This window comes from Planococcus salinarum (assembly GCF_007004625.1).
GTDB lineage: Bacteria > Bacillota > Bacilli > Bacillales_A > Planococcaceae > Planococcus > Planococcus salinarum.
On sequence record NZ_VIFV01000029.1, the window covers coordinates 1 to 41,014 of the forward strand.

The 41,014-nt window shown below is 49.7% G+C and carries 44 protein-coding genes and 1 other annotated feature; of the genes, 5 read left to right on the forward strand and 39 right to left on the reverse strand.

Annotated features, from left to right (window positions below):
- Positions 1–125: 125 nt before the first annotated feature.
- The 8 genes from DIJ65_RS13490 to ruvA all read right to left on the reverse strand — a co-directional run bounded on the left by DIJ65_RS13490 (position 126) and on the right by ruvA (position 8,017).
- The gene (locus tag DIJ65_RS13490) at positions 126–512 is read right to left on the reverse strand and encodes a LapA family protein (protein WP_071151885.1); all 387 of its coding nucleotides are present in this window, start codon (positions 510–512) and stop codon (positions 126–128) included.
- 82 nt (positions 513–594) lie between these two features.
- Positions 595–2,865, reverse strand: coding sequence for a protein translocase subunit SecDF (secDF, locus tag DIJ65_RS13495; protein ID WP_117303118.1), 2,271 nt, complete (start codon positions 2,863–2,865; stop codon positions 595–597).
- Positions 2,866–2,936: 71 nt separating this feature from the next.
- Positions 2,937–3,251, reverse strand: coding sequence for a post-transcriptional regulator (locus DIJ65_RS13500; RefSeq protein WP_071151884.1), 315 nt, complete (start codon positions 3,249–3,251; stop codon positions 2,937–2,939).
- A gap of 314 nt (positions 3,252–3,565) precedes the next feature.
- Positions 3,566–3,841 (reverse strand): preprotein translocase subunit YajC, encoded by a 276-nt coding sequence (yajC, locus tag DIJ65_RS13505; protein ID WP_071151883.1) that lies wholly within the window; start codon positions 3,839–3,841, stop codon positions 3,566–3,568.
- 36 nt (positions 3,842–3,877) lie between these two features.
- Positions 3,878–5,020, reverse strand: coding sequence for a tRNA guanosine(34) transglycosylase Tgt (tgt, locus tag DIJ65_RS13510; protein ID WP_117303116.1), 1,143 nt, complete (start codon positions 5,018–5,020; stop codon positions 3,878–3,880).
- Complete coding sequence (gene queA / locus DIJ65_RS13515) at positions 5,013–6,068, reverse strand: tRNA preQ1(34) S-adenosylmethionine ribosyltransferase-isomerase QueA (RefSeq protein WP_117303124.1); 1,056 nt, start codon at positions 6,066–6,068, stop codon at positions 5,013–5,015. The genes tgt and queA overlap by 8 nt, the downstream gene beginning before the upstream one ends.
- A 26-nt stretch (positions 6,069–6,094) precedes the next feature.
- Positions 6,095–7,093: a Holliday junction branch migration DNA helicase RuvB gene (ruvB, locus tag DIJ65_RS13520; RefSeq protein WP_117303114.1), complete on the reverse strand. Its 999-nt coding sequence runs from the start codon at positions 7,091–7,093 to the stop codon at positions 6,095–6,097.
- A gap of 327 nt (positions 7,094–7,420) precedes the next feature.
- Positions 7,421–8,017, reverse strand: coding sequence for a Holliday junction branch migration protein RuvA (gene ruvA, locus DIJ65_RS13525; protein WP_117303112.1), 597 nt, complete (start codon positions 8,015–8,017; stop codon positions 7,421–7,423).
- Positions 8,018–8,142: 125 nt separating this feature from the next.
- On the opposite strand from ruvA, the gene DIJ65_RS13530 reads away from it, so the two are divergent.
- On the forward strand, positions 8,143–8,676 hold the full coding sequence (locus DIJ65_RS13530; protein WP_117303110.1) for a transcription repressor NadR: 534 nt from the start codon (positions 8,143–8,145) through the stop codon (positions 8,674–8,676).
- Between the two features lie 363 nt (positions 8,677–9,039).
- Here DIJ65_RS13530 and pheA read toward each other — a convergent pair whose 3' ends face one another.
- The 15 genes from pheA to DIJ65_RS13605 all read right to left on the reverse strand — a co-directional run bounded on the left by pheA (position 9,040) and on the right by DIJ65_RS13605 (position 20,271).
- Complete coding sequence (gene pheA, locus DIJ65_RS13535; RefSeq protein WP_117303107.1) at positions 9,040–9,903, reverse strand: prephenate dehydratase; 864 nt, start codon at positions 9,901–9,903, stop codon at positions 9,040–9,042.
- A 15-nt stretch (positions 9,904–9,918) separates the two neighbouring features.
- On the reverse strand, positions 9,919–10,371 hold the full coding sequence (locus DIJ65_RS13540) for an ACT domain-containing protein (protein ID WP_117303105.1): 453 nt from the start codon (positions 10,369–10,371) through the stop codon (positions 9,919–9,921).
- 17 nt (positions 10,372–10,388) lie between these two features.
- Complete coding sequence (gene obgE, locus DIJ65_RS13545; RefSeq protein WP_117303103.1) at positions 10,389–11,675, reverse strand: GTPase ObgE; 1,287 nt, start codon at positions 11,673–11,675, stop codon at positions 10,389–10,391.
- Position 11,676: 1 nt separating this feature from the next.
- Complete coding sequence (locus DIJ65_RS13550; RefSeq protein WP_117303102.1) at positions 11,677–12,192, reverse strand: Spo0B domain-containing protein; 516 nt, start codon at positions 12,190–12,192, stop codon at positions 11,677–11,679.
- A 102-nt stretch (positions 12,193–12,294) separates the two neighbouring features.
- Positions 12,295–12,585 carry a 50S ribosomal protein L27 gene (rpmA, locus tag DIJ65_RS13555; protein WP_117303100.1) on the reverse strand — a complete coding sequence of 97 codons (291 nt, stop codon included), beginning with the start codon at positions 12,583–12,585 and terminating at the stop codon, positions 12,295–12,297.
- A 13-nt stretch (positions 12,586–12,598) separates the two neighbouring features.
- Positions 12,599–12,928, reverse strand: a complete 330-nt coding sequence (locus DIJ65_RS13560) for a ribosomal-processing cysteine protease Prp (protein ID WP_117303098.1) — start codon at positions 12,926–12,928, stop codon at positions 12,599–12,601.
- A 2-nt stretch (positions 12,929–12,930) separates the two neighbouring features.
- Positions 12,931–13,239 carry a 50S ribosomal protein L21 gene (gene rplU, locus DIJ65_RS13565; RefSeq protein WP_117303096.1) on the reverse strand — a complete coding sequence of 103 codons (309 nt, stop codon included), beginning with the start codon at positions 13,237–13,239 and terminating at the stop codon, positions 12,931–12,933.
- A gap of 14 nt (positions 13,240–13,253) precedes the next feature.
- Positions 13,254–13,336 (reverse strand) — a sequence feature (ribosomal protein L21 leader region).
- A 252-nt stretch (positions 13,337–13,588) separates the two neighbouring features.
- The gene (locus tag DIJ65_RS13570; protein WP_117303094.1) at positions 13,589–14,527 is read right to left on the reverse strand and encodes a nuclease-related domain-containing protein; all 939 of its coding nucleotides are present in this window, start codon (positions 14,525–14,527) and stop codon (positions 13,589–13,591) included.
- A 162-nt stretch (positions 14,528–14,689) separates the two neighbouring features.
- On the reverse strand, positions 14,690–15,490 hold the full coding sequence (gene minD, locus DIJ65_RS13575) for a septum site-determining protein MinD (protein WP_117303092.1): 801 nt from the start codon (positions 15,488–15,490) through the stop codon (positions 14,690–14,692).
- A gap of 1 nt (position 15,491) precedes the next feature.
- Positions 15,492–16,160: a septum site-determining protein MinC gene (gene minC, locus DIJ65_RS13580; protein ID WP_230321435.1), complete on the reverse strand. Its 669-nt coding sequence runs from the start codon at positions 16,158–16,160 to the stop codon at positions 15,492–15,494.
- A gap of 275 nt (positions 16,161–16,435) precedes the next feature.
- Complete coding sequence (gene mreD, locus DIJ65_RS13585; protein ID WP_117303090.1) at positions 16,436–16,960, reverse strand: rod shape-determining protein MreD; 525 nt, start codon at positions 16,958–16,960, stop codon at positions 16,436–16,438.
- Positions 16,957–17,844 (reverse strand): rod shape-determining protein MreC, encoded by an 888-nt coding sequence (gene mreC / locus DIJ65_RS13590; RefSeq protein ID WP_117303088.1) that lies wholly within the window; start codon positions 17,842–17,844, stop codon positions 16,957–16,959. Before mreC ends, mreD begins: the two co-directional genes overlap by 4 nt.
- A gap of 14 nt (positions 17,845–17,858) precedes the next feature.
- Positions 17,859–18,887: a rod shape-determining protein gene (locus DIJ65_RS13595; protein ID WP_117303086.1), complete on the reverse strand. Its 1,029-nt coding sequence runs from the start codon at positions 18,885–18,887 to the stop codon at positions 17,859–17,861.
- An 89-nt stretch (positions 18,888–18,976) separates the two neighbouring features.
- Positions 18,977–19,669 carry a RadC family protein gene (radC, locus tag DIJ65_RS13600; RefSeq protein WP_117303084.1) on the reverse strand — a complete coding sequence of 231 codons (693 nt, stop codon included), beginning with the start codon at positions 19,667–19,669 and terminating at the stop codon, positions 18,977–18,979.
- Complete coding sequence (locus DIJ65_RS13605; RefSeq protein WP_117303082.1) at positions 19,663–20,271, reverse strand: Maf family protein; 609 nt, start codon at positions 20,269–20,271, stop codon at positions 19,663–19,665. Before DIJ65_RS13605 ends, radC begins: the two co-directional genes overlap by 7 nt.
- A 386-nt stretch (positions 20,272–20,657) precedes the next feature.
- Here DIJ65_RS13605 and DIJ65_RS13610 point away from each other — a divergent pair, with 386 nt between their 5' ends.
- Both DIJ65_RS13610 and DIJ65_RS13615 read left to right on the forward strand, forming a co-directional pair.
- Positions 20,658–22,184 carry an AbgT family transporter gene (locus tag DIJ65_RS13610; protein WP_117303080.1) on the forward strand — a complete coding sequence of 509 codons (1,527 nt, stop codon included), beginning with the start codon at positions 20,658–20,660 and terminating at the stop codon, positions 22,182–22,184.
- Positions 22,185–22,725: 541 nt separating this feature from the next.
- Positions 22,726–23,046: a DUF5658 family protein gene (locus tag DIJ65_RS13615; protein ID WP_117303078.1), complete on the forward strand. Its 321-nt coding sequence runs from the start codon at positions 22,726–22,728 to the stop codon at positions 23,044–23,046.
- 38 nt (positions 23,047–23,084) lie between these two features.
- Here DIJ65_RS13615 and DIJ65_RS13620 read toward each other — a convergent pair whose 3' ends face one another.
- The 15 genes from DIJ65_RS13620 to DIJ65_RS13690 form a co-directional block, all read right to left on the reverse strand.
- Complete coding sequence (locus DIJ65_RS13620; protein WP_117303076.1) at positions 23,085–23,840, reverse strand: prepilin peptidase; 756 nt, start codon at positions 23,838–23,840, stop codon at positions 23,085–23,087.
- 312 nt (positions 23,841–24,152) lie between these two features.
- Entirely contained in the window at positions 24,153–25,109 is a 957-nt protein-coding gene (locus DIJ65_RS13625; RefSeq protein WP_142836506.1) for a LysM peptidoglycan-binding domain-containing protein, read from the reverse strand.
- A complete protein-coding gene (locus DIJ65_RS13630) occupies positions 25,102–25,845 on the reverse strand; it encodes a fimbrial assembly protein (RefSeq protein ID WP_117303074.1) in 744 nt (247 codons plus the stop codon). Before DIJ65_RS13630 ends, DIJ65_RS13625 begins: the two co-directional genes overlap by 8 nt.
- 4 nt (positions 25,846–25,849) lie before the next feature.
- Positions 25,850–26,788: a type IV pilus biogenesis protein PilM gene (gene pilM, locus DIJ65_RS13635; RefSeq protein WP_117303072.1), complete on the reverse strand. Its 939-nt coding sequence runs from the start codon at positions 26,786–26,788 to the stop codon at positions 25,850–25,852.
- Between the two features lie 44 nt (positions 26,789–26,832).
- A complete protein-coding gene (locus DIJ65_RS13640; protein ID WP_185959557.1) occupies positions 26,833–27,291 on the reverse strand; it encodes a prepilin-type N-terminal cleavage/methylation domain-containing protein in 459 nt (152 codons plus the stop codon).
- A gap of 132 nt (positions 27,292–27,423) precedes the next feature.
- Entirely contained in the window at positions 27,424–28,635 is a 1,212-nt protein-coding gene (locus DIJ65_RS13645; RefSeq protein ID WP_117303070.1) for a type II secretion system F family protein, read from the reverse strand.
- A 1-nt stretch (position 28,636) separates the two neighbouring features.
- A complete protein-coding gene (locus tag DIJ65_RS13650) occupies positions 28,637–29,683 on the reverse strand; it encodes a type IV pilus twitching motility protein PilT (RefSeq protein WP_117303068.1) in 1,047 nt (348 codons plus the stop codon).
- A 3-nt stretch (positions 29,684–29,686) separates the two neighbouring features.
- Positions 29,687–31,345 carry a GspE/PulE family protein gene (locus DIJ65_RS13655; protein ID WP_185959563.1) on the reverse strand — a complete coding sequence of 553 codons (1,659 nt, stop codon included), beginning with the start codon at positions 31,343–31,345 and terminating at the stop codon, positions 29,687–29,689.
- Positions 31,346–31,367: 22 nt separating this feature from the next.
- Positions 31,368–32,789 carry a VanW family protein gene (locus DIJ65_RS13660; protein WP_117303064.1) on the reverse strand — a complete coding sequence of 474 codons (1,422 nt, stop codon included), beginning with the start codon at positions 32,787–32,789 and terminating at the stop codon, positions 31,368–31,370.
- 1 nt (position 32,790) lies between these two features.
- Complete coding sequence (locus DIJ65_RS13665; protein ID WP_117303062.1) at positions 32,791–33,216, reverse strand: hypothetical protein; 426 nt, start codon at positions 33,214–33,216, stop codon at positions 32,791–32,793.
- Positions 33,217–33,252: 36 nt separating this feature from the next.
- Entirely contained in the window at positions 33,253–34,776 is a 1,524-nt protein-coding gene (locus tag DIJ65_RS13670; protein WP_117303060.1) for a hypothetical protein, read from the reverse strand.
- Between the two features lie 21 nt (positions 34,777–34,797).
- Complete coding sequence (locus tag DIJ65_RS13675; RefSeq protein ID WP_185959558.1) at positions 34,798–35,274, reverse strand: prepilin-type N-terminal cleavage/methylation domain-containing protein; 477 nt, start codon at positions 35,272–35,274, stop codon at positions 34,798–34,800.
- Between the two features lie 23 nt (positions 35,275–35,297).
- Positions 35,298–35,906, reverse strand: a complete 609-nt coding sequence (locus tag DIJ65_RS13680) for a type II secretion system protein (RefSeq protein WP_185959559.1) — start codon at positions 35,904–35,906, stop codon at positions 35,298–35,300.
- Between the two features lie 232 nt (positions 35,907–36,138).
- Positions 36,139–37,842 carry a sensor domain-containing diguanylate cyclase gene (locus tag DIJ65_RS13685; protein ID WP_117303054.1) on the reverse strand — a complete coding sequence of 568 codons (1,704 nt, stop codon included), beginning with the start codon at positions 37,840–37,842 and terminating at the stop codon, positions 36,139–36,141.
- A gap of 46 nt (positions 37,843–37,888) precedes the next feature.
- Positions 37,889–39,079: a bifunctional folylpolyglutamate synthase/dihydrofolate synthase gene (locus tag DIJ65_RS13690; RefSeq protein WP_117303053.1), complete on the reverse strand. Its 1,191-nt coding sequence runs from the start codon at positions 39,077–39,079 to the stop codon at positions 37,889–37,891.
- 70 nt (positions 39,080–39,149) lie between these two features.
- On the opposite strand from DIJ65_RS13690, the gene DIJ65_RS13695 reads away from it, so the two are divergent.
- Together DIJ65_RS13695 and DIJ65_RS13700 are read left to right on the forward strand one after the other, a co-directional pair.
- Positions 39,150–40,013 carry an ATP-grasp domain-containing protein gene (locus DIJ65_RS13695; protein ID WP_117303051.1) on the forward strand — a complete coding sequence of 288 codons (864 nt, stop codon included), beginning with the start codon at positions 39,150–39,152 and terminating at the stop codon, positions 40,011–40,013.
- A complete protein-coding gene (locus DIJ65_RS13700) occupies positions 40,010–40,774 on the forward strand; it encodes an ATP-grasp domain-containing protein (protein WP_117303049.1) in 765 nt (254 codons plus the stop codon). The genes DIJ65_RS13695 and DIJ65_RS13700 overlap by 4 nt, the downstream gene beginning before the upstream one ends.
- Before the next feature lie 43 nt (positions 40,775–40,817).
- Here the strand turns inward: DIJ65_RS13700 and DIJ65_RS13705 are convergent.
- Positions 40,818–41,014, reverse strand: a 197-nt coding sequence (locus tag DIJ65_RS13705; protein ID WP_142836507.1) for an IS3 family transposase, incomplete at its 5' end; no start/stop codon positions are given.

Sequence of the window (41,014 nt, forward strand, 5' to 3'; positions counted from 1 at the left end):
GGGCTCAAAAGTCTGGTAGCACGTTATGAAACTTTGCGTTATGCATCTTAATTGAACCGCCGTATACCGAACGGTACGTACGGTGGTGTGAGAGGTCGGGAGTTAATCGCTCCCTCCTACTCGATTTACAGGGTATCCCGCGGTTTTTCGTCGGACGTTTCCGCCTGTGCACGTTTTTTGTCTTTTCGCGTAACAACCTGTGCATCCGGCACAACACCGGATTTCTGGTACTCTGCGAGTTCGTTCTGCTGTGTCGCAATCAGCGATTCTTTCACAGCCATTTCTTTCTGCAGTGATTTCACTTTGTGCTGCAGTCTATAGCCGCGTGCTAGGGCGACCACGCCGCTCATCAGTGCGCCAAGAAGCGCGGAAGCCAGGATGACCAGAATCAGCGGAAATTCGGTTTCCCCGAATACGTAATTGACTGGAACAGCGTCGACATTGACGACGGAAAAAACAGCGATGATGATGGCAAAGACAAGTCCAACCAATAATAGCCATTGTGTTTTCAAAACTGAACATCTCCTTTCATGAAATATAAAAATGGAACAAGGTCATTTTAACTATACCCTGTTCCATTTCCATTATAAACCTTTAAACGACCGGCTCGTCAGAACCCCATTTGGACTCCTGCTCTTTTTTCTCGATGTCGATCGGCCCTTTTTTATTCAATTCTTTTTTCTTCAACACCAGCCACAATTGGGCTGCGATGAAGATGGAAGAATACGTTCCTGCGATCAATCCGATCAATAGAGCGATCGAGAAGTTGGTGATCGACGGTGCGCCGAAAATCAGCAGCGACAGCACCACCAGCACCACGGTCATCACGGTATTGACGGAACGGACGAGCGTCTGGCGCAAGGAAACGTTGACGACGTTCTCCAATTGTTCGACTGTCTCGATTTTCTTCATCCGCTTCATATTCTCACGGATCCGGTCAAACGTAACGATCGTGTCGTTGATTGAATAACCGACGATGGTCAGCACCGCCGCGATGAACGTGATATCCACTTCCAAACGCAAGAGGCTGAACACTGCGATGATAAAGAACGTATCGTGAATCAACGCAGCGATGGAGGCAACACCCATGCGCCACTCAAAACGGAACGCCACATAGATGATGATGCCAAGAGCGGCAATCCCCAAAGCATACAGCGCATTTTGGGCAAGCTCTACGGAAACCTGATTCGAAACCGTGGAGACGTTTGGTCTCTGGCCGTATTCATCCATTGCCGCCTGTGCCAATTCATCAATTTGGTCCTGTGAGAAATCCTCCGTGTAACGCGCCACACCGATATCGGATTGGTCTCCCGATATAACCACGTCATCGGATGGATAACCGGCTTGTTCAAGGAACTCCTCCACTTCCGCCTGCGTAAGCGCCGAATCCGAAGTTACTTCCACCCGCGTACCGCCGGAGAAATCAATCCCCAGATTCAACTGGAAGATGCCCAGCACAATCGCACCCGCTGCAATCAATGCCAGTGACGCGGCAAAGAATTTATTGCGGTTGCCGGCAAAATCATACCGGTCAAAAGGTGTCGTCAAATCGGTGATTTCTTTTTCTTCTGATGGTTTATGGATCTTATCGGATTTCAAACCGAACCAGCCGAACCTGCTGTCGAGGAATCCGCTGTGGACCCAAAGCCCAAGCAATAAACGCGAGCCCCAGACTGCAGTAATGAAGCTGGACAGGATTGAGATAATCAATAGCGTCGCAAAACCCTTAACCGAGCTGGTACCGAAATAGAACAGGACAGCTGCCGCAAGCAGCGTCGTTACGTTGGCATCAATAATGGCCGAGAACGATGAACGTGCGCCGATGCGGAATGAATCCTTAACGGATTTTCCTGTCCGCATTTCTTCCCGGATCCGCTCGTATGTGATGATATTGGCATCAACTGCCATACCGACACCGAGCATGATCGCTGCGATACCCGGCAGCGTCAGAACGCCGCCGATCCACACAAAGATCAAGAGGATCAGATAGACATATACCGATAGGGTGATGAATGCGATAACCCCCGGGAATCGGTAGAAGACCAGCATGAACAATAAGACAAGCCCGATACCGATGGCAGCGGCAAAGCTCGTTTTATCCAACGCTTCTTCCCCGAACTGGGCTCCGACAGATGTCGAGTAGATTTCTTCCAGTTCAACCGGCAGTGCACCGGCATTGAGGATGCCTGCAAAATTCTGGGTTTCTTCTACAGTGAACGTTCCAGTAATCTGAACGCTCGGTGAATTAATGCGTTCGCGCACAGTCGGCGCAGAAACGAATTTCGGATCAGGCTCCATGCGTTCTTCCTCGTAGGAATCGACGCCTTCCTCAAAGTCCAGCCAGATGACCAAAACATTATCAGGGCGCTGAGCGATTTCACCGGTAATTTCAGCGAACAGACCTGGATCTTTCAATTCCAGCGACACTATTGGCCGGCCATTTTCATCAAACGTACCACTGGCTCCGCCTTCCACAAGATCGGAACCGTCGAGCAGGACATTATCATCTGCGTCACGGAAAGTCAGATTCGCTTCCGTTGACAGTAATTCACGTGCCTGCGACTGGTCTTCGACACCCGCCAGCTGGACACGGATCCGGTCTTCCCCTTCAATCTGGATGACCGGCTCACTGACGCCGAGCACATTGATCCGGTTCATCAATGCATCTGTCGTGTCCGACAGGATCTCATTGTCGATTTCCGGGCCGTCTTCCAATGAACTGACTTCATAGAGAACTTCAAAACCGCCCTGAAGATCCAGGCCCAATTTGATGTCTTTCGCGATAGGTAAGCTTGTGGTGCCAATCATTCCTAACAGTACAATGACCAGTAAGAAAAAGGCTATTATACGACCTCTTGCTTTCATATGTATGGTTCCTCCTCATTATCTAAAACGCAGCAACTTCATTATGAAACACGCTCATGGGCGTGTCAAACTCATTTTGTCTTTTTCTGGGTGGGACGCAGCAATTGTTCCAGGTCATCGGAATTACCGGCTGAAAACCAATTATCCCCTTTAAAACCTTCAATTTGATGATAAGCTACAAATTCCGAAGCCCGCATTTCCATTATTTCATTGACCATTTCGTGCAACGACATATCGCCGATGTCCTTTTTGCGCCACTTTTTCTTGATCAAAAATTGCCAAATATCTTCAGTTGTAAATGTGTCGTAATCGAAATAACTGAACTCTTCACATTTACTCTTCAAAAATGGCAATACGACGTCATATTGCTCGGTGTATTTCGTCATTTTATTCCCTCTTTAATTTTATATAAGTTGAATGAAAGAATTAATATTTGTAACCCGCTTTGGCGCTAGAGATATCTCTAGAGATATGGAGCAAAACAGCGAAGACGCCCAGGGGGCCAAGCGAAGTGCTGAGATCCACTCGGGCGAAGTGGAACGAGCCCGAGTTAGCTCAGCGCAAGCCCCCAGGCAAGCAAGCTGTTTTGCGGAATATCGATTGTTATAGATTAGTATTCCAACTTAAATAATTTATTTGTTTGAACAATTTGTGAATAATCTCTAAAAAAAATCGCCTTCAGTTCGAAGGCGAAGATTTCTTAGACTGTTGTTTTTGCCTGGTCCACAACGCGGGCGATAGCCTGGCGTTCGAATTGCATACGAGTACCGTCTGCAACCGTGATATAGATTGTAGCATCATCCACAGCGTCAACCGTGCCGTGAAGTCCCCCGATCGTTACGATGCGATCCCCACGTCTCAATTCAGACTGCATGTTGGCAGTTGTCTTCTGGCGTTTTTGCGCTGGACGGATGATAAAGAACCACATCAAAACGAACATTAGAAGTAAAGGTGATAACGCGATTAAAGTTTCCATTATTCATATTCCCCCTTTCACTATCTATCTGTGTCTTTAGAAATTCTTGGCGTTTGGTTTATTGAAGCCATATGCCTCAAAAAATTCTTCGCGGAAATCTCCCAGGCGGTCCTCACGAATCGCTTGGCGCACCTGTTCCATTAAGTTTAACAGAAATTGAAGATTATGATAACTGGTAAGTCGAATTCCGAACGTTTCATCTGCACGGATCAGGTGATGCACATACGCCCGCGTGTAATTTTTGCAGGTGTAGCAATCACATTTTTCGTCAATCGGATTGAAATCACGCTTGAATGCTGCATTTTTGATGTTCAAGCGGCCCGTGCTGGTCATTAACGTGCCGTTGCGCGCAATGCGCGTCGGCAGCACACAGTCGAACATGTCGATGCCGCGGATCGAGCCGTCAATCAGAGAATCGGGTGACCCGACGCCCATCAGGTAACGAGGTTTATCGGCCGGCATCAACGGAGTCGTGAATTCGAGCGCGCGGTTCATGACATCTTTCGGTTCGCCGACAGACAGTCCGCCGATTGCGTAGCCCGGGAAATCGAGCGACACAAGATCCCGCGCACTTTGTTTGCGCAGGTCTTCAAATTCGCCGCCCTGGATGATGCCGAACAAGCCCTGATCCTGTGGACGGGCATGCGCCTCGAGGCAGCGTTCCGCCCAGCGCGATGTCCGATCGACACTCGATTTCATGTATTCATGGGTTGCCGGAAACGGCGGGCATTCATCAAACGCCATCATGATGTCTGAACCCAGATCGTTCTGGATTTCCATCGCCTTTTCCGGGCTCAGGAATAATTTGTCGCCGTTCATGTGGTTGCGGAAATGGACGCCTTCTTCTTTGATGTTGCGGAATTCACTCAAAGAAAATACCTGGAAGCCGCCGGAATCCGTCAGAATCGGACGGTCCCAGTTCATGAATTTGTGAAGGCCGCCCGCTTCTTTGATGACGTCATTGCCGGGACGCAGCCACAGGTGGTACGTATTGCTGAGAATAATGCCGGCGTTCATCGCTTTCAATTCTTCCGGCGACATCGTTTTCACGGTCGCCTGCGTGCCGACCGGCATAAAGGCCGGTGTATCGAATGAGCCGTGCGGCGTATGGACGATGCCCAGGCGCGCGCCGGTCTGTTTGCATGTTTTGATGTGTTCGTATCGGACTGCTTCAGTCATGATGAGTCTCCTTTTTCTGTGGTTCAATGAACATTGCGTCTCCAAAACTGAAGAAGCGGTAGCGTTCATTTACTGCTTCGTTGTATGCGTTCAAAATGTGGTCCCGGTTCGACAGGGCACTGACCAGCATGACCAGGGTCGACTTCGGCAGATGGAAATTCGTGATGAGGCCGTCAATCGCTTTGAACTGGTAGCCCGGGTATATGAAAATATCCGTCCAGCCGCTGTCTTCCTGCAGCTCGCCGCCGAATTTATTGGCAACGGATTCGAGTGTCCGGGTGGACGTGGTGCCGACCGAAATGACGCGGCCGCCCTGAGCTTTCGTATTATTGATGAGTTCTGCCGTTTCTTTGGTGATGCGGTAGAATTCCGCATGCATTTCGTGGTCTTCGATCGATTCGACCGATACCGGACGGAACGTGCCAAGGCCCACATGCAGGGTAATAAAGGCGATATTGACGCCCTTTTCTTCGATTTTCTTCAATAACTCGTCGGTGAAATGAAGGCCGGCGGTCGGAGCCGCCGCGCTGCCGCGTTCTTTTGCGAACACGGTCTGGTAGCGGTCCTGGTCTTCGAGTTTCTCCCGGATATAAGGAGGCAACGGCATTTCGCCGAGCTGATCGAGAATTTCATAAAAAATTCCGTCATAGATCATCTTGAAATGGCGGCCGCCGTGGTCCAGGATGCCGGTGCACTCTGCACGCAGCAAGCCTTCCCCAAAACTGACGACCGTGCCGACTTTCACTTTTTTCGCGGGTTTAACCAGCGTTTCCCAGACATCGCCGTCGATGCTTTTCAGCAGCAGCACTTCGATATTCGCACCCGTATCTTCCTTGACGCCCATCAGGCGCGCGGGAAGGACCCGTGTATCGTTCAGCACGAGCGTGTCGCCTTCGTGCAGGTAATCGATGATGTCGCGGAAATGTTTATGGCTGGTCTGGCCGGTGTCACGGTCCATCACAAGCAGCCGGCTGGACGTGCGGTCCAGCAGCGGCGTCTGCGCGATCAATTCTTCCGGCAATACAAAATCAAAATCGTTTACATTCATTAGATTGGTTGGTTGTGTAGTTTTTGTCATTCAGGCATCTCCAATTTAAAGTGTTCGTAGGCTGTGGCTGTCACGGTCCGCCCTCTCGGCGTCCGTTGGATAAAGCCGATCTGGAGCAGGTATGGTTCGTAGACGTCTTCGATCGTTGTCGACTCTTCCCCGATGCTTGCCGCAATCGTATCAAGTCCGACGGGGCCGCCCCGGAAACGGGAAATCATCCCCGTAATCAATTTGTGGTCGATATGGTCAAGGCCAAGCGGATCTACCTGCAGCATTTCCAGTGCCTGGTCTGCCATATCCATTGTGATCGAACCGGTGCCGCGCACCATTGCATAATCGCGCACCCGTTTCAGCAAACGGTTCGCGATACGCGGGGTGCCGCGGGAACGGCGGGCGATTTCAACGGCGGCATCCGGATGGATGTCCGCTTCAAACAGTTTCGAGCTGCGCACGACGATTTCCGTCAGTGCTTCGGTGTCATAATAATCGAGCCTTGCGAGCACGCCGAAACGGTCCCGCAGCGGCGCAGACAAGGCGCCTGCGCGGGTCGTGGCACCGATCAGGGTGAACGGCGGCAGGTCCAGCCGCACCGAACGCGCCGTCGGTCCCTTGCCGACCACGATGTCCAGGCAAAAATCTTCCATCGCCGGATACAGCACTTCTTCGATCGACCGGTTCAACCGGTGGATCTCGTCGATAAACAGGACGTCGCCGGGTTCCAGCGAAGAAACGATCGCCGCCAGATCCCCCGGGCGTTCGATTGCCGGGCCGCTTGTCATTTTAACGCCAACTTCCATTTCGTTGGCGATGACAGATGCCAGGGTCGTTTTCCCGAGTCCCGGAGGTCCGTGGAGCAGCACATGGTCCAGGCTTTCCTCGCGCATTTTCGCTGCTTCGATGAATATTTCAAGATTATGCTTCACTTTCTGCTGCCCGATGTACTGGGACAGATATTGCGGACGCAACGACTGCTCAAAACGCTCATCAAACTCGGAAATCTCGCTTCCTATCACCCGTTCTTCCATGGTCTGCACCTCCTTTTTTTATTTAAAATTAATCCTTTATAGACGATATTCCGCAAAACAGCTCGCTTGCCTGGGGGCTTGCGCTGAGCTAACTCGGGCTCGTTTCACTTCGCCCGAGTGGATCTCAGCACTTCGCTTGGCCCCCTGGGCGTCTTCGCTGTTTTGCTGCATATCTCTAAATTTCTCACTTAACCAAAGCTACCTCTTTAGCGCCGGCGCGGCTCCGGACTGGCCGGAGCAATAAGACGAATGTTCTTCTCGGCTTATTGCGGGAGGCGTGTCCATAGCGCCGAAGCGATATATAAACTTAATTTATTGATTAAAATATCAATTCTGCTTCAGCAATAGCTGCAAAGCCTTCTTCATATAAGCTTCCGTGTTCAGGTCCAGATCCTTGAGCTTTGGTTTGACTTTATTGATTTCGCGTTCAGAATAGCCGAGCGCTCCAAGCGCAAGCATGGCTTCCTCAAGCTCATTGTCGTCCGCCGACAGCAAGCCTGTTTCTTCGTGGTCCGCAAACGGATCGCCGAAGAATTCCGCGAGCTTGCCTTTCAGATCCAGAATCATCTGGCGCGCCGTCTTTTTGCCGACGCCCGGGAATTTGACGAGATACGACTCATCTTCCCGTTCAATCGCCTCGATGACGTGCTGCGGCTGGCCGCTCGCTAAAATCGCGAGCGCCCCCTTCGGCCCGATACCGGACACGGAAATCAGCTTGCGGAACAGTTCGCGCTGCTCCAAGGACGGAAAGCCGAACAGCAGCATGGCGTCTTCGCGCACGTGATGGTGCAGAAATACCTGCAGCTCTTCCGTTCCGAACGAATACGGATTCGGCGCAAAAATCTGCCAGCCGATCCCCTGCTGTTCTATCACCAAATATTCGGGCGTCACTCGCGTAACCCGCCCTTTTATGTAATCGTACATATCATTTCTCCCCTTCAATTCAACTCTATGATTATAGCATATCCGGCGTGTTTAGACGAAATAAACCCGTTGGCATTTGCCCCATGTTAAAATGGAATCAGGATGAAACGAAGCGAGGGATCGATATGAAGAAAATACTCGGAGAAGAGCGGCGGCAAATGCTGCTGGACAAACTCAAGGAAACGGCTGAGCCATTGAAAGGCGGCGAACTGGCCACGGTTGCCGGCGTGTCGCGCCAGGTTATCGTCGGGGACATGACATTGCTGAAAGCGAAAGGCGAACCGATCATCGCCACCAGCCAGGGCTACCTATTCATGCGCGAAACCGGCGACGATGACCTGTACCGCGTGCTGGCGTGTTTCCACAAGCCCGAAGATACGCAAAGCGAATTGTACCTGCTCGTCGACGCCGGCGCCACCGTCAAGGATGTGACGATCGAGCATCCGGTCTACGGTGAACTGACAGCCGGCATCCACGTGTCGTCACGCCGCGAAGTGGACCTGTTCATGCAGCGCATCCGGGAAACCGGTGCGAGCTACCTGCTGGAACTCACAGGCGGACTCCACCTGCACACTATCACCGCCCCGAATGTCGCGATCCTGGAACAGGCGATGAACGATATGCGCAAGGCAGGGTATTTGCTGGAGGAAAGTGAATAAAATCTGTTGTTTTGCCTGTGAATCCCTGGAGGATTCATGGGTTTTCTTCATTTATAGGAGGATATCAGATTTAGAGTAGTATAAACTAAGGCCAACTTGGAAGATTGGAACTTTTATGATCGCCATTTTGACTTTTATGATCGCCATACTAGCTTTTATGATCGGCATATCCGGTTTTATGATCGGCAAGTGGTTTTCCGCCAAATTTTCATTTAAGTCCAATCCCAAAACGGATGTTTTTCGCATCGCGAAAAACATCCAGTCTTTTAAGGGAGCCTTCGCATCCGCGAAGGCTTTTCATTTCAAAGTTCTTCCAAACGCAAAAAAAGCTCCACAGCCATTTGGCTGTGGAGCTTTTCTGTTTTATTCGTACGTATAATACGAGCCCATCGTCTTCACCGTGCAGCCGAGCGCTGCAAGTTCCATGAAGGCTCCCTGCATCATCGGGGACAACTCGTCATCCAGAATGTCTGCGATGAAGAAATAATTCCCGAGACCGGTTTTCAGCGGCCGCGACTCGATCTTGCTCAAGTTGAGCTGGCGCCAGGCAAAGACCGACAAGACCTGATGCAAAACGCCGGAACGGTCGTCTTTCGGCGGTGAAATCATCAATGTCGTTTTCACCTGCTTGTTATGGTCAGGGTTGCGCAATTGATGGTTCGTTTTCGACAGCACGAAAAACCGTGTATGGTTGAAATGGAAATCGTGGATTTCCCGGTGGACAATGGTCAACCCGTATTTGCGGGCTGAGAATTCATTGCCAATCGCAGCGATATTGCGTTCCGGCAGTTCGCTGACCATTTTGGCCGCAGCCGACGTCGAGCTGTATTGCTCAAGCGGTGTGCTTTTGTACGTGTAGTAAAGGAATTTATGGCATTGAGCCAAAGCGTGCGGATGGGAATAAATCGCTTCGTAGCTGTCCGAATCCGCATTATCGGGGTGAACCATCAAATGCTGCTCAATCGGCGACAGCACTTCGGCCGTCACATAGAGCTGCACTTCATGGAACAAATAATCGATCGTCAGCGGAACCGAGCCTTCCAGCGCATTTTCCAACGGGACAACCGCGTAATCGACTCGATCTTCCGCAACCGCTTCAATGCATTCCGGAATTGTGGTGTAAGCGATCATGTCCCCGTCAGGAAACGCCTTGGACGCTGCCAGATGGGTGAACGATGCGTCCGGCCCCAAAAAGGAAATTCGTTTTTTCGTCCCTTGCTCTGCCATCAAACCCCTCCTATATTATAATGAACCGCTTGAAACCACATCAGCCGACTCGACAAAATCGAGCTTTTTCAATTGCTGCAAAAACATATCCAATTCTTGCTCCATCGCCGTCACATCAAGGGACAGCGTAACATTTGCCCGCCCCTGGATGGGAATCGTCTGATGGATCGTCAAAATATTGCATCCCGCGTCGGCAACCGTCTGGAGCAATGTGGCGAGCGTACCCGTCCGGTCCTCCAATTGCAGGAACACCGTCAGAATCCGTTCTTTGACGATGGAATGGAAAGGAAAAACAGCGTCCCGGTATTTATAGAACGCAGAACGGGACAAACCCGTCTTTTCCACAGCGTCCAAAATTGAAATTTTGTCACGCTGCAGCATTTTTTTGACTTCGAGCGTTTTTTGCATCGCTTCGGTCAGCACGTCCTCGCGCACCAGATAATACCGCTGTTCTGAAATATCCTTCATCCCTATTCCCTCCAGACTTACTCAGTAAATTCGAATTCAAATTCAAGCAGGCGCACAGTGTCGCCGTCTTCTGCACCTTTTGCACGCAATGCATCGTCGATTCCCATGCCGCGCATTTGGCGCGCGAAACGGCGGATCGAGTCTTCATGCGAGAAATCAGTCATTTTGAACATACGCTCGACAGCATAACCACTGATGACATATGCGCCATCCGGGTCACGAGAAATCGAGAATCCGTCGCTGTCCGACTCGTACTTGTAAAGAACCGCACTTTCCGATTCATCCGTTTCTTCGATCATCGGGAATTCCGACGTGACTTCCAGAAGGTCGGCAATCGCGAACAACAGATTGTTCAGGCCCATGCGGCTGATTGCCGAAATCGGGAATATCTTAGTATCTTCCGGCAATTTCTTGCGGAATGCTTCAAGGTTTTCTTCCGAATCCGGCATATCCATTTTGTTTGCAACAATCAGCTGCGGACGTTCCGTCAAACGCATATTGTATTGTTTCAGTTCTTCATTGATGGTTACATAATCCTCATATGGATCGCGGCCTTCCATGCCGGACATATCGATGACATGGATGATGACGCGTGTCCGTTCGATATGGCGCAGGAACTGATGGCCAAGGCCGATTCCTTCGTGCGCGCCCTCGATTAAACCAGGCAAATCCGCCATTGCGAAACTGCGCTGATCTTCGGTTTCAACCATGCCAAGGTTCGGCACGATCGTCGTGAAATGATATTCGGCGATTTTCGGTTTTGCAGCCGAAACAACCGACAGGAGAGTGGATTTCCCAACGCTCGGGAATCCGACAAGCCCTGCATCCGCAAGAACTTTCAATTCAAGAATGACATTGCGCTCAAAACCTGGCTCGCCTTTTTCTGAAAGCTCAGGCGCCGGGTTGGCAGGCGTTGCGAAACGCGAGTTGCCGCGTCCGCCGCGTCCGCCTTTGGCGATGACCGCAGTCTGTCCGTGTTCGACCAAATCCGCAATCGTTTCGCCGGTATCAGCATCTTTTACCACAGTGCCCGGTGGAACTTCGATGATATAATCTTCCGCCTTCGCCCCGTGTTTGTTGGCGCTCATGCCATGTGTTCCGCGTTCGGCTTTAAAAATCCGTTTGTAACGGAAATCCATCAGCGTACGCAAACCTTCCTGTACGATAAAGACGATATTCCCGCCTTTACCCCCGTCACCGCCGGCTGGTCCGCCGTTCGGTACATATTTCTCGCGGCGGAATGCTACCATGCCATCCCCGCCGTCGCCACCTCTAACATAAACTTTTACGTGATCGACAAACATATTATCCCTCCATCTTTGCGCTGACAACGATTTTCGTGCTGTCCGCTGCAAGCTCTTTCCATGCCAGTAAACCCGGAACCTCCGGCAATTCAATGTCCTGCCGGTGTCCGTCCAATTCCAACCTGATTTCAAATGCGGATTGCTGTACCGCCAATTCCGTACGGCAATTGTTTGCTGCCGCATCGTCCATTTGCGGCTCGAGGTTGTTGAAAAAACGTTCGAGCCAGTGCGCAAATGCTGCATCTTTTGTGTCCGTGCCATGTTGTGCAGAGCATTCCAAATGGAAACGGAATTCCGGAAAACGCCATTCTGCCGTCAGCAGCCAGTTTTCGGTCGCTGGCATCTGCAGGGCTGACAGCCTGTTCAGCTGCACAGCCGCTTCGGCATGCGATCGAATAATCGATTGCACTTCCTGCCCACGACCAAGATCAAGTTTCATCCCAATCAATTGAAGCTCATTCAAGAAATCGTGGCGCGCATGCCGAAGCGCTTGTGCCACCGTAACCGGTTTCTCCATTGCATACACTTCCTATACTATCTTCTTTTTTCAGTATACCAAGTTTGCGCATGGAATTCCTGAAAAAGAAAAAGGGCTGCAACAGCAGCCCTTTTCGTATTATTAAGCTTCCTGTGCTACCGGGTATACGCTCACTTTTTTCTTGTCGCGGCCGTAACGCTCAAAGCGCACAACGCCGTCGATTTTAGAGAAAAGTGTATCGTCTCCGCCACGTCCAACGTTTTCTCCTGGATAAACTTTAGTACCGCGTTGACGGTATAAAATCGAGCCACCAGTAACTTCTTGGCCGTCTGCACGTTTAGCGCCAAGGCGTTTAGATTCTGAGTCACGTCCGTTTCTCGTTGAACCTACACCTTTTTTGGATGCGAAAAACTGAAGATCTAATCTTAACATTCTGTCCCACCTCCTAAGCTGTGAAGGTTATTTTAATATATTCTCCATAGTCTTGTTCGATCGTTTTTAATGAAACAATCATGCCGCGAACGAGGAGTTGCACCTGTCCATCCGTTTTCTCGTCGAGGTCATCCGGGAAACCGACTTGTAAATAGCCGCTTTCAGATTGTGAAATCTGAGGTTCGATTCCGGTAAGTTCCATAATGGCGTTCACTGCTCCAAATGAAACAGCTGATGCGCCGGCACATACCAGGTCTTGCCCGTGTTCCGCAAAGTCCGCATGGCCCGACATCTCGAAAGACGAAATGCGTCCTGACGTCTCTTTAATTTTCACCTGGATCATTCTTACAGCTTGATCGCGTCAATAGTCAATTTTGTATATGGTTGACGGTGACCCTGCTTTTTACGGTAGTTCTTTTTGGCTTTGTATTTGAAGACAGTGATTTTTTTCTGTTTGCCGTGTTTTTCAACTTTAGCAGTTACAGTAGCTCCTTCAACAAAAGGAACACCCACTTTAGCGTCATCTCCACCTACAAATAGAACTTTGTCAAATGTGATCGTGTCACCAGCTTCTCCGTTCAATTTCTCAACGTAGATCTCCTGACCCGCTTCAACTTTGATTTGTTTACCACCAGTTTCAATAATTGCGTACATATCCTTGCACCTCCTCTTAGACTAAGACTCGCCTATTCAGGCGATCCGCATGGTATGCGAATTCTTGTGTACCTGATTCGAGCGGTTGTAGCACGGTGCGCTACAAACATAACATTAAAATAATATCACGCGGGAGCACGTGGCGTCAATAGATATTGTTGAATCGGGTGGGATCTGGTTACGGGAGATAGTGATTTTAATTGAAAACTGGTTAAATGGGTGTTTTCACTGGAAATATTATGCATATTTAATTCGTTAGGTGCGGGTTAAAAGCTCTGGGGTGCGGCTTGATCTTGTTGGGGTGCGGCTTGAATGCTTTGGGGTGCGGGTCAAACCGTTTGGGGTGCGGCTAAGAATAAATTCTCTGAAAATACTCAATTAATAGCTCCCTTCTCGCAATTATCAACCGTTTGCCACGATTATTAATTTTAATGGTTGATTTTTCCAGCATTCGATACAATGTATATTTATCTTTTACCCCAAGCCAGGTATAAGCGAATTCAGTAGTGATTTCCTCACCAAATAATACAGCATACTCTTGCAAAGCGAACTCATGAGCATTTGAAGAAACTTTCTCGCATTTATTGCAGCGCCATCTAAGTCTCGACCATTCCATCTTTTGCTTCCCACACCCCAAACACCTAACCCCCACCTCCAAACTTTCCCTCGCCACCTTATGCTTCTTCAAAAGATCAGGACCGTTATATTGCCCGCGGCTGCGCCGCACTAAGCCCACAAGATCTTCAACGTCCAGCGATAAACGCGGGTCCGGCATTTTCTCGATATGAAACGGCAGATAATCGAGCGCGATGACCGGATAGAGTTTTGGCGGAACCGCGACCCTTCCTGAGCGGCTGGACAACACGATGGTGCCGTGGACCTTGCAGCCAAAGAATTTCTCGGATGCTTTGACCGCGCGGTGAAGCTGCGATTCGGGATTGCGCATGCCTTCGACCCGGCCGTCGATAATCCGGTGAAATTGAAAGTTGATCGAATCGAAGTGGAACTCGCCCACCATGTTCTTCACTTCGAGCGCGCACACAAAGTTGGTGTGCATCACCAGCACATCGACCTGCGCAAAGCCGTCTAAATAAGGAAGCCACACGCCGCGAAAAATTTTCGCTTTCTCCGTGAGATCCAGTTCCCGCTCCAGCAACTCGGCGGTCCGCTTTTCACCGGCTGCTCCCGCCAAAGATCTTTTCACTTCGCCAAACACCTTGTCTTTTGCCGGATGATTCACCGGCAACCGATCGAACAACACCATTCCTTTCAACATTTGTCCGTCCAACCCGCACCCCTTTTCTTGTTTTCACACCCGACTTGTATTCAGCACTCGATATAGCAAAATATCAGCTGCGCTAAAAATGACATTTTTCATAGGAACCTTATTTTCCTTTAAACCACAAAAAACCCCCGCAATCTTCTGCGGGGGTCTCGGGTTGAATTTATTTTATTTGGCAAAGATCGCTTTGATCTTGGAAAACATGCCTGTGTTTTGCTTGTCCATGGTCATGAGCGGCACGGATTCGCCCAACAGGCGGCGCGCAATGTTGCGGTAGCCCATGGCGGCGGGGTTTGCCGGGTTCATGACGACGGGTTCGCCGCGGTTCGAGCTGGAGATGACGCTTTCGTCATCGGCTACGATGCCGAGGAGATCGATCGACAGGTGGGTCGTGATTTCATTGATATCAAGCGCTTCGCCTGCCTTCATAAGATGCTGGCGGATGCGGTTGATGATGAGTTTTGGCGGTTCCATGTTTTCTTCAAGCTCGAGCAGGCCGATGATGCGGTCGGCGTCGCGCACGGCCGAAATTTCAGGCGTGGTGACGACGATGGCGCGGTCAGCACCGGCAACGGCATTTTTATAGCCCTGCTCGATGCCGGCAGGACAGTCGATGATGACGAAATCGTAGTCTTTTTTGAGTTCCGTCACGAGTTCCTTCATCTGTTCCGGGTTGATGGCATTTTTGTCGGTCGTCTGGGCGGCCGGCAATAAGTACAGCATGTCTTCAAAACGCTTGTCTTTGACGAGAGCCTGGTGAACTTTGCAGCGGCCTTCCAATACATCGACAAGGTCATAGATGATGCGGTTTTCGAGCCCCAGGATGACATCCAGATTGCGCAGGCCGATATCGGTGTCGATAAGGCACACTTTTTTCCCTTGAAGAGCCAATGCAGTGCCGAGATTGGCGGTTGTCGTCGTTTTACCGACGCCTCCCTTGCCTGATGTTATGACGATTGCTTCTCCCACACTAGCTTCCTCCTTTAAACGTTGAAATTTGCGGCCGGATGAACCGCAATTCCTGCAGACGATCGATGACGATGTTCTGGCTGTTGCTATGTATATACGCACATTCCATTTCAGGCTGTTCGGACAGTACAGACAATTCGTCAGTCATCGTTTCAATTAAATCGTCGATCATAAGATGGGTCGCTTCCAGCCACGACGCGGCAATAACCGCCTCGCGGTTGCCGTTCGCGCCGGCATGGGCGATGCCCTTCAGACGGCCCAGCACGTAGATATTGCCGCCGGCCACCACGCGCCCGCTCGGGTTGACGTCGCCGACTACGACGAGGTCCCCTTCAGCTTTCACTATCTGGCCGGAACGTACAATCCCGACATAAGTCTCGGATTGGCGTTCCTGAATCCGTTTGTTGCTTTCTTCGACGGAAATGACGTCGCTGCGCATTTTGGCCACCCGCAGATGCGAGTTGTTCTGAATGGTTGCGACGATTTCCTTGTATTGGGCTTCGGTGCAATAGCGATAGCCCAGATGGAGCTGCACTTCGGCGCTGCCATCAAGCGCAGAGTCCGAAACCTTGGCTTTCAGTTCGTTCAGCATGTCCGTATAGGCGCACTGGTCTTCGAGCTGCAGCACAAGTCCTTCTTTCGTTCCTCTTATATAGACAAGATTCTTCAAAAATGCGTCACCTGCGCTTTCATTTATAAATACGGGTCGAGACCTTTTGGCTTGTGGTAGTTTTGTAAAAAGATACCTTGTCCGGACTCCAACGGCCAACTCCTCGGTCTTAAACTGTCAGAGCTGAGCAGGCATTTCCGCTTTTCTCTTTGTCCAGACTCCAGTGCCTAGCTCTTCGGGTCATAAGCCAGCCCAGCTATGCGGCAGAGAGCGCCGCGCCGCTGTTCCGTCTTATGCCTTTCAGAGCTGAGCAGGCACTTCCGCTTTTCCAACAATCAGGCTTTGCTGTTTTCCCGTTCCAGCAGTCGGGCAACGATCAGGGATTTAAACACCCAGCCGAGCATGACCAGAAACAACGAATTCGCAATCATTGTCGGCAGCAAACGGGTTGTCAGGAAAACATCCACCGGCATCGAAATCACCGAAATGACGGAGAAAAACAGATACAGGACAAATTCAAACAGAGCCGTCAGCACCAGGGTCAAAATGGTGGCAACAAGTAGATTCCGGTGCACCGATTTCACGACATAGCCTGTGATCAGGCAGATCATCGGATACAAAAATGCATATAGTCCAATAATATCAATGAAAAAGACATCGTACAAGAGGCCGAAAAACAACCCATAGTACATCGCATGCCTGGTGTCATAATAGACCGTTACAAAGATCAGGAACATCAATAAAAAACGGGGCACAATATAATAATAAACCCCGTCAAGCTGCAACGGGGAAAATAATCCAAAGACGGGTTCAAGGAAAAACAGGACGAGGGCGATCAGAGGGAGGATGAAACGGATCATGATCCTTCTTCCTCCAGGGCCGCTTCACTGTCTTCCCCTTCCACTTCCGGTGTCACCCGGTCGGCGATCATCACGTGGTTCAACAGCGTAAAGTCGGATGAAGGCTTCACGTAGGCAAGCTGCGTCAGCCCGAATTCATCAATCGTGATTTCGGTGATTTCGCCGATAACGAGGCCTTTCGGGAAAATGCCGCCGAGACCGCTGGAGACAACCTGTTGCCCGACTTCCAGTTCAATCTGTGCGTCGATGCGTTTCAGCATCAGTTCACGGCGTTTGGCGTCGTAACCTTCGATCAGGCCAAAGACGCCTTCTTCCCCGCCGATGACCATGGCAGAAACCCGGTAATTCGGATTCTGTGTGGAAATCAATTCAACGGTGGAGTGGCTCTTCGTCACCAGCGTGACTTTGCCGATCAATCCCTGTGCCGTCATAACGGCCATGTTTTCTTTGACGCCGTCTGATTCACCTTTGTTCAAAATAACTTTTTCTTCCCATTGATCCGGGTTTCGCGCAATGACCGTGGCCTGGATCGGGTTGTAATCCCGCAGATCGGCTTCTTTGCCGACGATTTCCTTCAATTGTTCATTCTCAGAACGAAGGTCGGTCACTTCTGCCTGCACTGACGCAAATTCATCAAGGCGGGCTTTTAAATGCTGATTTTCCTTATATGTATTCAAGAGTGAATCAACGTTGTCGAAAATGCCTGTAACAAAATGCGCCGGACCGGAAAACAGCGATTGGCCGGCACCGACAGTGTCTTTGATGACCTGTTCTGGGAAGGATACATTGTCGCGATCCCGTAACGTATAGGAAATTAATGCTACGAGCAGAATTACCCCGAGCATCAACAGAATTAGCCGCTTGTTCGAAAAGAACCTAGACATGGCAGCAATCCTCCTTATTTAGTTGATTGCATGCGACGGATTTGATCAATATTGTCAAGTGCTTTCCCTGTACCGATTGCCACGCAGTCGAGCGGGCTTTCAGCGATCAGGACGGGCATTTGCGTTTCATCCGAAATGACTTTATCCAGATTTTTCAGGAGCGCGCCGCCGCCTGTCAGAACGATGCCGCGTTCCATGACGTCAGCCGATAATTCCGGCGGAGTCGTTTCAAGCGTTTTCTTGACGCCTTCGATGATGGAAAGAACGGATTCCTTCAAGGCTTCCGCGATTTCCTCCGCAGAGATTTCAAGTGTTTTCGGCAGGCCTGTCAACAGGTCACGGCCGCGGATGTCCATTTTGACGGCTTTTTCTTCCGGCGTTGTGACACGCGCAGCGCCGATTTCGATTTTGATGGCTTCTGCCGTACGTTCACCGATTGTGAGGTTGTACGTTTTGCGGATGTATTGCGTGATTGCCTGGTCCATCGCATCACCGGCAACACGGATGGATTCGCTCGTCACGATGCCGCCAAGTGAAATGACCGCAACTTCCGTCGTTCCTCCACCAATATCGACGACCATGCTGCCCATTGGTTCCCAGACAGGAAGATTTGCGCCGATTGCTGCTGCAAAAGGCTCTTCGATCGTGAACGCTTCACGCGCTCCGGCCTGGCGCGATGCATCGATGATTGCGCGCTGTTCGACACTTGTGATGCCGAAAGGAACACAGATCATGACGTTCGGCTTCTTCATCGATCCGCCGACTTTTTTCATCGCTTCCTTCATATAATATTGAATCATTGCAGTTGTTGTATCGTAATCCGCGATGACGCCATCGCGCATCGGGCGGATTGCCACGATGGAGCCCGGCGTACGGCCGATCATGTTGCGCGCGTCGTTTCCGACAGCGACGATTTCTCCGGTATTCGTATTTTTTGCCACAACGGATGGTTCTCTGAGAACAATCCCTTTATTTTTTATAAATACCAATGTGTTAGCAGTTCCTAAGTCGATCCCTAAATCTTTTGATCCCATTCCAAACACGTGAATTCTTCCCTTCTTTATATGCCAAAAAGCCATAGAGTTTACACAATACTACTCATTATAGCTGAAAAGTATGGAAAGTAACAGTGCTACATATACCCCTTTTCATTTAATGAAATGAATTGATGGTCCCCGATAATGATATGGTCCAAAAGCTCAATGCCAACGATGCTTCCCGCCTCCATCAGCCGTTTGGTGACCGCGATATCTTCGGGCGATGGCGCAGGATTGCCGGATGGATGATTGTGGGCGCAGACGATTGACGCGGCTGAACGGCGGACTGCTTCCCGGAAAATCTCCCGCGGGTGGACGATGCTGGCGTTCAGGCTGCCGACAAATATTGTCTGTTTGTGCAAAACTTGGTTCTTTATGTTCAAAAACAACACAACGAAATGTTCCTGTTTGAGTGAAGTCATGTCCGCCATCAGATAGGAGGCGGCATCTTTCGGGGAACGGATGGTGAATTTCGCATCCGTCTGTTTGGAGGCCAGGCGGCGGCCCAGTTCGACCGCAGCCATCAACTGCACCGCTTTTGCCTGGCCGATGCCATTGATCGACGTGAGTTCTTCGATGCTGGCATCTTTCAGTTGCTGTACCCCTTCGAAATGGTGCAGCAAGCGGTTTGCCAGATGCAGGACAGACTCCTGCCTGGTGCCGGTGCGCAGCATGATGGCGAGCAGTTCCTGGTTGGACAGGCTGGTCGCCCCCTGACTGACCAGCCGTTCGCGCGGCCGGTCGGCGGTATGGACATCACGGATCATCAACGCCTGCTCCTTCACCATTCGACACGGCTCCCCGCCAACGTGATGTAACCGGCGTCCGACAGCTTCCGCGCCAGGTGGGCGAGCGGCAGGCCGACCACCGTATTGTAATCGCCGCTGATCCCTTCGACAAACAGGCCCGACATCGTCTGGATGCCGTATGCGCCGGCTTTGTCGTACGGGTCATCCGAATTCGTATAGGCTTCGATCCAACTCTTCGGAACGTCCGTAAACGTCACTTCGGTCGTTTCATAAAATAAAATCTCATTGTCTTCCGCTTTTACTGCCACCGCCGTGATGACTTCGTGGCTGCGGCCGGACAATTTCTGCAAATAGGCTATCGCCTGCTTTTTGTCTTCCGGTTTCAGCAGAATTTCACCGTCACAAACGACGACGGTATCCGCTCCTATCACCACCGCGTCGGAATGTGTTGCCGCGACATCCAGTGCTTTCATTTCCGCGCAATTCGCGACATAGCTGAGCGCATTTTCAAATTCCTGGGGCTTCGGCTCTTCCTTCTTGCTTGGAATCACCTGAAAATCAAATCCGAGCATCTGCAGCAATTCATTTCTGCGCGGCGACTGCGACGCCAGGATAATGGGTTGATTGGCTTTGAAATACATGGGAACGCCTCCTTTTTCCTTAAGAATACACCCACCTGAAAATTGTTACAAATTATGAAAAATCAAATTTGCAGCCTATGTGCGGATCAAAAGTGAGATTTGGAAACCTTGCAAACAATTCATAGCGGCATTGCAGGATTCAGCTCCGGGATTTAGTTATTTACCGCCGACGTGAGTCTTTCTCTTTCGTGACTGCCCACCTCCCATTTGCTTAATGGAGTCGGCTCGATAAAAAATTATTCAATTTTGCCATTATTACTACTTCTTCCAAAAGCTTTCTTCCTTGAAAGGAAAGCTTTACAATGATAACGGATTTCACTTTCTGAAAATTTCTTATTTCAAAATAATGAGTAAGGAATTTCAAATCATGAAAAGAGGTAGGTATTATGGAAAAAAAGCGAAAAGGATTCTTCCAGAAGTTTCTGGATGGAATCGAATTTGCCGGAAATAAACTGCCGCATCCGGTAACGTTGTTCGCACTTCTGGCACTTCTCGTGCTGGTGCTGTCAGCAATCATTTCGAGGTTCGGCGTTGCAGTCGAGCATCCCGGCCAGGAAGGCGAAATGGTCGAAGTCAAGAACCTGCTGAATGCGGAAGGCATCCAGTACATCTTCACCAGCATGGTCGATAACTTCATCGGCTTCGCCCCGCTCGGCGTTGTCCTTGCGACCATGCTCGGCATCGGAATCGCGGAACGCACCGGCCTGATCAGCGCAATGCTGCGCGGCTTCGTGCTGTCCATCCCGAAATACCTGATCACTGCCGGACTTGTGTTTGCCGGCATTATGGCGAGTGTCGCTTCTGACGCCGGCTATGTTGTATTGCCTCCACTCGGTGCGGTGATATTCGCTGCGCTCGGGCGCCACCCGCTTGCCGGTCTTGCCGCCGCATTCGCCGGCGTGTCCGGCGGATTCAGCGCGAACCTGCTGCTGTCGGCGACAGACCCGATGCTCGGGAACCTGACAATTGCCGCTGCGGCGGTTGTCGACCCGGCTTATGCGGAAGGCATGAACATCGCGATGAACTATTACTTCATCATCGCATCGGTATTCGTCCTGACGATTGCCGGTGCATTCGTCACTGAAAAGATCGTCGAGCCGCGGCTTGGTGAATACAAAGGCGAATACCGTGAAGAATTGACCAGCCTTACAACGGAAGAAAAGAAAGGCATGCTGTGGGCTGCGATTTCATTCCTGATTGCCGCTGCCGCATTCGCCTTCCTGATCGTTCCGGAAAACGGCGCACTGCGCGGTGAAGACGGCGGTGTCGTCCAGTCTCCGTTCATGTCGTCGCTCGTTCCGATCATCACAATCCTGTTCTTCATTCCCGGATTGTTTTACGGAATCGCCACAAAAAATATCAGGAGCGATAAAGATGTCGCCAGCCACTTAAGTGACACCATGGCAGCGATGGGCATGTTCGTCGTGCTGGCATTCACTGCCGGACAATTCGTGGCCTATTTTACCGAATCCAATATGGGCATGGTCATCGGGGTATATGGAGCCCAGTTCCTGGAAGGCGCTAACCTGACAGGCATCCCATTGATACTCGGCTTCATCTTTGTCACCGGGATCATCAACCTGTTCATCGGCAGCGCGTCCGCGAAATGGGCCATGATGGCGCCGGTATTTGTGCCAATTATGATGTACCTCGGTTATTCTCCCGAATTGACGCAGATGGCTTATCGCATCGCCGATTCAACGACAAACATCATTTCGCCGCTGATGACGTATTTCGCGATCATCATCGCATTTGCACAGAAATACGATAAGAAAATGGGCATAGGAACATTAATTTCAGTCATGTTCCCCTACTCGATCGTGTTCGCGATTGTGTGGACAGTCATGCTGATTGTATGGATGATGCTGGGCTTGGATCTCGGGCCGGGTTCTCCGCTGCGTTACAATCCGTAAGAAATAAAAACTGAATCTAGGTAATATAAGTTGAAGTAAAGAATCTCACTTTGCATAACGCTTCGGCGCTATGGACAAGGGCAAAGATTATGCTCCTGCGCAAGCTCGTCGCAAAGGAGGTGCCATCTTCGTATGGCACACCTTGGCTCCCGCAATAAGCCGAGAAGACCACTCGTCTTATCGCTCCGTCGGCCTTCGCCTGCTCCTGAGCCGCGCCGGCGCTAGAGAAATCTCTAGAGATAGGAAGCAAAACAGCGTAGACGCCTAAGAGAGCAGCAACGGAGTAGGCTTTCCAACTCCGTTTCGACGAAGTGGCAAGCTTAGCTGTTTTGCGGAATATCGGCTACTATAGTTTATTAGTTCAACATAGATAGGCCAGCGCAGTCGTTTCTGCGCTGGTTTTTTATGTTTAAAAAATTATGGATAATTTTTCATGAGTACGCCTCAATCTTCTCGGGTATAGCTACTATACATTAAAAATAGAACATTTAGACAACTTTTTGATGTGCGTATAGATGATCCATGAAACGAGGTGCACGGCATGTCGATCCCGGACCAAAGAGCTCCATTAAAAAAATACATCTGGCTGCTGATCGTGCTGAACGCGCTCGACGGCATCCTGACATATTTCGGCATGACCCGGGGCATCGTGGAAGAAGGCAATCCCCTGCTCAGTTCGTTTGCGCCGTTTACGATTCTCGGCATCAAGCTGTTCCTGTCCCTCTGCCTGTTCGGACTCCTGTTCACCACATTCGCGGGAATACGCGCACCTGTCTGGCGCTATACGTTCATCGGCGCCAATGTGCTCTACTCCATGATTTTCGCTTTGCATCTGTTCTGGTTACCCTTGTTATTTATCTAAAAAAACTCCCTGGAGAATTTTCTCTCCAGGGAGTTTTCCTATGTCCAAAGCGTTAAATACCAGTCGAGCAGCGTTTCACCGTAAAAATAGACGATGACCGCACCGGCCGCAATCGACGGTCCGAACGGCACCGGCGTTTTGCGTCCCTGGCCGGTAACGCGCAGGATGATGATGCCGACAATCGCTCCGATGAACGAAGCGAAGAACAGGGTCATGAGCGTTCCGGCCGTCCCGAGCACCAGCCCGATGACGAAGAACAATTTGATGTCCCCGCCGCCCATTCCGCCTCTTGACAGAATCGAGATGAGCAATAAAATAAGGAATCCGGCCGCGGCACCAAGCAGGCTGTCCCACCACGGATCGAGCGGGATGAACAACCGCAGGACGAGCAGCGCAACCCCGAACGGCAGCAGCACTTTGTCAGGAATGAGCATATAGGCGATGTCCGACACCGTGATGATGACGAGCATCGACACGAATAGTATTGCAATGACCAGTTCCGGCGTAAAGCCGAAATGCCAGAACGACAGGGCGAACAAACCAGCCGCGATGAATTCCATCAGCGGGTAGACCCAGTGTATCTTTTCCCCGCAGCCGCGGCAGCGACCGCGCAGGAACAGATAGGAAAATACCGGCACCAGGTCGAGTGCCGTCAACTGCCGGTCGCAGCTCGTGCAATGCGACGGCGGAAACGCGATCGATTCCTTTTTCGGCACGCGCAATCCGACGACATTGAAAAACGAACCGAAAACGAGGCCGAATAAATAGAAGAACGCTGTGTATGTAATCGTCATAGGAACCCTCATCACTATTGGAATTTAGATATGTAGAATTAATAATCTATAGTAGCCGATATTCCGCAAAACAGCTTCGAAGGCATTAGCCGACGCATGCGAGGATAATGCCTTTGCGACGAAGTGCGTAGCACTGCAGGAGCACGGTTTTTTCAGCACTTCGCCTGCTCCCCTGGGCGTCTTCGCTGTTTTGCTCCATATCTCTAGAGATTTCTTTAGCGCCGAAGCTTTAAACTAAAGTCATTCTTTTGAATCTACTTGTACCGTTTACAAGATTAGAGAAAAAAGGAGAAATCACAATGATTTCTCCTTTCAAGGTTTTTCAGGGATCGTTAACGTCGTCCCGCTTTTTACGATATAGTCGGTCATGTTATTGGCTTTGCGGATAGCTTCGATGCCGCTGCGGTCTCCGAAAAATCGATCGGAAATGTTATACAGCGTGTCGCCTTTCACCACTTTATGGGTCTTGGCGGTCTGTGCACCGGCAACGTTATCATTTGCTTCCGCCGCCGCGACTTCGTCTTCTCCATTTTCATCAACTTCAACATCCACGTCTACATCCACTTCAGCGTCGGCTTCCTCGTCTTCTTCGACATTCGCCAGATCCGTTCCATCGTTTTTCGGCAATGGATCAATTTTATTGGCCGGCGGCGGTGCGTCGACTTTCGGCAAAGTGTCGGACAATGCGATCAGATCCGGACGGTAGAATGCCGAAAAGCTTAATGTCACTTCCAGGATTTCATCCTCTTCCTCCACCATCGTGACTTCGCCGTTGGAAGAGAATGTGATCGAATCGATGATGAGGATGCGTTTCATCGCTTCAATTTCCTGGATGAAGCGGGTGATGCCGGCATAATCAGCGGTTTCAAATGACACCGTCGTCTGGACTTTCTGGACATTTTCGATGCCCTCGACAGGCGTCAATAACTCCAACGGTGAATCTGCGATATCGATGGTCTGCACCTGGGAACGCGACAGCAATTCTGCCTGTTCCAGCTGGAGCACGATCAGTTCCGATAACGGTTCAACCGACACGCGCTGCTGCAACTCGCTTGTTGACACCCGCTCTTCTTCCGGCAGCGCTTTCAACTGCTCCTGCAGCGCCATCAGCACTTCGCGTTCGGATTTGAACGTTTGTTCCGCCGCAACCCGAGCTTCTTGGGCAGGCGAATAAACCATGTACCAGCCATAAGCACTGATCGCCAGCAGGAAGACGACCGCCAGCGCAATCAGTCCCTGTTCTTTTTGTTTTTTCGTCATACTACTCATTCGGCTCACCCTCCGTTTCTTCAGGAGTGGCGTCCGGCTCTTCGATGATTTCAACTTCGACATCCACGTCCGCTTCGGCGTCTTCTTCCGTTTCAGCAGCCGGTGTATCTTCCACTGCCTCTTCGACGATATTGCCTTCCGCGTCAAGCACCGGCAGGCGGTCATCGACGAATACCAGGGTGTATGTAGCGAGATATCTCGGGGTTTCGATTGTTTCTTCTTCGCCAGCGGCTTCCTGCTCTTCTTCCGTCAGCGTAATCGTTTCACTCGAAACATTATCGAGTGACGCAAAGTCCAGAAGGTCCGAACCTTTCAGTTGGGCAAGGTAATACGCCGCGTCACGTGTTGCATCGAACTGGACAACTAAAGCAGCGGTATTCGGTTCAGAAAATGCGATTTGATCAAAGAAGCCCCGTGCCGGCAGCAATGCCGCCAATTCTTCCAGCAATGGAATCGTATCGTATTGATAGCTCTCCGCCCAATCGACGGTCGCCTTCAATTGCTGTTCTTCGTTCATGCCGGTTGTCGCTTCCAGCTGTGCCCGAATTTCGGCTTGCTGCGTGGCAAGCTCGGCACTTTGGGCCGCCAATACCGCCTGCTCCGTATTCTCCGATTTCGCCATGAAGAACAGCACCGCGAAGACCACCAGACCAAGAAGTAAAATAGAGAGCGCCGCAATGAGGAAGGCGGATCGGTCCCGCTCCTTCTGCGGCAATAGGTTAATATCAACTAACATGGGGTCACACCTCTTTCAGCGCAAGACCGATGGCACGGTTGAAACGTCCGGAGACGATGCCGCCGTGTTCGGTAGTGATGGGTTTCGGGACAATCGACGATACCGGAATCGAGAAGCGGCCTTCAAAACGGGCCTGAAATGCGTACCATTCCTCAAATTCCCCGTTGCAGATGATCTGCGTAATGCCCTGCTCGCCTTCATTCATATTATAACGATAGAAGTTGGCAAGCTTTTCGGTTTCATTGATGATGACGTCCATCAATGCAGATGAATCATCAGCAAGGGAAGTGTATTCCGACAGATCGACCGGCCGCATGAACAACGGGAAATGTTCGTGGAAAATCGACACCGTCATTTTCGATCCGTGCAGGTCGAGCACCATGATATGGTCTTCTTCAGAAATGGCGTGCTGCAGATAAGCCAGGCGGTATAGCGCGAGCGGTGTGATGTCAGCAACGACTGGTACCAGCTTCGAATTGGTGAACGCCCGTTCGAAATCCTGGACGACCGATTCCTTCGAAGCGATGATGATCGCTTCCGGATTGTCCGATTCCGGGTGGTAAGGCACCACGTCGAAAACCGGATCTTCAAAGGGCAGGTAAAGCGTCGAGCCGATTTCAATGAAGAAATGGCCTTTCAGTTCATCGGCTGCCACATCTTCAGGGTAAGGTACTTTGCGGATAATAACAAATTCGTCAGGGGCGAGGAACCGGACCGACTTCTTGGAGAGACCCCACTGATTGACAGCCTTATCGAGTACCGAGCCCAGCGCTTCGAAATCCTTGATCTTGCCGTCTTCAATGACACCCGCCGGGAGTGGAAACTCCTCGGCAAGGCTCAACTGAAGCGGATCGACCGATTTCAAATCGACATGGCGAATTGCATCTTCTTCTATTGTAATGGTCGCAACGCGCGTTTTTCTCGATAAAAACGATAAGGCCATTTGATCAGCTCCTGCATATTTGAGTATAGTTAATCATTAAATTTTTATGGCGTTATTGTAGTACCAGTAAATTCGGCATTAGTTTTATCACTTAACTCCGCATTCGTCATCGCAGAACTAATTGTATAAGTCTTACCACTTGCTGTAGCAGAGCCAGAAATTGTATTTCCACCTGTAACTTTTAAAATTTCTACTGCGGGAGCAAGTGAGCCTATATCGTCCAAATAAGAAGCAGTCGTACCAGCTGTCAAAGCAACACCATCTAATAATCCGCCTGCCGTAACAGTTGTCTCGCCAGGATTTTCAGTAAAATACAAATTAGCTGCTGATAATGCATTTTGATAGTCTGCTTTAACAGCTCCATTTCGACTGTTTTCAATAATTGTACCAATCGCCGGAATCGCGATTGCTGCGATAATCGCCAAAATTACGATTACTGCCAAAAGCTCGATCAGCGTCATCCCTTTTTCATTTTTCAACTTCTTCTGCATAAATTTTTTCATTTCATTTCCTCCTCATGTCCTATTTTTTTAGTACTTTTTGAGTACACCTTAAGTATAGCAATACTCGGAAATAACACAACATGTTTTCCTGATATTTTTCCAAATATTTTAAATAAAAAGATCATAAACAGACTACATATTGTCAATATTTTGAAACATTTCAAACATCGGAAGCATAATTGACATGACAATAGTCCCGACAAGAGCGGCCAGCACCACGATCATCAGCGGTTCGATCAATGCCTTCAGCCTGTCGGTTTCCGCTTCCACTTCCTTCTCGTAGAAATCAGCTACCTTATCGAGCATATGGTCGAGCGAACCGGTTTGTTCACCGATCAGGATCATATGCGGGATCAGCGGTGGAAACGCCCAGTGGTCTTTCATCGGCTCTGTCAACGAGCCGCCGCGCTCTAAGCTGTCGCGTGACGCGATGATGACTTTCGACATGACGGCATTGCCGACCACTTTTTCGACCATCGTCAGTGCCTGGAGAATCGGCACGGAACTGGAGAACAGCGAACTCAGCGTTCTGGTCAAACGCGCCAGCGCCGATTTTTGCAGGATTCGGCCGAAGATCGGCAATTTCAGCAGCAGCGTATCCAAAAGGAATTTTCCTTGCTCGTTGCGTTTCATCATCCAGATGGCCACCGCGATGCCGAAGCCGGTGAGAACGAGCAAATACCAGTATTGAAGCGTTATATCACTGGCCATCATCACGATTTGCGTCAGCATCGGCAATTCACCACCAAAACCTTCAAACATTTCAGCGAACATCGGCACAATGGAAGATAACAGGAAAATCACAACGCCGATGGCCAGCACGCCCACCACCAGCGGATAGGACATCGCCGACTTCACTTTTTGCCGCGTCTGGTAGGCTTTGTCATAGTAAGTCGCCAGACGGTCCAGCGATTCGTCGATATTCCCGGACAATTCCCCCGCTTTGATCAGGTTGATTGTCAGCGGTTCGAAAATTTTGGGATGCTTGCGCAGCGAATCCGACAGCGAATTCCCTTTGCGGAGATCTTCATCGATGCTGACCAGTGTTTTCCGCAATGGTTTCGATTCCACCTGTTGCGACAGAATCTTTACGGAATCGACGATTGTCACCCCCGCCCGCATCAGTGTCGAGAACTGGCGCAGGAACATGATGAACTGGTCCCGTTTGACCGGATTGCCGATGACGATGTCTTTCTGGAGCGCGGTGGCTGCTATTTCACGGATTTCGATGACCCGCACGCCTTCATCGCGCAGCTGCTCGATCGCTTCCCGGCGGTTGCCGGCCACTACCACTCCGGCGCGTACGCGTTTGCGGTCACGTCCTTCGTATTTGAAACGCGCCATGTTACTCCTCTCCTTCCAGGAAAGGCTGGGCGATCTGTCGGGTTATTTTGCCTTGGCTCAGAAGTTCCTGCACGGACGTCGACATCATATGCATGCCGGCGGCGCGGTTTGTTAGGATGACGTTCGGGATCTGATGCACTTTTTCGGTGCGGATCAGGTTGGCGACTGCCGGGTTCGAAATCAGGATTTCGGTTGCGGCGACGCGCCCTTTGCCATCAGCTGTCGGCAGCAATCGCTGCGCAACGACGGCTTTCAGAATGCCGCCGAGCTGCGTCCGGATCTGGGATTGCTGTTCCGGCGGGAAAACGTCGATGATCCGCTCGATGGTCGTGGCGGCGCTCGAAGTATGCAGCGTGCCCATCACCAAATGTCCGGTTTCAGCGGCGGTGATGGCGGTCATAATTGTTTCCAAGTCACGCATTTCCCCGACCAGAATGACATCCGGATCCTGGCGTAACGCTGCGCGCAAACCGTTGGCAAAGCTTTTGGTATCGAAGCCGACTTCCCGCTGGTCGATGACTGAGGTACCGTGGCGATGCAAATATTCAATCGGATCTTCCAGTGTGATGATATGTTTCGTACTTTCTTCATTGATATGGCGGATCATTGCCGCCAAAGTTGTGGATTTTCCTGAACCGGTCGGACCGGTCACGAGAATCAGCCCCTGATGGATTTCCGCCAGTTTCTTCAAAATCTGCGGCATTTTCAGTTGATCCACCGTCGGCACTTCGGTCGGAATCGCACGGAATGCGTGCGAAATGGAGCCCCGCTGGTGAAACGAATTGACGCGGTAACGGCCTACACCAGCTATGGCGTAGGAATAGTCCATCTCCCCTTTTTCGATGAATGTGTCCCACAGCGATTCCGGCATGATGGCTTTGCCAATCGCTTCCGAATGCTCCGGCGTCATATTCTCTTCGCCGTAACGGCGCAATGTGCCATGCATCCGAAAAACCGGCGGGATGCCTGTAGTCAAATGAATATCGGAGACATTCAATTCCTTGGCTGCAATTAAAACTTTATCGATAAACGTTGTCGTTGTCAGCATAATCTATTCTGCAATTGCAACACGGAGAACTTCTTCCGTGGTGGTCATGCCCTCCTTCACTTTTAATAATCCGTCGTCGATCAGGAAGATGGTTTTATTTTTCACGGCGATTTCACGAATTTCGGCCGCAGTGCCGCTGCGGTTGATGACGTTTTTGATGTCTTCATCGACAATCAGCACTTCGTGGATTGCCATGCGGCCGCGGTAGCCCGTCATATTGCATTGCGGGCACCCTTTGCCGCGCGCCACGACATCGATTGTCAGGCCGCGCTTGGCGAAAATCTCCTGTTCCCGGACGGTCGCCGGTTCGATCGAGCGGCAATCCCGGCACACGCGGCGGATTAGCCGCTGCGCGACGACCGCGTTCAGGGAAGCGGTGACGAGGAACGGTTCGATGCCCATATCCATCAGGCGGGTAATCGACGCAATCGAATCGTTCGTATGGATCGTGCTGAGCACGAGGTGACCGGTCAAAGAGGCGCGGATCGAAATGTCGGCCGTTTCTTTGTCGCGGATTTCCCCCACCATGACGATGTCGGGATCCTGCCGGAGAATAGAGCGCAGACCTGCCGCGAATGTCAAACCGACATTGGCGTTCACCTGGATCTGGTTGATGCCTTCGAGCTGATACTCCACCGGATCCTCAACGGTGATGATGTTGACTTCTTCGCTGTTGAGTTTGTTCAACGCCGCATACAACGTCGACGATTTTCCGGAACCCGTCGGACCGGAGATTAACACAATGCCGTTCGGCTTTTCGATTTCTTTCAGGAAACGTTCCATGTTGGTGTCGTTAAAGCCGAGTTTGGAGATATCGGTTAAATTGGCGCTCAAATCGAGAATCCGCATAACGATTTTCTCACCGAACACTGTCGGCAATGAAGATACCCGCAGGTCGATTGCCCGGAAATCGACGTTTGTCTTGATGCGGCCGTCCTGCGGTATGCGATTTTCGGTAATGTCGAGATTCGCCAAAATCTTGATGCGCGCTGTCACCATCTGCTGCATCGTTTTTGGCAAGGTGCGTTCGGTGCGCAGCGAACCGTCAATGCGGTAGCGCACGAGCACTTTGTTTTCCTGCGGATCGAAATGGACATCGCTCGCTTTTTGCGAAACGGCGTTTGACAGGATCTGATTGACGAGCCGGACGATCGGCGCATCGAGGTCGTTCAGTTCTTCCTGCTGCTCCATCGTCACTTCCGGCATTTCATCCAACATATCGTCATAGGATTCCTCATCGTAATATTTCGCGATGGTTTTCAGGATGTCGTCTTTCGACGCGATGGCCGGTTCGATGTTGAAGCCGGTCGTCAGGCGCAGATCGTCGATTGTGATGATGTCCATCGGATCGGTCATGGCGATGTATAATTTGTCGTTTTCACGTTTCAGCGGCACAAGCATTTTCCGTTTGGCCACTTCTTTCGGCACCATATTGAATAGTTTCGGATCAAACGGATACCGGTAAAGCGTCACGTGCGGAATGCCGAGCTGGACTTCCAGCGTTTCGATCAATTGCTGCTCGGTGATGACCCCTCTTTGCAGGAGGGCATCCCCGATTTTCTGGTCGCTCTGTTTTCCTTCGAGTACGCTGAGTAATTCTTCTTCGGTCAATAATCCCTGTTCGATCAATAAATCGCCAAGTTTTTTTCTTCTGACTGCCAAAGTCCCACCCCCTTCATAACGGTTAAGGATCAATCTGAGTTCCACCTTTATCGTATTCTGGATCTTGCTCTTCTTCTTCGTCATCCGGTATGCCGTCCCCATCGGAATCGATCACCGGGTCTTGGTCATCCGGGTCAGTTACTGTGCCGTCGGGATTTGTTACGGTGCCGTCCGGGTTCGTCACACTTCCGTCAGGATTTTTCACAGTGCCGTCGGGGCTTGTGACCGTTCCATCCGGATTTGTCACGGTGCCATCAGGATTCGTCACTGTTCCATCAGGATTGGTGACAGGTGCCGGCGCTTCCGGTTTTGTCAGCGGATATACTTCGATGCGGTGAACCGGCGGATAGAAATCAGTCGACACGGATTCCACTTCGATTTCTTTGCCGTCCGAATTCACTGTGCGCGTCACTTCGACGATGACGCCGTCGCTGCCTTCTTCATCGACCACTTTGCCCGACGTCACAAACGCGCTGAACTGGCGGATGAGCCGTGGCTCCAGTTCCTGTTCACTGCCGGTGATGATGTCGTATGTGTGGACAAACGGCATGCCCGACAATTCCGACTCGATGCGGGAAGCGTCTGCCGATACCTGCAACGTAAGCGAAGACGCATTCACATTGGTGAAGACGAAGTCAACTCCGAGACTGCGGTTGATGGCGGCTTCCAGGCCGAGCGGGATCGATGTCGGAACCGCCGTGCCGATGCTTCGTTCGTCGACAAGGAAATTCGTTTTTAAAACCGTTGCATAAACTGCCGACGCGATTTCTGTCAGGTCCTCGTCTGTTACATTTGCCGGCTGCATTTCATTGATAAAATCAAGGAATGAAAACTGCGTGCCCGCTTCGATTTTGTAATTGCTGAGCGCGTTGACGACTTCCTGTGCGCCGGAGCTGCTGAAGGAATGCTTCCAACCTGATTCCGAAACAGTTTCATAGCTGACACCGAGGGTATCATCGCTGATGGTCACACGTGTCAACGCCTGGCCGGATTGCAGCGCGAGTTCAAGTTTTTCGTTGATGGCTGCCACGTCGGTTGCTGAAAAGGCGGCCACCGTAAATTGGCGGTTCAGGAAAGTCCGGGTCGTATCTTCCGATAATTGGAAGACAAAATCATTCTGTGTGCCGGTCTGCGCGTTCGCAACCGTCTCGTCCAACAGAATTTCCGCATTTTCCAGCGGATAGGAAGCTGTGACGTCCTGATAGGTCACCATCAATTCGGCGGTGGAACGCCACGACTCGACTTTTCCGGCAAACAACATGCGGGCATCGGCCAACTCGAGATTCGAAACATCCGTCGTGCCAATATATGTATTGCTCCCGAACTCCTGGGCCGGGAACAGCCATTTGTCTGCAGCGAAACTTCCAGCGTTGGCAACGCCAAAAACAAGAAGTGCGGAAGAAGTGATTGTTAATAAGGTTTTTCCGAAAACTTGATTATCCAACTTACCGCTCCTCCCCGCTCACACCGATTGTCTGCATGGCAAATGATTTCTTCTCTGGTTCTTTATCGTCATACAAAGATTTTTCCGCTTCCGGTTTTGGAGCTGTTTCTTCTATAGAACCTGTCTCTGCCGGAACAGCCGATTCGCGTTTCTGTTTTCGCTCATCGGCAAGGCGGCGTTTCTCCGTTTTTTCCATCTCATCGATTTTCGCATAAGCGATTGCGCCGATCATGGAAATCGCGACAATGGCGAGAAGAGGCACATAAAATGCGAGCTCGAACAATTGAAGAAAAACCGAGATGAATGCAGCTGCGACAATCGTGCCCGCAATCAGCATCCGCTTCGGCAGCGGCGTTTTCTTGAATTGATAGTACGCCAGCGGCAGGATGATTGCCGCCGCGATGATGGTGATTAAAATTTGGATCATGTGAATCCCCCTTTGCTTATCGATCTTTGTTTCTTTTTAGTATTCCACTTCGAGGTCGAAGCTTGGGTCTTCAATATAAGAAGTTGGTATTGTTTTTATTACTTTACTTACGCCACTAACATCTACTCCGCAGCTGCTTAAGAAATCTGTGTACTTATCATAATGCACTACATAAGGTATTGTTCTTTCTGGATCCAAGAAATTATTGTCATCTTTAAGTACAAACCGTTCTGTTGTTTCAGGGTCTGTATAATAGATAATTTGCCCTGTGGCGTTACCTGTAGTAAACGTAGCTATCTCACTTAAAGTTTCTACATGAGTAGGATGTATCCTTTCCATATCGAAACATATTCTTCCATTTTCTCCAATAGTCAAATTACCACTAAAGTCCATCTTAGAATCTTTGTTGAGGTCATCTTTACCAAGTATTACTAAGTTGGTATTAGTTATTCCATTCCCTTTTACGTTCTTAACTTCTAATTCTCTTAAAATTAATGTTTGTATTCCATTAGCACTTCCAAGACTGTTCATATTTTTGGGATCTAACAATCCGTCTACAATCAAACTAATACCAGACCACTTATTTAAATTTGCGCCATTAAATAAGCCAGTAGCAGTTGGAGGAACAATTATTGTAAGTCCAGCAAGCGATTTATTATTACAGTTGTCTTTTCCCTTACCGCAAACATTGTCTTTAAAATTATCCGTATATACTGTGAAATCTTTAGGAACCAGACCTTTTTCTAAAAGTGATTTTACAAATTCACCAGCATCAGAATCTAGATTACATTCTTTTTCAATGATATCATCACCAGAAACATACCCTGCTAAAAGAACGGCACAACTAATTCCGGGTTTTTTCTTTGTAAATACATTGTTATAAGTCAATTCTGGATTTCCGTTTGATACTGTTTCAATTGTTAAACTTTCAGTAGGTGATAAAAAAGTATCCGGCACTTCAATAGTAAATATGCCTTTTAAATATTTTTCTGTTTCTTTTGACTTTCCAGTTAAATCCAATTGTACTTTTAGCGATGTTACAACTTTATCAGCTGTGTTTGCTAACTCAACATCCTGACCCGCTGTATTTTGTTTGATTATAGAAGTTTTAGAAATAATATAGTGAACATCTTTACCAGTAAAAGGTGTTTGTGGGTGATTTTTTAATTTTTTTAGTTCTGTTACTTTAGCGTCGACTTTTAAAATATATGCAGCTTTCATATCAATATCTATTTGTTTCTCCATCGCTGTAATTTCTTCCTGAGTATCGCAACGTGGATCCTTTGAATCGAAGCAAGTCTTAATACCGATTAATTCCAATTGAGTTTGTTCAAGGATTTCAGATTTTATAATACCGATCTCACGCTGAAAATCCACAGAGTGGTATTTGACTCCCATTTCAGCAGAAGCTACCGCCTGATTAGAAGTGTCAACAATATTTTCCTGTTTTGCGTTACTCAATGATCCAGCCATAAATGTAGCAGATAATCCCAGGAACAGAACAACCATCAATAAAACAATCAATAAAGCATAGCCATTTTGGTTTGTAATAATCTTCATCTTTTTGCTCCCTTCAAATAATTAATGTGTAATTATTCTGGTTAAAGTAGTTTTTACCTCAACTGCTCGTGCAGTTTTTATGGGATCATCTGTTACATTCAAGATGAAGTTTACATGCTTTTTTTTTGGTTCTATAATAGTTGCACTATTCCAAGTTGCAAAACCTGTTCCATTTATACTTCCTGAATAAACATAAGAGTTATCAGAAAGACGATTAAAAGTTCCACAATCCATAACTCCTGGTGTCTCAGTATCATTGCATGTTTTTATCTCCAGATTGCCACCTACAAACTGCAGATAATAATAGTCATTCAACCTATGTGCTGCCGATAGTTTTGATATTATTATATTTGCATCCTGCTGCAACATTGTTTTGCTGGTTTCAGCTGCACCATGGTTTATGCCAATCGTTAAAGTAGTCCATGCAGCTACTGCTATAATCGATACCAATGCCAGCGCTGCGACTAATTCTACGAGTGTGATGCCTCTTTGATTCAAGCTCATAAACCTCCACCAGCCTCCTATTTAGTATCAATCTCCTTGTATGGAATATATGAAAATGTTTCGCTGCTCATTCGATAAGATCCACTTCCAGGTTTTGTCTCCATCATAACTTTCAAGTGAACTTTATGCAGTTTGACTAAGTCCTGTGGTTCGCAACTGCCAATTGCCGGTGGTGTTGCTGGTGGTGGTGATGTTGGGGGCGGTGGTGGTGGAAACGGTTCACATACTGTATAGACATCAGCAATATAATGGTAATCCCCTACTGTTGGAATATTATAGAAGCGTTTGTAATCTGGAAACACAGGATCAGTTAAGTCTACAGTATAAGAAAGACTATCCATTACAGATTCAATACTTAAATCAGGTGCAATTATAGGACCTTCAACTTTCAAATACCCTGGTGACTCTCCTGCGGATGAATCATATTTTCTTATCCACAAATTCGTGTCACTGATCTTCGCCATCTCCTGCCTCGCCAAATTCATGGTGTCCAATTTCGCTTCTGTTTTCTCATTGAATAATGTCATCTGCGGGAAAATCGTCATGATGCCGACAAACAAGATACCCAGAATTACCAGTGCTGCCAATACTTCGACCAAAGTTAATCCTTTTTCGTTGCTGTTCAAGCATTTCCTCATGCCGAGCCCCCCACTGAGTATAGAATGTTTAAAAGCCTAATAATGTAAATAAAGCAATTCTAACGATGCAAAACCTAATTACTAACATTATTACACTTAAATTAGGTTTCTGCACTATTTTTTTGCAGATTTTTCTGTTTTTTTACCTAAATATTTATCAATTCCTGAATAGAACTAGTAAAAAAAGACTGCACACCGGAGTGGAACCCGGTTTGCAGTCTTATTTCGTATAAGCAGCCACTTTGTTGCGTCCGGCCTGTTTTGCCCCGATATAGAGCGCGCGGTCGGCGTTGCGGATCATTGCCATGCCGTCATCGCTGTCATCCGGTGCGGATGACACGCCGATGCTCATCGTGATCTTGATCGGAATTGTGCTGCGGTCTTCGTCGAGATCGCTTTGGATCATGAATTCGCGCTTCTCGATTTCCTTGCGGATGTTTTCTGCAAACAGCATCGCGAGTTCCTTGCTGTAGTTCGGCAGCAGCACCACGAATTCCTCGCCGCCGTATCTGGCGACCGTGCCTTCCTTGCCGACGATTTCCGTCAGCAGATTCGCAAGGCTGATCAGGATTTCGTTGCCGCTCTGATGGCCGTATTTGTCGTTGATGCCTTTGAAGCGGTCGATGTCCATCATGATGACGGACAGGCTGCGCAATTCGCCGCTGTTGACCTGTGCCATACATTTTTCCAGCGCCTCGTCGAGATAGCGGTAATTATACAATTTCGTCAGTCCGCAGCGCTCGCTTTTCGCAATGGCTTTTTGGACCAGCCCCGCTTTCTCCAGCGACACCGCAAAATAGGTACTCAGGATATCCAGTATCTGCAGCTGGTGATGGACGAAAGCGTGTTTCCGCTTCGAGCCGAGGACCAGTACCCCTTCGATGCGGTTGTTCCGGGATATCGGCGTTGCCATCAGGCTTTCCGTGTCAGCCGGCATATACCCGCTGACGATTGCTTTCCACTGGGCTTTATTGTCATAGATATAAGAATTATTATTGATGATTGCGTTTCCGGCTATTCCTTCATTATATTTCACCGGTTCCACGTCCAATGACTGGAATTCGTTATTTTCAAAGATTCGAAGCATCAGGAGTTTTCCGTCGCGGTAGTCGATGACGTACGCATAGTCGACCTGGAAAAGATCGGCGACCTGGATGACGAACTGATCGAGCACTTCGTCCGTAGACAACCGGGCTGCCAGCTGGTGGCCGATTTCACCCGCTTTTTTGAGATCGCTGTTGACTTTCTCCGAATTATTATACATCCGCATGATGGCCGTCATGGTGAAGAATGGAATACCCAATAGAAGAAGTGCGGTCAAACCGATATAAGTTTCGGAAATATAAAGGGCGATTGCCAACGGGAACACCAGCAGTGTAATGGAGAAATCCCAGATCGTGTCGACTGAGAAAAAATCTTTATGTTCGCCGAGAATTCGGACATAGACATACAGGATAATCTGATTGGAAATGACCGATACGGTCTGGAAAAGCAGGCCGAACAGCAGGATATGGCCCAAATCGACAGAGCCGACTTCGCCCCCGGCATACAGGAACGATAGGCCTGCCAGACTTGAAATGGCGAAGAACATCATCGAATTGAACGGAATCCGGATGAACAGGCTTTCGGACGTCCGAAGCCGCAGAATCACGATCAGCATCGTGATCTGTGACAGGACGACTTCCGCAAACAAGCCATATTTCAGGAAAACGGCAACAGTCAGCCATTGGACCAGATACGTCGGCACCCCGTTGATTTTCATCGGCAGCAGACACGCCAGGATAAAGAACGCCAGATAGGCTGCAGCTTCGGCTAAAGGGATTACCGGGGGTGGATAGTATTGATAAATAAGGTAGAGCCCCGGAGGCACGACGAGAACCCAAAGTGTCCACAAAACTATTTTTCTTCTTTGAAAATTATCCATAGCGTATCTCCCTTACTGGGTTCTCTTCATGCCGAAGAAATTGGGATTAATCGGGTCTGTAATGCTCGAACATCGAATAATTTTGTTTTCTTAGGATTGCCAAAAGATAAAGTGAACCCGTGACTATTGTCACTACATTTTTACTAAGTACAGGTAATATATCATAATTGTTTTGAATTGTCTTTATTTTACTGCTACTTTTTGAAAATAAAATCTCGGCCGGCAACGCCCGCTCATTTTCGAATTCCAGAAATGTGAAGTGATCGCTGATCGTTTCCAGCTTCCGCAGGATTTTTTCGTGCTCCTTATCTTGCAGCAAGCCCATAACCACGTGGATTTCGCGGTCCGGATAGGTTTCGTTCACGGTCTTGATGAGTGCATCAATGCTCGCTTCATTGTGTGCCCCATCGAAGATGACATCCGGAAAGACTTCTTCAAAGCGATAGGGAATCGTCGCTTTCGACAACCCTTTTATTGCCAATTCATCTTTAAATTGGAATCCGTGCAGGTTTTGCACCGTCTCCCATGCCAGCTGCGCATTTGCTTTTTGGTGCTGTCCTTTGAGTTTTAATCGGCCTTCATACAGGACTTTGGACTTAATAATATCTGAACCCATCGTTTCGGCTGTGGTACAGATTACCTTTTCCGCGGCCTCCGGCAGGTATCCGATTGCTGCCGGTTTCCTCCTTTTGATGATTCCGCCTTTGTGCCAGGCGATTTCTTCAATCGTTTCCCCCAGAAAATTGGTGTGTTCCAACGAGATGCTTGGAATGACCGAAATCAGGGGATCGATCACGTTTGTGCTGTCGAACCTCCCGCCCATTCCCGCTTCAATAATCACGTAGTCCGGCTTCTGTTCATCGAGGATCAGGAAAGCCACTGCCGTCAGCAACTCAAAGTCGGTGAGTGGTGTCCCGATGTGCGACAATTTTTCCATGGCCGCATCAAAATCCGCCTCGCTTGCCGGCTGCCGGTCAATCTGCACCTGGTCATGGACGTCTTCGATGGCGGGGGAAAAGAAATTGCCGACTGTATAGCCATGCTCCATCAAGATGGCGGCGATGAAAGCGGCCGTGGAACCTTTGCCGTTGGTACCGGCGATATGTATGAAATTCTGGCCGCGTTCGGGGTTTCCCAGTTCCCGGAGAGCCCCTTCCATTGCTTCCAGGCCCGGCTTGATCGAGCTGTCAGATGCTATATTCCATTTCTTTTTATAATGATCAAATCCGGCAATCATCAAAAAACCTCTTTTCTATTCTTAAACATGATACAATTTTTTATAAGTATAGCATGAAGGTGGAATGGCAATGGCGTTGGGTTGGATCATATATAATGGAAGTTTAATCTCTGAAAAATTCATCGACCAGGCGCAATTGGTGGCGGAAGCAGCCGAACGGGCCGGGGTCGAAACACGCATCATGAAAAACAATGACCTCCTGATGGACCTGTCGACCGACAGTGATTTACCGGATTTCGCGGTCATGCTCGATAAAGACATCCTCCTCGGCTATTTTCTGAAGAGCCGCGGCGTGCCGGTCTACAACGACCCCGCGATCATCGACATGTGTGACAATAAGGCAAAGCAATACATAGCGCTGGCCTCCGCCGGGCTGCCGATGCCGGCGACCATCATCGCACCCAAAGTCTACCCCGCTTTCTCGATCCGGGATTCCGGATACTTTGAAAGGGTGCTGGAACGCCTCGGCCTGCCGATGATCATCAAGGAAGGCCATGGTTCATTCGGCATGAAAGTTTACCTGATTGAAACCGAAGACCAATTCTACGAAAAAGTGGAAGCGCTCCGGGGGATTGATTTTGTGTTCCAGGAATTCGTCGAATCCAGCCGGGGCCGCGACATCCGCGTCAATATCGTCGGAGGCGAAATCGTCGCCGCCATGTACCGCGAATCGAAAACCGATTTCCGGGCGAATATCACCAACGGCGGCGAAGCTTTTCCAATCGACCTCACCGAGCAGCAGAAAATTCTTGCCATTGCTGCAGCCCGTGCAACCGGCGCCATTTTTGCCGGCGTCGACCTCCTGTTCGATGCCGCCGAGCAGCCGCTCGTCTGCGAAGTGAATGCAGCGGCTCATATCCGCAACATTTTGAACGTCACCGGCATCAATGTCGCGGATGCCATGATCGCCTATATACTGGAGGACGTGCGATGATTCTATTGTACGAAACCCTTGACGCACAGCGCAATGAAGCTTTTATCATGGAACTCCGCCGTTTTGGTGAGTTCGGGCTGCTCTGCTGGGACGAATGGCATGAACCGGGTTTGTCCTTCCTGGCTGCCGAATTGGCGGGACAGACAGTGGTGTTCCGCTGCCGGCGCCCACAAGCTGCCCGTTTCCTTGAAGACCGGGGCATCCGCATCATCAACCGGGCGGAAGTCAATCGAATTGCCAACGACAAATGGCTGGCTTACCAACTTTTTTTGATGCTCGGTGTCCCGGCTATCCCTACCTACCGCAAACCGCAGGAATTTCCCTGTGTCGCAAAAGCCATCGACGGCCACGGCGGGACGGAAGTGGAAATCCTGGAGTCCTTGGATTCGGTGCCTGATTTTGATGCCGAAACAATTTACCAGCCGGTCGTCCCGCATACAGCCGATGTGCGAGCCTACGTCATCGGCGACGAAGTGGTCGGCGCCGTCAAGCGGAGCTCCGACAGCTCGTTCCGCAAAAACTTTTCGTTGGGTGCCGAAGTTGAAAGGTACACACTCGATTCGACCCAGGAAACCGAAGTGCTGAAAATTGCACGCGCGTTGAAAGCCGATTACATCGGCGTCGACTTCCTGCTCCTCGAAGACGGCCGCCATCTCTTCAACGAAATCGAAGATCCCGTCGGCGCCCGCTCCTTCTATCAGACGCATGACGAGAATATTGCCGAGCTGCTGGTTCGGCATATTGAAAAGAAGAAGTGGTGACAGTGGTCAAGCCCCTCGTTTTTAGACACCATCTAATTGTGTGTCAGCTGGCTAATTTTTTCACGTTCAAATAAGCGGCCGGCGTCAAATAATCCAGTCTTTTTTGACTGCGTTCGCCATTAAAATAGGCAATGAATTTCGGCAAGTCGTCGATTACCTGACCAGCTGAATCGATTGGGAATAAATGCGGAAACTCTGTTTTTAAATGAGAGAAGAAACTCTCAATTACGGCGTTATCCC

Bases quoted from the DNA above. Each gene is read 5' to 3' on its own strand.
- ruvB (WP_117303114.1), bottom strand. From the start codon at position 7,093: ATGGAAGAACGGGTGATAGGAAGCGAGATTTCCGAGTTTGATGAGCGT.
- DIJ65_RS13615 (WP_117303078.1), top strand. From the start codon at position 22,726: ATGTCGATCCCGGACCAAAGAGCTCCATTAAAAAAATACATCTGGCTG.
- DIJ65_RS13625 (WP_142836506.1), bottom strand. From the start codon at position 25,109: ATGAGTAGTATGACGAAAAAACAAAAAGAACAGGGACTGATTGCGCTG.
- mreC (WP_117303088.1), bottom strand. From the start codon at position 17,844: ATGTCTAGGTTCTTTTCGAACAAGCGGCTAATTCTGTTGATGCTCGGG.
- yajC (WP_071151883.1), bottom strand. From the start codon at position 3,841: ATGGAAACTTTAATCGCGTTATCACCTTTACTTCTAATGTTCGTTTTG.
- DIJ65_RS13665 (WP_117303062.1), bottom strand. From the start codon at position 33,216: ATGATCCAAATTTTAATCACCATCATCGCGGCGGCAATCATCCTGCCG.
- rplU (WP_117303096.1), bottom strand. From the start codon at position 13,239: ATGTACGCAATTATTGAAACTGGTGGTAAACAAATCAAAGTTGAAGCG.
- DIJ65_RS13500 (WP_071151884.1), bottom strand. From the start codon at position 3,251: ATGACGAAATACACCGAGCAATATGACGTCGTATTGCCATTTTTGAAG.
- tgt (WP_117303116.1), bottom strand. From the start codon at position 5,020: ATGACTGAAGCAGTCCGATACGAACACATCAAAACATGCAAACAGACC.
- pheA (WP_117303107.1), bottom strand. From the start codon at position 9,903: ATGGCAGAGCAAGGGACGAAAAAACGAATTTCCTTTTTGGGGCCGGAC.
- DIJ65_RS13620 (WP_117303076.1), bottom strand. From the start codon at position 23,840: ATGACGATTACATACACAGCGTTCTTCTATTTATTCGGCCTCGTTTTC.
- DIJ65_RS13650 (WP_117303068.1), bottom strand. From the start codon at position 29,683: ATGCTGACAACGACAACGTTTATCGATAAAGTTTTAATTGCAGCCAAG.
- DIJ65_RS13645 (WP_117303070.1), bottom strand. From the start codon at position 28,635: ATGGCGCGTTTCAAATACGAAGGACGTGACCGCAAACGCGTACGCGCC.
- DIJ65_RS13695 (WP_117303051.1), top strand. From the start codon at position 39,150: ATGGCGTTGGGTTGGATCATATATAATGGAAGTTTAATCTCTGAAAAA.
- queA (WP_117303124.1), bottom strand. From the start codon at position 6,068: ATGAATGTAAACGATTTTGATTTTGTATTGCCGGAAGAATTGATCGCG.
- DIJ65_RS13630 (WP_117303074.1), bottom strand. From the start codon at position 25,845: ATGTTAGTTGATATTAACCTATTGCCGCAGAAGGAGCGGGACCGATCC.
- DIJ65_RS13640 (WP_185959557.1), bottom strand. From the start codon at position 27,291: ATGAAAAAATTTATGCAGAAGAAGTTGAAAAATGAAAAAGGGATGACG.
- DIJ65_RS13690 (WP_117303053.1), bottom strand. From the start codon at position 39,079: ATGATTGCCGGATTTGATCATTATAAAAAGAAATGGAATATAGCATCT.
- ruvA (WP_117303112.1), bottom strand. From the start codon at position 8,017: ATGTACGATTACATAAAAGGGCGGGTTACGCGAGTGACGCCCGAATAT.
- DIJ65_RS13610 (WP_117303080.1), top strand. From the start codon at position 20,658: ATGGAAAAAAAGCGAAAAGGATTCTTCCAGAAGTTTCTGGATGGAATC.
- DIJ65_RS13700 (WP_117303049.1), top strand. From the start codon at position 40,010: ATGATTCTATTGTACGAAACCCTTGACGCACAGCGCAATGAAGCTTTT.
- DIJ65_RS13540 (WP_117303105.1), bottom strand. From the start codon at position 10,371: ATGAAGGATATTTCAGAACAGCGGTATTATCTGGTGCGCGAGGACGTG.
- secDF (WP_117303118.1), bottom strand. From the start codon at position 2,865: ATGAAAGCAAGAGGTCGTATAATAGCCTTTTTCTTACTGGTCATTGTA.
- DIJ65_RS13605 (WP_117303082.1), bottom strand. From the start codon at position 20,271: ATGTATTTCAAAGCCAATCAACCCATTATCCTGGCGTCGCAGTCGCCG.
- radC (WP_117303084.1), bottom strand. From the start codon at position 19,669: ATGGTGAAGGAGCAGGCGTTGATGATCCGTGATGTCCATACCGCCGAC.
- DIJ65_RS13560 (WP_117303098.1), bottom strand. From the start codon at position 12,928: ATGATCCAGGTGAAAATTAAAGAGACGTCAGGACGCATTTCGTCTTTC.
- DIJ65_RS13670 (WP_117303060.1), bottom strand. From the start codon at position 34,776: ATGAAGATTATTACAAACCAAAATGGCTATGCTTTATTGATTGTTTTA.
- DIJ65_RS13530 (WP_117303110.1), top strand. From the start codon at position 8,143: ATGAAGAAAATACTCGGAGAAGAGCGGCGGCAAATGCTGCTGGACAAA.
- pilM (WP_117303072.1), bottom strand. From the start codon at position 26,788: ATGGCCTTATCGTTTTTATCGAGAAAAACGCGCGTTGCGACCATTACA.
- rpmA (WP_117303100.1), bottom strand. From the start codon at position 12,585: ATGTTAAGATTAGATCTTCAGTTTTTCGCATCCAAAAAAGGTGTAGGT.
- mreD (WP_117303090.1), bottom strand. From the start codon at position 16,960: ATGATCCGTTTCATCCTCCCTCTGATCGCCCTCGTCCTGTTTTTCCTT.
- DIJ65_RS13550 (WP_117303102.1), bottom strand. From the start codon at position 12,192: ATGGAGAAACCGGTTACGGTGGCACAAGCGCTTCGGCATGCGCGCCAC.
- DIJ65_RS13685 (WP_117303054.1), bottom strand. From the start codon at position 37,842: ATGGATAATTTTCAAAGAAGAAAAATAGTTTTGTGGACACTTTGGGTT.
- obgE (WP_117303103.1), bottom strand. From the start codon at position 11,675: ATGTTTGTCGATCACGTAAAAGTTTATGTTAGAGGTGGCGACGGCGGG.